The 52,510-nt window shown below is 60.0% G+C and carries 62 protein-coding genes and 1 other RNA gene (2 of these 63 running past the window's edge); 33 read left to right on the forward strand and 30 right to left on the reverse strand.

The annotated features are described in order from the left end of the window. Positions 1-590, forward strand: partial view of a LysR family transcriptional regulator gene (locus ACYF6X_RS01265; protein ID WP_038872847.1) — the 3' portion only. 289 nt of this gene lie to the left of the window's left edge; the window shows 590 of its 879 coding nt (coding positions 290-879); the start codon falls outside the window, past its left edge; the stop codon is at positions 588-590. 30 nt (positions 591-620) lie between these two features. Here ACYF6X_RS01265 and proX read toward each other — a convergent pair whose 3' ends face one another. The 3 genes from proX to proV form a co-directional block, all read right to left on the reverse strand. Further along, entirely contained in the window at positions 621-1,622 is a 1,002-nt protein-coding gene (gene proX, locus ACYF6X_RS01270; RefSeq protein WP_033635697.1) for a glycine betaine/L-proline ABC transporter substrate-binding protein ProX, read from the reverse strand. Between the two features lie 69 nt (positions 1,623-1,691). After that, on the reverse strand, positions 1,692-2,798 hold the full coding sequence (gene proW / locus ACYF6X_RS01275) for a glycine betaine/L-proline ABC transporter permease ProW (RefSeq protein WP_063990639.1): 1,107 nt from the start codon (positions 2,796-2,798) through the stop codon (positions 1,692-1,694). Continuing rightward, positions 2,791-3,993, reverse strand: coding sequence for a glycine betaine/L-proline ABC transporter ATP-binding protein ProV (gene proV / locus ACYF6X_RS01280; RefSeq protein ID WP_130018106.1), 1,203 nt, complete (start codon positions 3,991-3,993; stop codon positions 2,791-2,793). The genes proW and proV overlap by 8 nt, the downstream gene beginning before the upstream one ends. Before the next feature lie 126 nt (positions 3,994-4,119). On the opposite strand from proV, the gene ACYF6X_RS01285 reads away from it, so the two are divergent. Next, positions 4,120-4,383, forward strand: a complete 264-nt coding sequence (locus ACYF6X_RS01285) for a hypothetical protein (RefSeq protein WP_130018107.1) — start codon at positions 4,120-4,122, stop codon at positions 4,381-4,383. 16 nt (positions 4,384-4,399) lie between these two features. Here ACYF6X_RS01285 and ACYF6X_RS01290 read toward each other — a convergent pair whose 3' ends face one another. Together ACYF6X_RS01290 and ACYF6X_RS01295 are read right to left on the reverse strand one after the other, a co-directional pair. Next, positions 4,400-5,086 carry a response regulator gene (locus ACYF6X_RS01290; protein WP_033635694.1) on the reverse strand — a complete coding sequence of 229 codons (687 nt, stop codon included), beginning with the start codon at positions 5,084-5,086 and terminating at the stop codon, positions 4,400-4,402. 32 nt (positions 5,087-5,118) lie between these two features. Further along, positions 5,119-6,711, reverse strand: coding sequence for an ATP-binding protein (locus ACYF6X_RS01295; protein ID WP_130018108.1), 1,593 nt, complete (start codon positions 6,709-6,711; stop codon positions 5,119-5,121). A 326-nt stretch (positions 6,712-7,037) separates the two neighbouring features. Here ACYF6X_RS01295 and ACYF6X_RS01300 point away from each other — a divergent pair, with 326 nt between their 5' ends. Then, positions 7,038-8,393, forward strand: a complete 1,356-nt coding sequence (locus tag ACYF6X_RS01300; RefSeq protein ID WP_033635692.1) for a 2-hydroxycarboxylate transporter family protein — start codon at positions 7,038-7,040, stop codon at positions 8,391-8,393. A 98-nt stretch (positions 8,394-8,491) separates the two neighbouring features. On the opposite strand, the gene ACYF6X_RS01305 is transcribed toward ACYF6X_RS01300, so the two are convergent. Next, the gene (locus tag ACYF6X_RS01305; protein ID WP_107228090.1) at positions 8,492-9,463 is read right to left on the reverse strand and encodes a patatin-like phospholipase family protein; all 972 of its coding nucleotides are present in this window, start codon (positions 9,461-9,463) and stop codon (positions 8,492-8,494) included. A gap of 206 nt (positions 9,464-9,669) precedes the next feature. On the opposite strand from ACYF6X_RS01305, the gene ACYF6X_RS01310 reads away from it, so the two are divergent. Continuing rightward, positions 9,670-10,614: an MBL fold metallo-hydrolase gene (locus ACYF6X_RS01310; RefSeq protein WP_130018109.1), complete on the forward strand. Its 945-nt coding sequence runs from the start codon at positions 9,670-9,672 to the stop codon at positions 10,612-10,614. 12 nt (positions 10,615-10,626) lie between these two features. On the opposite strand, the gene ACYF6X_RS01315 is transcribed toward ACYF6X_RS01310, so the two are convergent. Beyond that, the gene (locus ACYF6X_RS01315) at positions 10,627-11,520 is read right to left on the reverse strand and encodes a LysR family transcriptional regulator (protein WP_063990634.1); all 894 of its coding nucleotides are present in this window, start codon (positions 11,518-11,520) and stop codon (positions 10,627-10,629) included. 105 nt (positions 11,521-11,625) lie between these two features. Here ACYF6X_RS01315 and ACYF6X_RS01320 point away from each other — a divergent pair, with 105 nt between their 5' ends. Together ACYF6X_RS01320 and ACYF6X_RS01325 are read left to right on the forward strand one after the other, a co-directional pair. Then, positions 11,626-12,366 carry an SDR family oxidoreductase gene (locus tag ACYF6X_RS01320; protein ID WP_130018110.1) on the forward strand — a complete coding sequence of 247 codons (741 nt, stop codon included), beginning with the start codon at positions 11,626-11,628 and terminating at the stop codon, positions 12,364-12,366. Between the two features lie 64 nt (positions 12,367-12,430). Next, positions 12,431-12,634 (forward strand): DUF1289 domain-containing protein, encoded by a 204-nt coding sequence (locus ACYF6X_RS01325; protein ID WP_063990632.1) that lies wholly within the window; start codon positions 12,431-12,433, stop codon positions 12,632-12,634. Between the two features lie 62 nt (positions 12,635-12,696). On the opposite strand, the gene nrdF is transcribed toward ACYF6X_RS01325, so the two are convergent. From nrdF to ACYF6X_RS01350, 5 genes are all read right to left on the reverse strand, one after another. Beyond that, on the reverse strand, positions 12,697-13,668 hold the full coding sequence (gene nrdF / locus ACYF6X_RS01330; RefSeq protein WP_130018111.1) for a class 1b ribonucleoside-diphosphate reductase subunit beta: 972 nt from the start codon (positions 13,666-13,668) through the stop codon (positions 12,697-12,699). An 8-nt stretch (positions 13,669-13,676) separates the two neighbouring features. After that, positions 13,677-15,821: a class 1b ribonucleoside-diphosphate reductase subunit alpha gene (gene nrdE / locus ACYF6X_RS01335; protein ID WP_130018112.1), complete on the reverse strand. Its 2,145-nt coding sequence runs from the start codon at positions 15,819-15,821 to the stop codon at positions 13,677-13,679. Beyond that, on the reverse strand, positions 15,803-16,207 hold the full coding sequence (gene nrdI, locus ACYF6X_RS01340) for a class Ib ribonucleoside-diphosphate reductase assembly flavoprotein NrdI (protein WP_004928930.1): 405 nt from the start codon (positions 16,205-16,207) through the stop codon (positions 15,803-15,805). The genes nrdE and nrdI overlap by 19 nt, the downstream gene beginning before the upstream one ends. A gap of 9 nt (positions 16,208-16,216) precedes the next feature. Next, complete coding sequence (gene nrdH / locus ACYF6X_RS01345) at positions 16,217-16,447, reverse strand: glutaredoxin-like protein NrdH (protein ID WP_004928934.1); 231 nt, start codon at positions 16,445-16,447, stop codon at positions 16,217-16,219. Between the two features lie 272 nt (positions 16,448-16,719). Further along, positions 16,720-17,151, reverse strand: coding sequence for a carboxymuconolactone decarboxylase family protein (locus ACYF6X_RS01350; RefSeq protein ID WP_130018113.1), 432 nt, complete (start codon positions 17,149-17,151; stop codon positions 16,720-16,722). 95 nt (positions 17,152-17,246) lie between these two features. Here ACYF6X_RS01350 and pdxR point away from each other — a divergent pair, with 95 nt between their 5' ends. Next, positions 17,247-18,680 (forward strand): MocR-like pyridoxine biosynthesis transcription factor PdxR, encoded by a 1,434-nt coding sequence (pdxR, locus tag ACYF6X_RS01355; protein WP_130018114.1) that lies wholly within the window; start codon positions 17,247-17,249, stop codon positions 18,678-18,680. Between the two features lie 61 nt (positions 18,681-18,741). Here the strand turns inward: pdxR and ACYF6X_RS01360 are convergent, their stop codons facing one another. After that, positions 18,742-19,050 (reverse strand): ElaB/YgaM/YqjD family protein, encoded by a 309-nt coding sequence (locus tag ACYF6X_RS01360; RefSeq protein ID WP_004928950.1) that lies wholly within the window; start codon positions 19,048-19,050, stop codon positions 18,742-18,744. 229 nt (positions 19,051-19,279) lie between these two features. On the opposite strand from ACYF6X_RS01360, the gene asr reads away from it, so the two are divergent. Next, positions 19,280-19,630, forward strand: coding sequence for an acid resistance repetitive basic protein Asr (gene asr, locus ACYF6X_RS01365; protein ID WP_004928953.1), 351 nt, complete (start codon positions 19,280-19,282; stop codon positions 19,628-19,630). Positions 19,631-19,825: 195 nt separating this feature from the next. Here the strand turns inward: asr and ACYF6X_RS01370 are convergent, their stop codons facing one another. Beyond that, a complete protein-coding gene (locus ACYF6X_RS01370) occupies positions 19,826-20,206 on the reverse strand; it encodes a DUF4440 domain-containing protein (RefSeq protein WP_130018115.1) in 381 nt (126 codons plus the stop codon). Beyond that, on the reverse strand, positions 20,203-21,585 hold the full coding sequence (locus tag ACYF6X_RS01375; RefSeq protein ID WP_130018116.1) for an MFS transporter: 1,383 nt from the start codon (positions 21,583-21,585) through the stop codon (positions 20,203-20,205). The genes ACYF6X_RS01370 and ACYF6X_RS01375 overlap by 4 nt, the downstream gene beginning before the upstream one ends. A 105-nt stretch (positions 21,586-21,690) precedes the next feature. Between ACYF6X_RS01375 and ACYF6X_RS01380 the strand changes: the two genes are divergently transcribed. Further along, on the forward strand, positions 21,691-22,587 hold the full coding sequence (locus ACYF6X_RS01380; RefSeq protein WP_130018117.1) for a LysR family transcriptional regulator: 897 nt from the start codon (positions 21,691-21,693) through the stop codon (positions 22,585-22,587). Here ACYF6X_RS01380 and ACYF6X_RS01385 read toward each other — a convergent pair. Continuing rightward, positions 22,547-23,626: an alpha/beta hydrolase family protein gene (locus ACYF6X_RS01385; protein WP_242512558.1), complete on the reverse strand. Its 1,080-nt coding sequence runs from the start codon at positions 23,624-23,626 to the stop codon at positions 22,547-22,549. The genes ACYF6X_RS01380 and ACYF6X_RS01385 overlap by 41 nt on opposite strands. Before the next feature lie 111 nt (positions 23,627-23,737). Here ACYF6X_RS01385 and ACYF6X_RS01390 point away from each other — a divergent pair, with 111 nt between their 5' ends. The 3 genes from ACYF6X_RS01390 to ACYF6X_RS01400 all read left to right on the forward strand — a co-directional run bounded on the left by ACYF6X_RS01390 (position 23,738) and on the right by ACYF6X_RS01400 (position 26,450). Then, entirely contained in the window at positions 23,738-24,742 is a 1,005-nt protein-coding gene (locus ACYF6X_RS01390; RefSeq protein WP_130018119.1) for a helix-turn-helix domain-containing protein, read from the forward strand. 94 nt (positions 24,743-24,836) lie between these two features. Beyond that, positions 24,837-26,009 (forward strand): MFS transporter, encoded by a 1,173-nt coding sequence (locus ACYF6X_RS01395; protein ID WP_130018120.1) that lies wholly within the window; start codon positions 24,837-24,839, stop codon positions 26,007-26,009. Between the two features lie 102 nt (positions 26,010-26,111). After that, positions 26,112-26,450: a DUF2002 family protein gene (locus ACYF6X_RS01400; protein WP_063990623.1), complete on the forward strand. Its 339-nt coding sequence runs from the start codon at positions 26,112-26,114 to the stop codon at positions 26,448-26,450. A 26-nt stretch (positions 26,451-26,476) separates the two neighbouring features. Here ACYF6X_RS01400 and ACYF6X_RS01405 read toward each other — a convergent pair whose 3' ends face one another. Both ACYF6X_RS01405 and ACYF6X_RS01410 read right to left on the reverse strand, forming a co-directional pair. After that, complete coding sequence (locus ACYF6X_RS01405) at positions 26,477-26,923, reverse strand: DUF1198 family protein (protein ID WP_063990622.1); 447 nt, start codon at positions 26,921-26,923, stop codon at positions 26,477-26,479. A 67-nt stretch (positions 26,924-26,990) separates the two neighbouring features. Beyond that, positions 26,991-27,326 (reverse strand): MbeD/MobD family mobilization/exclusion protein, encoded by a 336-nt coding sequence (locus ACYF6X_RS01410; RefSeq protein WP_004928976.1) that lies wholly within the window; start codon positions 27,324-27,326, stop codon positions 26,991-26,993. 184 nt (positions 27,327-27,510) lie between these two features. Here ACYF6X_RS01410 and smrA point away from each other — a divergent pair, with 184 nt between their 5' ends. Next, on the forward strand, positions 27,511-28,083 hold the full coding sequence (gene smrA / locus ACYF6X_RS01415) for a DNA endonuclease SmrA (RefSeq protein ID WP_039568637.1): 573 nt from the start codon (positions 27,511-27,513) through the stop codon (positions 28,081-28,083). 50 nt (positions 28,084-28,133) lie between these two features. Here smrA and ACYF6X_RS01420 read toward each other — a convergent pair whose 3' ends face one another. Continuing rightward, positions 28,134-28,547 (reverse strand): DoxX family protein, encoded by a 414-nt coding sequence (locus ACYF6X_RS01420; RefSeq protein WP_130018121.1) that lies wholly within the window; start codon positions 28,545-28,547, stop codon positions 28,134-28,136. A gap of 192 nt (positions 28,548-28,739) precedes the next feature. Here ACYF6X_RS01420 and ACYF6X_RS01425 point away from each other — a divergent pair, with 192 nt between their 5' ends. Both ACYF6X_RS01425 and ACYF6X_RS01430 read left to right on the forward strand, forming a co-directional pair. Then, complete coding sequence (locus tag ACYF6X_RS01425) at positions 28,740-28,970, forward strand: (4Fe-4S)-binding protein (protein WP_016929825.1); 231 nt, start codon at positions 28,740-28,742, stop codon at positions 28,968-28,970. Position 28,971: 1 nt separating this feature from the next. Further along, positions 28,972-29,250 carry a GNAT family N-acetyltransferase gene (locus ACYF6X_RS01430; RefSeq protein WP_063990620.1) on the forward strand — a complete coding sequence of 93 codons (279 nt, stop codon included), beginning with the start codon at positions 28,972-28,974 and terminating at the stop codon, positions 29,248-29,250. Between the two features lie 32 nt (positions 29,251-29,282). Here ACYF6X_RS01430 and ACYF6X_RS01435 read toward each other — a convergent pair whose 3' ends face one another. After that, positions 29,283-29,465, reverse strand: a complete 183-nt coding sequence (locus ACYF6X_RS01435) for a YodC family protein (protein WP_025303973.1) — start codon at positions 29,463-29,465, stop codon at positions 29,283-29,285. Positions 29,466-29,585: 120 nt separating this feature from the next. On the opposite strand from ACYF6X_RS01435, the gene ACYF6X_RS01440 reads away from it, so the two are divergent. Then, the gene (locus ACYF6X_RS01440) at positions 29,586-30,101 is read left to right on the forward strand and encodes a DUF1543 domain-containing protein (RefSeq protein WP_063990619.1); all 516 of its coding nucleotides are present in this window, start codon (positions 29,586-29,588) and stop codon (positions 30,099-30,101) included. On the opposite strand, the gene ACYF6X_RS01445 is transcribed toward ACYF6X_RS01440, so the two are convergent. Next, complete coding sequence (locus ACYF6X_RS01445) at positions 30,096-31,022, reverse strand: LysR substrate-binding domain-containing protein (protein WP_060426208.1); 927 nt, start codon at positions 31,020-31,022, stop codon at positions 30,096-30,098. The two genes, ACYF6X_RS01440 and ACYF6X_RS01445, sit on opposite strands and share 6 nt — an antisense overlap. 85 nt (positions 31,023-31,107) lie before the next feature. Between ACYF6X_RS01445 and ACYF6X_RS01450 the strand changes: the two genes are divergently transcribed. Then, a complete protein-coding gene (locus tag ACYF6X_RS01450; RefSeq protein WP_033649791.1) occupies positions 31,108-31,605 on the forward strand; it encodes a GNAT family N-acetyltransferase in 498 nt (165 codons plus the stop codon). A 62-nt stretch (positions 31,606-31,667) separates the two neighbouring features. Here ACYF6X_RS01450 and ACYF6X_RS01455 read toward each other — a convergent pair whose 3' ends face one another. Next, positions 31,668-32,402: a class I SAM-dependent methyltransferase gene (locus ACYF6X_RS01455; RefSeq protein WP_130018122.1), complete on the reverse strand. Its 735-nt coding sequence runs from the start codon at positions 32,400-32,402 to the stop codon at positions 31,668-31,670. Positions 32,403-32,500: 98 nt separating this feature from the next. On the opposite strand from ACYF6X_RS01455, the gene ACYF6X_RS01460 reads away from it, so the two are divergent. The 5 genes from ACYF6X_RS01460 to ACYF6X_RS01480 all read left to right on the forward strand — a co-directional run bounded on the left by ACYF6X_RS01460 (position 32,501) and on the right by ACYF6X_RS01480 (position 36,402). Continuing rightward, complete coding sequence (locus tag ACYF6X_RS01460; RefSeq protein ID WP_130018123.1) at positions 32,501-32,953, forward strand: GNAT family N-acetyltransferase; 453 nt, start codon at positions 32,501-32,503, stop codon at positions 32,951-32,953. Between the two features lie 112 nt (positions 32,954-33,065). Then, entirely contained in the window at positions 33,066-33,482 is a 417-nt protein-coding gene (locus tag ACYF6X_RS01465; protein WP_242512559.1) for a DUF2946 domain-containing protein, read from the forward strand. A 119-nt stretch (positions 33,483-33,601) separates the two neighbouring features. Further along, on the forward strand, positions 33,602-35,215 hold the full coding sequence (locus tag ACYF6X_RS01470; protein ID WP_130018179.1) for a DUF2534 family protein: 1,614 nt from the start codon (positions 33,602-33,604) through the stop codon (positions 35,213-35,215). 355 nt (positions 35,216-35,570) lie between these two features. Then, positions 35,571-36,218: a hypothetical protein gene (locus tag ACYF6X_RS01475; protein ID WP_207221088.1), complete on the forward strand. Its 648-nt coding sequence runs from the start codon at positions 35,571-35,573 to the stop codon at positions 36,216-36,218. Beyond that, positions 36,178-36,402 (forward strand): hypothetical protein, encoded by a 225-nt coding sequence (locus tag ACYF6X_RS01480; protein WP_055317294.1) that lies wholly within the window; start codon positions 36,178-36,180, stop codon positions 36,400-36,402. The genes ACYF6X_RS01475 and ACYF6X_RS01480 overlap by 41 nt, the downstream gene beginning before the upstream one ends. 339 nt (positions 36,403-36,741) lie before the next feature. Here ACYF6X_RS01480 and ssrA read toward each other — a convergent pair. Both ssrA and smpB read right to left on the reverse strand, forming a co-directional pair. After that, positions 36,742-37,105, reverse strand: a transfer-messenger RNA (tmRNA) gene (gene ssrA / locus ACYF6X_RS01485). A 49-nt stretch (positions 37,106-37,154) separates the two neighbouring features. Continuing rightward, positions 37,155-37,637, reverse strand: coding sequence for an SsrA-binding protein SmpB (gene smpB / locus ACYF6X_RS01490; protein ID WP_130018124.1), 483 nt, complete (start codon positions 37,635-37,637; stop codon positions 37,155-37,157). A gap of 161 nt (positions 37,638-37,798) precedes the next feature. Between smpB and ACYF6X_RS01495 the strand changes: the two genes are divergently transcribed. Continuing rightward, on the forward strand, positions 37,799-38,233 hold the full coding sequence (locus ACYF6X_RS01495; protein ID WP_063990613.1) for a type II toxin-antitoxin system RatA family toxin: 435 nt from the start codon (positions 37,799-37,801) through the stop codon (positions 38,231-38,233). After that, positions 38,226-38,510: an RnfH family protein gene (locus tag ACYF6X_RS01500; RefSeq protein ID WP_063990612.1), complete on the forward strand. Its 285-nt coding sequence runs from the start codon at positions 38,226-38,228 to the stop codon at positions 38,508-38,510. Before ACYF6X_RS01495 ends, ACYF6X_RS01500 begins: the two co-directional genes overlap by 8 nt. 117 nt (positions 38,511-38,627) lie before the next feature. Here ACYF6X_RS01500 and bamE read toward each other — a convergent pair whose 3' ends face one another. The 3 genes from bamE to nadK all read right to left on the reverse strand — a co-directional run bounded on the left by bamE (position 38,628) and on the right by nadK (position 41,833). Further along, entirely contained in the window at positions 38,628-38,966 is a 339-nt protein-coding gene (gene bamE, locus ACYF6X_RS01505; RefSeq protein ID WP_004929101.1) for an outer membrane protein assembly factor BamE, read from the reverse strand. 240 nt (positions 38,967-39,206) lie between these two features. Continuing rightward, the gene (gene recN / locus ACYF6X_RS01510) at positions 39,207-40,868 is read right to left on the reverse strand and encodes a DNA repair protein RecN (protein WP_130018125.1); all 1,662 of its coding nucleotides are present in this window, start codon (positions 40,866-40,868) and stop codon (positions 39,207-39,209) included. Positions 40,869-40,954: 86 nt separating this feature from the next. Next, positions 40,955-41,833, reverse strand: coding sequence for an NAD(+) kinase (nadK, locus tag ACYF6X_RS01515; RefSeq protein ID WP_019452304.1), 879 nt, complete (start codon positions 41,831-41,833; stop codon positions 40,955-40,957). 125 nt (positions 41,834-41,958) lie between these two features. Here nadK and grpE point away from each other — a divergent pair, with 125 nt between their 5' ends. Further along, positions 41,959-42,543 (forward strand): nucleotide exchange factor GrpE, encoded by a 585-nt coding sequence (grpE, locus tag ACYF6X_RS01520; RefSeq protein ID WP_130018126.1) that lies wholly within the window; start codon positions 41,959-41,961, stop codon positions 42,541-42,543. A gap of 56 nt (positions 42,544-42,599) precedes the next feature. Here grpE and ung read toward each other — a convergent pair whose 3' ends face one another. Further along, positions 42,600-43,283 carry a uracil-DNA glycosylase gene (gene ung / locus ACYF6X_RS01525; protein WP_033635636.1) on the reverse strand — a complete coding sequence of 228 codons (684 nt, stop codon included), beginning with the start codon at positions 43,281-43,283 and terminating at the stop codon, positions 42,600-42,602. A 346-nt stretch (positions 43,284-43,629) separates the two neighbouring features. Between ung and grcA the strand changes: the two genes are divergently transcribed. The 3 genes from grcA (at position 43,630) to ACYF6X_RS01540 (ending at position 45,910) form a co-directional block, all read left to right on the forward strand. Next, positions 43,630-44,013 (forward strand): autonomous glycyl radical cofactor GrcA, encoded by a 384-nt coding sequence (gene grcA, locus ACYF6X_RS01530; protein ID WP_063990610.1) that lies wholly within the window; start codon positions 43,630-43,632, stop codon positions 44,011-44,013. A 183-nt stretch (positions 44,014-44,196) separates the two neighbouring features. After that, positions 44,197-45,162 carry a DUF2974 domain-containing protein gene (locus ACYF6X_RS01535; RefSeq protein WP_130018127.1) on the forward strand — a complete coding sequence of 322 codons (966 nt, stop codon included), beginning with the start codon at positions 44,197-44,199 and terminating at the stop codon, positions 45,160-45,162. After that, positions 45,155-45,910 (forward strand): ankyrin repeat domain-containing protein, encoded by a 756-nt coding sequence (locus ACYF6X_RS01540; protein ID WP_063990608.1) that lies wholly within the window; start codon positions 45,155-45,157, stop codon positions 45,908-45,910. Before ACYF6X_RS01535 ends, ACYF6X_RS01540 begins: the two co-directional genes overlap by 8 nt. Before the next feature lie 52 nt (positions 45,911-45,962). On the opposite strand, the gene srmB is transcribed toward ACYF6X_RS01540, so the two are convergent. Then, positions 45,963-47,285, reverse strand: coding sequence for an ATP-dependent RNA helicase SrmB (gene srmB, locus ACYF6X_RS01545; protein WP_025303951.1), 1,323 nt, complete (start codon positions 47,283-47,285; stop codon positions 45,963-45,965). Between the two features lie 99 nt (positions 47,286-47,384). On the opposite strand from srmB, the gene trmN reads away from it, so the two are divergent. Next, on the forward strand, positions 47,385-48,164 hold the full coding sequence (gene trmN / locus ACYF6X_RS01550) for a tRNA(1)(Val) (adenine(37)-N(6))-methyltransferase TrmN (protein WP_130018128.1): 780 nt from the start codon (positions 47,385-47,387) through the stop codon (positions 48,162-48,164). Between the two features lie 38 nt (positions 48,165-48,202). Here trmN and nadB read toward each other — a convergent pair whose 3' ends face one another. Then, positions 48,203-49,804 carry an L-aspartate oxidase gene (nadB, locus tag ACYF6X_RS01555; RefSeq protein WP_172837486.1) on the reverse strand — a complete coding sequence of 534 codons (1,602 nt, stop codon included), beginning with the start codon at positions 49,802-49,804 and terminating at the stop codon, positions 48,203-48,205. Positions 49,805-50,018: 214 nt separating this feature from the next. On the opposite strand from nadB, the gene rpoE reads away from it, so the two are divergent. The 4 genes in view from rpoE to rseC are tightly spaced (at most 30 nt apart) and all read left to right on the forward strand, a layout consistent with a single transcriptional unit that may run on beyond the window. Further along, the gene (gene rpoE, locus ACYF6X_RS01560) at positions 50,019-50,594 is read left to right on the forward strand and encodes an RNA polymerase sigma factor RpoE (RefSeq protein ID WP_004929136.1); all 576 of its coding nucleotides are present in this window, start codon (positions 50,019-50,021) and stop codon (positions 50,592-50,594) included. A gap of 30 nt (positions 50,595-50,624) precedes the next feature. Continuing rightward, the gene (rseA, locus tag ACYF6X_RS01565; protein WP_130018129.1) at positions 50,625-51,278 is read left to right on the forward strand and encodes an anti-sigma-E factor RseA; all 654 of its coding nucleotides are present in this window, start codon (positions 50,625-50,627) and stop codon (positions 51,276-51,278) included. Further along, on the forward strand, positions 51,278-52,234 hold the full coding sequence (gene rseB, locus ACYF6X_RS01570) for a sigma-E factor regulatory protein RseB (RefSeq protein ID WP_025303948.1): 957 nt from the start codon (positions 51,278-51,280) through the stop codon (positions 52,232-52,234). Before rseA ends, rseB begins: the two co-directional genes overlap by 1 nt. Beyond that, positions 52,234-52,510 carry the 5' portion of a SoxR-reducing system protein RseC gene (rseC, locus tag ACYF6X_RS01575; RefSeq protein ID WP_004929144.1) on the forward strand. Its footprint extends 200 nt past the window's final position, so only the first 277 of its 477 coding nucleotides appear in the window; the start codon lies at positions 52,234-52,236; the stop codon falls past the right edge of the window. Before rseB ends, rseC begins: the two co-directional genes overlap by 1 nt.

Genomic DNA, 52,510 nt, shown 5'->3' on the forward strand with positions numbered 1-52,510 from the left:
CCATTTCAACGATAAACGTGATGGCTCTGACCGAAAGGCTCGACAAGTTTCACCGCCACTATCCGGCGGTCAATATCCGCCTGTACGTCGGCATGAGCGAAGCGCTGTTGGAAGATGTGCGCCAGCAAAAATGCGATATGGCGTTCGTCGGCATCTGGCCGGGCGATGCTGATCTGTTGCCGATGTCGCACCGGCAGTTGGCCGATGAGCCGCTGGTGGCGTTGGTGGCGCCGCAGCATCCGCTGGCCGGCCGCGAGCGGGTGAACCTGCAGGCGCTGGCGGAAGTGCCGCTGGTGGATTTCTACAGCGGCACCGGCGCGCGGCGCCAAACCGATCGCGCCTTTCAGGCGGCGGGCATCCGTCGGCACGTCAGTTTTGAAATCGATCATATCGAATGGCTGGAGAATTTGGTGCGACGGGGGCTGGCGGCGGGCATTGTACCGATCTCGACCGCGCAACGCTTAAGCGCGCTGGTGTCGATTCCGATAGAAGACGGGCCGCGGCGCCAGGTGTATTGCATTTGGCCGCAGCCCATGTCGACTATCGCCGAGCGCTTTTTGCATTTCAGCGGCATCGATATGGCGGGGTAGGGGCGCGGCACAGGCGGCGCCCCTGAACGGTTACGGCTTCGCCGCTTCGGCGGCGGTTTTCACCCAGCCGTCGAAGGTGGCCTGGTGCGCCTTGATCCAGCCGTTGACGTGGTTCTGGATGTCAGCTTCCGAAGCCTGGCCTTCATGCATGCGCAGGTTTTGCGCGTTGATGTCGGCGATCGGCAGCTTCATGATGGCGAACAGCTTGGCGGCCGCCGGATTGGCTTCGGCCCACTGCTTGTTGGCGGCGATACGCATGGTGTTGACCGGGAAGCCGTAGTTGGCGCCGTTAGGCAGCTTGGTGTCGACGTTCTTTTGCTCGCCCGGCAGGGAGGAGAACGGCACCTGCAGCCAGACCACGTCGCGCCCCGGCACCATCACATCGCTGACCCAGTACGGCGTCCAGGTATAATACAGCACCGGTTTGCCCTCTTTGTAGCGGGTGATGGTGTCAGCGATCATCGCCGCGTAGTTGCCCTGGTTGTGTTCGACGGTATTGCTCAGGCCGTAGGCCTTGATGTGGTGGTTAATTACCGCTTCGCAGCCCCAGCCCGGGGTGCAGCCGGTCAGATCGGCCTTGCCGTCGCCGTTGGTATCGAACAGCTTGGCGATCTTGGGATCCTTGAGCTGCTCGACGTTGGTGATGTGATATTGCTCGGCGGTTTTCTTGTCGATCAGGTAGCCCTGTGCGGCGCCGTTGACGTAGACGCCTTCGCGATAGAACTTGGCGTCGCCGCCGGCGGCCTTGTACTGATCGGCATGCAGCGGATCCCAGTTGACCGCGATGAAGGTCGCGTCGCCGGAGGCGATCGAGGTGTAGGCGACGTTGTAATCCACTTCACGCGGTTCCTTCACGTCGTAACCCAATTTTTCCAGCGCCTTGCTGACCAGCAGCGTCTGGAAGGTCTCTTCGGAAATGGTGCTTTGCACCGGCTGTACCGCGATCCCCTTGCCGGGTAAATCTGCCGCGCTCACGCTCTGTGAGCCAATCAGCGTCGTCAGGGCGAGAGCCCAGATGCCCGTAGTGCGCATAGTGTTTCCCCTTTTTTCGATGTGGTGTGTCATAGCCCGCCGGGGCCGCAGCCGCCGGCGGGAAAAGCGTCAGGCTTGTTTGATGAACGGGCGAGTCAGCAGCCCGATGGGGCCGCGGCGATACCAGCGGCCGATGCCTTTGCTGCGGCGATCGCGCCCCAACGATTGGGTGAGGCGATCGAGAATGATCGCCAGGATCACGATGCCGACGCCGCCGACGGCGGCCAGGCCCATGTCCAGCCGGCCGATGCCGCGCAGTACCATCTGCCCCAGTCCGCCGACGGCGATCATCGAGGCAATGACGACCATCGACAGCGCCAACATCAGCGTCTGGTTCACGCCGGCCATGATGGTCGGCATCGCCAGCGGCAGCTGCACCTTGAACAGTAGCTGACGCGGGCTGGCGCCGAAGGATTCGGCGGCCTCGATCAGATCCTCCGGCACCTGCTTGATGCCCAGAATGGTCAGGCGCACGATCGGCGGCAGCGCGAAGATGATGGTGACCACCACGCCCGGCACGTTGCCGATGCCGAACAGCATGACGATTGGCACCAGGTAGACGAAGGCCGGGGTGGTCTGCATGGCGTCGAGCAGCGGTCTTATCACCTTGGCGGCGTGTTTGCTGCGCGCCAGCCAGATGCCGAGCGGCAGGCCGATAAGAATGCAGAAGAACAGCGCAGTCAGCACCAGCGCCAGCGTGACCATCGCCTGCGACCAGGCGCCGATGGCGCCGATGGCGACCAGTGAGAGCAGCGTGGCGGCGCCCATGCCGAGGCCCGAGACCTGCCAGGCGAGCAGCGAGAACACCAGAATGGCGATCGGCGCCGGCATGCCCAGCAGCAATTGCTGGAAGCCGCTCAGGATCATGTCCACCGGCACGCGGATGCCCTGGAACAGCGGGCGGAAGTGCAGCACCAGCCAGTCGATGCCCTGCGTGACCCAGGTATCGAACGGCACCCAGGCTTTGTGGAACGGATCGAGCAGGCTGAAGTGTTCCGGCTGCGCCGGGGCGCTGCTGAGCCAATCGGCGCCTGACGCGGCGGCGTCATGGGCGGCCGGCGGCGGCGCGCTGGACCAGGCGTCGCCGGCGTTGGCGGCGGCATCGTTTGCGGGTGCGGCGCCGGTATCGGCCGGTGCGGTAGCCCAGGGATCTTGGGTTTGCGTAGTATCACTCATTGGCGGAGCCCTCCTTGTCCAACGCCTGCAGCAGCATGGCCTTGGAGATGATGCCGAGATAGTTATGTTCTTCGCACACCACCGGCACCGCGCACGGCGCCTGGGCGACCAGGGAAATCAGATCGCTGAGCGGCGTGTCGGCCGGCACGGCGGCGGGGGCCTCGAGCAGGGCATCGTCCAGCGTTTGATTGGCGGACAGCGCCTTTTTCAGCGACTCTATCGACACTATGCCGATAAATTTCTTTCCGCGTTCAACAACATAACCATAATCACGGTCCTCATCGCGCAGCAGCTGCAGCGCCGATCGGGGGCCAAAGCCGGGGGTTTTGCGGATCAGCGTCACCGGGCGCCGTTGGGCGATATCCTTGGCGCTGAATACATGACTGATGTCCACGCCGCGGAAGAAGGTGCGTACATAATCGTTGGCCGGGTTGTTCAGGATCTCGTCCGGCGTGCCGACCTGGATCACCTCACCGCCCTGCATGATGGCGATGCGATCGCCGATGCGCATCGCTTCGTCCAGATCGTGGGAAATAAACACGATGGTGCGCTGATGCTGGGCCTGTAATTTCACCAGCTCATCCTGCATTTCGGTACGAATTAACGGATCGAGCGCCGAGAAGGCTTCGTCCATCAATAATATATCCGGGTTATTGGCCAGGGCACGGGCTAATCCCACGCGCTGGCGCATGCCGCCGGATAATTCATCCGGATAAGACAGCGCATAATTTTCCAGCCCGACCTGACGCAGGGCATCCAGCGCTTTTTCCTGGCGCTCCTGCAGCGGTATGCCGGCTAATTCCATACCGAAGGCGGTGTTATTAATGACATTCATGTGTGGCATCAGCGCGAATGACTGAAATACCATGCTGATCTTATTTCGCCGCACGGCGCGCAGGGCGGTGTCAGATATTTTGGCGATGTCCTCATCGTCGATCAGCACCTGACCGCGAGTGGGTTCTATCAGACGATTGAGAAGGCGTACCAGGGTGGACTTGCCGGAACCGGAGAGCCCCATGATGACAAATATCTCGCCTTCTTCAATGGCCAGAGTGGCGTCTTTTACGCCGAGCGATAAGCCGGTTTTTTCAAACAGCCGATCTTTTGTCAGACCTTTATCCAGCAGTTTGAATGCGCGTTCCGGGTGTTCGCCAAATATCTTATACAGGTTCTTTACTTCGAGTTTAATTGCCATGCAATTTGCTGTTTCCTCTGGTTTAATTAACGCGTTATGGGCTGTCCTTAGCAAAATAAAAGAGCTTTTTACCCTAACACAGTGAATATCTGAGACAACCCTCAATGTCATTTAAATGGGATATTAGTGGTTTACATCAAGGTTTTAATTAGTTATGGTAATTTGGCCCGTGACTCAAAATTGATGGCCGTTATTCACCATAATGGTTTGGTTTTCGGGGAAATAACGCGGCGTGGGGCAATGCGCTATTTCGGTTTTACGCCTGCCGTTCGGATAATAAAAAACCCGACCAGAGGCCGGGTAAAAGTCATCAGTATTTCATCAGTTTTAACGACAGGTGCCGATATCGAGGGGGATATCGTCGAGCGCTATGTTATCGCCGTAATATGACAGCCAGATGGCAGCCTCAGGCCTTGCGATACAGCCGCCGCGGATGGCCAATATTGCCGTACAACATTTCCACCCGCACGAACTGGGTGGCGACGCAGTATTCCAGATAACGGCGGGCGGTGGTCTTGCTGATGCCGACCTGCTCAACCACGTCTTCCACCGCATGCGCCACCGCCGGCTGGGCGATAAACAGCGCCTGCACCAGCTCGAGGGTATTGGTTTCGATGCCTTTGGCGCTCGGCTCGCTGGAGAACTGCTTCGACTGCAGGTTGTACAGCGCATCGACGTTATCCTGATCGATGATCTTGAAGGTGCGCTGGGTCTGCACAAACTGCATGAAGCGTTCGAGCGAATTGCGCAGCCGCTTGTAGGACACCGGCTTGATGATGTAATCGAAGGCGCCGTTGCGGATCGCCTGGCTGCAGGTATGCATGTCGCTGGCGGCGGTGATGAAGATCACCGAGCAGGCGGGGTTCTTCACCGCCGGTTCTTCCATCAGCTCGATGCCCTGGCCGTCCGGCAGAAAGTTATCCAGCAGGATCAGCCGCGGCTGATGTGCATTGGCTTTGGCCCGCGCTTCGGCCAGCGTGGCGGCGTAAGCCACCACCCGCAGGTTGAAATTTTTCTCGATGAACTCCGCGTGCAGCGTCGCCAGTTGCGGCTCGTCTTCCACGATCAGAACGTCCAGTGCTTGGTGTGACATAATCGGGTGCTCAAAAAATCGGGTTATGGGTTTTATTTAGGGATAAATATAGAGAATATCGCGCCGTGCGGCTCGTTGTCCGACACTTCTATGCTGCCGTGCGCCTGCGCCACGTGGCTGGCGACCAGATGCAGGCCGATGCCGTGGTCGCTTTTATCCGCTTTGGTGGTGACGCCCTGTTCAAACAGCGTATCACGAATCTCCTCGGCGATGCCGGTGCCGCGATCCGCCACCTCGATCACCAGTTCGTCGCTGCCGTCGCTGATATAAAGCTCGATCGCGTCGTGCGGGGCCGGGCAGTGCAGCGTCGCCTCCACCGCATTATCCAACAGGTTGCCGACGATCGACATCAGTTCGGTCTCATTCAGCGCCGCCGGGATCTGTCGCAGCTGGCAGGCCGGATCGAAGCGCAGCTCGATGCCTTTTTCTCTGGCGCTGGAGTATTTGCCCAGCAGCAGGCCGCACAGCGCCGCTGAACTGAAGCGCTGCGAGATGAAATCGAGGATTTCCTGCGCCCCCTCCGACTGGGCTTCCACATAGCGAATGGCCTCGTCGTAGCGCTGCATATGCAACAGCCCGGCCAGCGTGGCGGTCCAGTTCAACTGCTCGTGGCGCATGATGCGCAGATTGTCGGCATAGCGTTTCACCTGGCTGAGCTGGCTGCTCAGGGTATTGATATCGTTCTTGTCGCGGAAGCTGATCACCCAGCCTTGCAGCTCCTGCTCCTGCATGATGCGCACCCGGCTGGCGATCACCCGCACGTGGTTGAAGCGGCACACTTCGTCGTGCGTATCCTGGCCCAGCTGCGCGGCGGCGAAGAAGTTCGGCTGTGCCTGAATTACGTCGCCGATCGGCCGGCCCAGCAAGCCGGCGGCGGGCTGGTGCAGATCCAGCAGCTCGCGCGCCGCATGGTTGATGGTGATGATCCGCATCTGCGGATCGATGGCGATCACCCCTTCATAGATGGCTTCCAGCAGCGCTTTTTGCTGGCGCACCAGCAGCGCGATCTCTTTCGGCTCCAGCCAGAACATCTGGCGCTTGAGGTTTTTCGACAGCAGCCAGGAAAAGACGAACAGGGCGATCAGCAGCAGGACGATAGAGCCGATAATTTGCGTCAACGTCCTGGCATTTAAATTATCGATATGCGATTTCAAATAGCCGACGGAAACGATGCCGATCACGTGATTATTTTCATCCAGGATCGGCGCCTTGCTGCGTAATGAAACGCCAATGCCGCCCTTGCGAATGGAAATAATGCTTTTTCCTTCCAGCACCTCTTTATTATCACCGCCGATCATCGGCGTGCCCAGGCGGCCTTCATATTCGGAATGATAAAGATGGCGGGCGTGATTATCGCCGATGACGATATAACTGGCGTCGCTGCTGGCGCGGATTTTTTTCATCAGCGCGGCAATTCTGGCGGCGTCGTTGTTTTCCACGGCGTCGACCAGCGAAGGAATGAGGGCGATTTCCCGCGCCTGCACCTGGGCGCGGGCGCCGAGATCGCGGTGCAGCTGCGCATCCAGCTGGTAATAGGTATAGGCACCGATACAGGTCAGCAGCAGGCAGGAGAAGGCCACCAGGCAAAGAAACAGCTTGATTTGAAATGAGAGTTTGAGCCGCATGGCGGAGCTTCACCGTAAAGAGATCTTGAAGCCTTACCCTATCACGAGAAGCGGGGTCTGTAATATTGCGCCCGATCAACTTGTGATCCCTCACACGGGATTAGAGTGAACCGGACGAGAATTGTTCGTCTGCGATAAAGTTGATAAGCTTTAAAATAAAAGCGGTATTAACACCATTAAAACCACGTCGGTTTTTACATAATCTTAATTAACCCCATAGAAACCATAACCACCATTAAAAACCCTTTTTAACTTTGAACATAATCACAGCAGATAATCCGTGCGCTTCTCTATGATGGCTGAACAAACTAATAAGAGGCCAGATTATGAGCACAACAGATGATTCTTACCTCGTAGCCAAAGACAAGGCCGCCGATATTCCTCTGCGTGAGAAATGGTGGCGGATACTGGACAATTATAAAGTAGGGATTATTCCGTTACCGTTCTTTATTCTGGCCGGCGTATTGATTCTGCTCGACTGCCTGGAAGGCAAGCTGCCGAGCGATATCGTGGTAATGGTGGCCACCCTGGCGTTCTTCGGCTTCGCCTGCGGCGAATTCGGCAAACGCCTGCCGCTGATCGGCAAAATGGGCGCGGCGGCGATCTGCGCCACCTTTATTCCTTCCGCGCTGGTGCACTACGGCCTGCTACCGGACGTGGTGGTGGAGTCGACCACCAAGTTCTACAAATCGACCAATATTCTTTATCTCTACATCTGTTGCATCATCGTCGGCAGCATCATGAGCATGAACCGCCAGGTGCTGATCCAGGGCTTCCTGCGCATCTTCATTCCGATGCTGTGCGGCGAGATTGTCGGCATGCTGGTAGGGATGGGCGTCGGCATGGCGCTGGGCCTGGAGCCGTTCCAGATCTTCTTCTTCCTGATCCTGCCGATCATGGCCGGCGGCGTGGGTGAAGGGGCGATCCCGCTGTCGATGGGCTACGCGGCGATCCTGCACATGGAGCAGGGCGTGGCGTTGGGGCGCATTCTGCCGATCGTGATGCTCGGCAGCCTGACCGCCATCGTCATCGCCGGCCTGCTCAACCAGCTGGGCAAGCGTTATCCGCACCTGACCGGCGAAGGCAGCCTGATGCCGAGCAAGCAGGGCGACAGCGACATGAACGCGGTGGAAAAAATCAGCGGCAAGGTGGACGTCAGCACCATCGCCTGCGGCGCGCTGCTGGCCATCCTGCTGTATATGGTGGGCATGTTGCTGCACCGCCTGATCGGCCTGCCGGCGCCGGTGGGCATGCTGTTCGCCGCCGTGGCGGTGAAGCTGGCGCACGGGGTGTCGCCGCGCATTCAGGAAGGCTCGCAGGTGGTGTACAAATTCTTCCGCACCGCCGTGACTTATCCGATCCTGTTCGCGGTCGGCGTGGCCATCACGCCGTGGCAGGAGCTGGTGGACGCGTTCACCGTACAGAATCTGATCGTGATCGTCACAACCGTCAGCGCGCTGGTGGCGACCGGTTTCTTCGTCGGCAAGAAAATCGGCATGCACCCTATCGACGTGGCGATTGTCTCCTGCTGCCAGAGCGGGCAGGGCGGCACCGGCGACGTCGCGATCCTCACCGCCGGCAATCGCATGTCGCTGATGCCGTTCGCCCAGATCGCCACGCGGATCGGGGGGGCGATCAACGTCTCGCTGTCGCTGCTGGTGTTGGCCAAATTCTTCGTATAACTCCTAGAAATCCTTAGCGTTACTTTGCCTTTCCCCGCCCCCGCGGGGATTTTTTTGCCCGCGCGCCGGCCGCACGCGCGGGCGGGGTGGATGGGGGGTTACGCCGCCTGTTTCATGGCGGCGTCGTACCAGGCGAAGTAGCGCTCTACGCCGCGGCGGCCGGATTCGATCAGCGCGCGTTTCTTCTCCTCGCTGATGCCGAACTCCAGCGTGCCGACGTCAAGCGTGTCGACATACACGGTACGTTTCCAGTCGTCGCTGTCCAGGTGCACCTTGGTTTGGATGTCCAGCATCACGTTGGCCACCGCCAGGGTGAAATCAAACAGGTTGTTGACCGGCGTGCGCGGGCCTGCCTGCCCGGCGGCCTGGGCGATTTCGCCGGCGGAGTCCAGGCGAAGGCCCAGGGTGCGGGTGTTGATGCGCTGGCTGGAGGCGTCGATATAAGGCGGCGTGGCGGAGAAGTCATAGTCGAACAGCCGCACCGGGTAGTTGTCGATCATGCCGCCGTCGATGCACAGGTCGCCCAGGGTATTGTTCTTCGCCACGAAGGCGAACGGGAACGACATCGAAATGCGCAGGCCGTCCGCCACTTTCATGCGCGGCGTGGTGCGATGCGAATAGACCTCGCGCTGGCCGCTGTTGAGGTTGGCGCCGATAAAGTAAATCGACTTGAACCCCTTCGCCGTTTTCATCGCTTCGAACTGCTCGAAGGTAATATCCGGCTTGCCGGTATATTGCTTGATAATATCGCGCGACCATTGATAGAAATAATCGCCGGGCGCGATGCCGTATTGATTGAACAGGCGGTAGGCGTCCTGGAGCGTACCGAAAAAGCCGCCGTTATAATCGAGGAATTTTTTAAAATCCATCGCCGACAGAATTTTGGTGACGTCCGCCGAGCTGCAGCCCAGGCCGACCAGCAGCGCGGCGATGGCGCCCGCCGAGGCGCCGGAGGTTTGCTTGATCTGCGGCATGATGCCTTTGGCTTCCAGCAATTCCAGCGCGCCGCCATAGGCGATGCCTTTTACGCCGCCGCCTTCAAAGACCAGATTTTCGAATTGATAGTTCATGATATTTCCTCACTCTTGGTTTAGGGAGTAAGGAAAATAACCAAGTGGCGAGCGAGAAAATATGGATTGGGGTTGTGTGGCTCGGCAAACAAAATTATTCATAATAAATATATTATTTATATATTTATCAAAGGCATTTATTAAACAGGCGCATCGGGCTTTTTGCGTCAATACTTAGCGCTGTTCAATTCTCGCAAGGAGTCATCATGTTCTGGAAACGTTGTCTGCTGGGCGCGGCGCTGGCCGTTATGTCATTACAGGCCGGGGCCGCCGCGCCGCAAGCCAAAACCTCGACGCCGGGATTTTATCGCATCATGCTGGGCAGCTTTGAAGTGACCGCGCTGTCCGACGGCGTCATTCGCCTGCCGGTGGACAAGCTGTTGCTGAACACCACGCCGCAGCAGATCGCCGCCGGGTTGGCCGAGCGGCATCAAAGCCTGCCGGTGGTCACCTCGGTCAATGCCTATCTGATCAATACCGGCGACAAGCTGGTGATGATCGACAGCGGCGCCGGCCAGCTGCTGGGCGACGGTCTGGGCAAACTGGTGGATAACCTGCGCGCGGCGGGCTACCAGCCGGAGCAGGTGGATGAGATCTACCTGACCCATATGCACCCGGATCACCTCGGCGGCCTGACGCACGACGGCAAGGCGGTATTCCCTAATGCGGTGGTGCGTGCCGCCAGCCAGGACGCGGACTTCTGGCTGAGCGCGGACAAACTGAAACAGGCCAAAGCGCAGAACAAAGGCAATTTCGAAAAGGCCATGGCGGCGATCAAGCCGTACCAGGCGGTTGGCCACTTTAAGCCGTTCAGCGGTGACGGTGAATTGTCGCCAGGCATCGCCGCGTTCGCCGCTCACGGCCATACGCCGGGGCACAGCGTGTATCAGGTGACGAGCCAGGGCAAAAAGCTGCTGTTGCTGGGGGATCTGATCCACGTGGCGGCGGTACAGATGCCGCATCCGAAGGTGGCTATCAGCTTTGACAGCGACGCCAAGGCGGCGGTCGCTCAGCGGCTGCGGGTGTTCGGCGATAGCGCGCGGCAGAGCGAGTTGGTGGGCGGCGCACACCTGTCGTTCCCAGGGTTGGGCTACCTGAACCGCCAGGGGGAAGGGTACGGTTGGGTGCCGCTGAATTACGGCGCGCTGTAACGCACTTGGTCGCTACCGGTTCCGCTCGGCGAACACCCGGCTGAACCAATCGAGAAACACGCGCACCCGCGGCGACAGCTGGCGGTTACGCGGATAAAGCAGCGAGACCGGCATCGGTGGAGAAGGCCAATCCGGCAGCAGCGGCAACAGGCTGCCGTCGGCCAGATCGCCGCGCAGGTGATAGCGCGGCACCTGAATGATGCCCAACCCGGCGCGGGCGGCGGCGACCAGGCTCTCCGCCGCGTTGACCGACACCGTTGCCGGCAGCGTGATGGGCTGCGCTTGCCCCGCCACCGTGAACGCCAGCGGCATCAGCGCGCCGGTCGCCGAAGAGCGAAAGCCCACCATGCGGTGATGGCGCAGATCGTCCAGGTTTTGCGGCGTGCCGAAGCGCTGCAGGTAGGCCGGGGCGGCACAGGTCACCTCTTCCAGCTCGCCCAGGCGGCGCGCCACCATGTCGCTGTCCCGCAGTTTGCCGACGCGCACCACGCAGTCGATGCCTTCCCGCAGCGCGTCCACCAGCCGATCGCCTTCGCTCATAGAGAGTTCGATATCCGGGTATTGCGCCAAGAAATCAGGCAAATCGGGCAACAAAAAATGGCGCGCCAGCGTGCCGTGCACCTCGATGCGCAGCAGCCCGCGTGGTTTGGCGCCGGCGAACGCCATCTCCGCCTCTTCGATGTCCGCCAGAATGCTCAGACAGCGCTGATAGTAGGCTTCGCCGTCCAGCGTCGGGCTGACGTGGCGGGTGGTGCGCTGTAGCAGCCTGACTTGCAGCCGGGCTTCGAGCTGTTTGATGGCGTCGGTCACGGTGGAGCGCGGCAGGTTAAGATCCTGCGCCGCTTGGGTAAAGCTACGCTGTTCCACCACGCGGGTGAACAGGCGCATGGCATCGATCCTGTCCATGATAATTGTTCGCTTATTTCGGATTGTGATGTCGAAGAATAGGGGATTATTCGACACAGCGAAAGGTGCATGATGACGGTACATTAACCCGATGAGGAGATATTCATGAATCACGCTACTCAACGCGTCGCCATCGTCACCGGCGCATCGCGCGGCATCGGCGCCGCCATCGCCGAGCGTCTGGCCGCCGACGGTTTTACCGTCATCATTAACTATTCAGGCAACCCGGCGCCGGCCGATGAGCTGGTGCGCAAGATAGAACAGGCGGGCGGCCGCGCGCTCGGCGCCAAAGCCGACGTCAGCGATGCGGCTGCGGTTTCCCGATTGTTCGACAGCGCCGAACAGGCGTTTGGCGGCGTCGACGTGCTGATCAACAACGCCGGGGTGATCGCGCTGGCGCCGGTGGCGGACATGCGTGATGAAGAAGCGGATCGTCTGATCGACATCAACCTGAAAGGCAGCTTCAACACGATGCGTGAAGCGGCGAAACGCCTGCGGGATAACGGCCGCATCATCAACTTCTCCTCCAGCGTAGTCGGGCTGCTGCAGCCGGGGTACGGCATGTACGCCGCCAGCAAGGCGGCGATAGAAGCGTTGACCAGCGTGCTGGCAAAAGAGCTGCGTGGCCGCAATATCACGGTGAACGCCGTCGCGCCGGGGCCGACCGCCACCGGGCTGTTCCTCGATGGTAAAACGCCGGAGCTGATCGAGCGGCTGGCGAAGATGGCGCCGCTGGAGCGGCTGGGCACGCCGGACGATATCGCTGCGGCGGTGGCCTTCCTCGCCGGGGCCGACGGTGGCTGGATCAACGGCCAAACCCTGCGCGCCAACGGCGGTATCATCTGATTGACGACGCGCCGCCGCCGGATCGGGTATCCTGTGGCGGCACACATCACATCAAGGGCGGTTTATGGCGGGTGACAATCAGCAATTCCAGCACGGCGTGAGATCGCCCTGCGTCAGCCTGTGCCGCATCGACGACGAAACCCAGCAGTGCCGGGGATGCCGGCGCACGCGGGCGGAGATCGCTGCCTGGCCGACCGCCGGCGACGCGGAGAAACGCGCTATTTGGCGGCGGCTTGAGCTGCGTGCGGCCTTCAAGCAAAACACATAGTCGCGGGAGCACGACACGTCGCACTCCCGCGAAAGCCTTTTCCTGATACGGCCAGCCAGCCCTCAGAAATCCCAGTCCTCATCCTCGGTGTTGACCGCCTTGCCGATAACGTAAGATGAACCTGAACCGGAGAAGAAGTCGTGGTTTTCATCGGCGTTCGGCGACAATGCCGACAGGATCGCCGGGTTGACCTCCGCCATTGCCGGTGGGAACAGCGCCTCATACCCCAGATTCATCAGCGCCTTGTTGGCGTTGTAGTGCAGGAAGGTCTTCACGTCTTCCGTCCAGCCGACGCCGTCGTACAGCTCCTCGGTGTAACGCACCTCGTTATCGTACAGATCCTGCATCAGATCGAAGGCAAAGTTTTTCACCTGCTGGCGCCGTGCGGGGTCCACTTTCTCCAGCCCTTTCTGGAATTTATAGCCGATATAGTAGCCATGCACCGCCTCGTCGCGGATGATCAGGCGGATCAGATCGGCGGTGTTGGTCAGCTTGGCGCGGCTCGACCAGTACATCGGCAGATAAAAGCCCGAATAGAACAGGAACGACTCGAGGAACACGCTGGCGACCTTCTTCAGCAGCGGATCGTCGCTGCGGTAGTGCGCCAGAATGATGCCGGCTTTCTTTTGCAGTGCACGGTTTTCCTCGCTCCAGCGGTAGGCGTCGTCCACGTCCGGCGTTTGGCACAGGGTGGAGAAAATTGAGCTGTACGAACGGGCGTGCACCGCCTCCATAAAGCTGATGTTGGAGTACACCGCCTCTTCGTGCGGCGTCAGCGCATCGGCTATCAGGGCCGGCGCACCGACGGTGTTCTGGATGGTGTCCAGCAGCGTCAGCCCGGTAAACACCCGAATGGTCAGCTGCTGTTCCTTTGGCGTCAGCGTGGCCCAAGAGGGGATATCGTTGGACAGCGGCACCTTCTCCGGCAGCCAGAAGTTGGAGGTCAGGCGGTTCCACACCTCCAGATCCTTGTCGTCTTCGATGATGTTCCAGTTGATGGCGCGCACCAGCGGCGCCGATGTTAGGGTCGTCATAAGTTGCCTCACAGCGCGCAGGACACGCAGCCCTGCACCTCGGTGCCTTCCAGCGCCATTTGGCGCAGGCGGATGTAGTAGATAGTCTTGATGCCTTTGCGCCAGGCGTAGATCTGCGCACGGTTGATGTCGCGGGTGGTGGCGGTATCGCGGAAGAACAGCGTCAGCGACAGCCCTTGATCGACGTGTTGCGTAGCGGCGGCGTAGGTATCGATGATCTTTTCCGGACCAATCTCGTAGGCATCCTGGTAATACGCCAGGTTGTCGTTGGTCATGTAGGGCGCCGGATAGTAAACGCGGCCGATCTTGCCTTCCTTGCGGATCTCGATGCGCGAGACGATCGGATGGATGCTGGAGGTGGCGTTGTTGATGTACGAGATGGAACCGGTCGGCGGCACCGCCTGCAGGTTCTGATTGTACAGCCCGTGCATCATCACCGACTGGCGCAGCGCGCGCCACTCGTCGCGGCCCGGAATGGCGATGCCGGCGGCGGCGAACAGCTCGCGCACCCGCTCGGTCTGCGGCAGCCAGTCGCGTTCGGTGTACTTGTCGAAGTACTCGCCGCTGGCATAGCGGGAGTGCTCAAAGCCGTCGAAGGCGCCGCCACGTTCTATCGCCAGCCGGTTCGAGGCGCGGAGGGCGTGATAGGCCACGGTATAGAAATAGAGGTTGGTGAAGTCGATGCCTTCTTCCGAGCCGTAGAAAATGCGCTCGCGCGCCAGGTAACCGTGCAGGTTCATCTGGCCCAGGCCAATGGCGCGGGCGCTGCGGTTGCCCTCGGCTATTGACGGCACCGAGCGGATATCGCTCATGTCGGCCACCGCGGTCAGCGCGCGGATCGAGGTTTCAATCGCCTTGCCGAAGTCCGGCGCGTCCATGGTTTTGGCGATGTTCAGCGAGCCGAGGTTGCAGGAGATGTCCTTGCCGATGCGATCGTAGCTCAGATCCTCGTGATACGTGCTGGCGCGGTTAACCTGCAGGATCTCCGAACACAGGTTGCTCATGTTGATCCGCCCGGCGATCGGGTTCTCCCGGTTGACCGTGTCCTCAAACATCACGTAGGGGTAGCCGGATTCGAACTGGATCTCCGCCAGCACCTGGAAGAACTCGCGCGCGTTGATGCGCGATTTGCGGATGCGCTTGTCGTCCACCATCTCGCGATATTTCTCGCTAACGGCAATCTCCGAAAACGGCACGCCGTACACCCGTTCGACGTCGTAGGGCGAAAACAGGTACATCTCTTCGTTGTTCTTCGCCAGCTCGAAGGTGATATCCGGGATCACCACCCCCAGCGACAGCGTTTTGATGCGGATCTTCTCGTCGGCGTTTTCCCGCTTGGTGTCGAGGAAACGCAGAATGTCCGGGTGGTGGGCGTTGAGATACACCGCGCCGGCCCCCTGGCGCGCGCCGAGCTGGTTGGCGTAGGAGAAGGCGTCTTCGAGCATTTTCATGATCGGAATGACGCCGGAGGACTGGTTCTCGATGCGCTTTATCGGCGCGCCCACCTCGCGAATATTGCTCAGCAGGAAGGCCACGCCGCCGCCGCGTTTCGACAGCTGCAGCGCGGAGTTCACCGCCCGGCCGATCGATTCCATATTGTCTTCGATGCGCAGCAGGAAGCAGGAGACCAGCTCACCGCGCTGGCGTTTGCCGCAGTTGAGGAAAGTCGGCGTGGCCGGCTGGAAGCGACCCGAAATCATCTCCTCCACCAGATCCTGCGCCAGCCCGGTGTCGCCCGCCGCCAGCGTCAGCGCCACCATGCATACCCGATCTTCGTAGCGCTCCAGATAGCGTTTGCCGTCGAAGGTTTTGAGCGTATAGCTGGTGTAGTACTTGAAGGCGCCGAGGAAGGTCTCGAAGCGGAATTTTTTGGCATAGGCCTGCTGGAACAGCTGCTTGATAAACGGGAATTCGTACTGCGCCAGCACCTGCGGCTCGTAGTAGCCTTCCTCCACCAGATAGCGCAGCTTTTCCTCCAGGTTATGGAAGAACACGGTGTTTTGGTTGACGTGCTGCAGGAAGTAGTGCCGCGCCGCCAGCCGATCTTTATCGAACTGGATCCGGCCTTCCGCATCGTAAAGATTGAGCATCGCGTTGAGCGAATGGTAATCCAGCGCGCCCGTCTCGGGCCTGGTCAATTCTGTCGTTGCCAAAATGCGGTTACTCCCTGTCTAACGTTTTCAACGTCTTGCGTCGTGCCGAGCAGCTCGAAGCGGTACAAAAAAGGCACCTGGCATTTTTTGGCGATGATGTCGCCGGCGATGCCGTACGCTGCGCCGAAGTTGGTGTTCCCGGCGGCGATGACGCCACGCAGGTATGAACGGTTTTGCGGAACGTTGAGAAAGCGGATCACCTGGATCGGCACCGCGCCGACGGCGCTGCCGCCGCCATAGCTGGGTACGATCAAGATATAGGGTTGTTCCATCAGCAATTTGCTGCGGGCGCCGGCGATCGGAATGCGGATCGCCGGCAGGCCCAGTTTCTCAACGAACCGATGGGTGTTCTCCGAGCTGCTGGAGAAATAGACCAGCGGATTCATCGGCGGGCCTCAGCAGGTGAGTGCCAGCGCGCCGATCTTGTCCGGCCGGAAACCGGACCAGTGATCGTCACCGGCGATAATCACCGGAACCTGCTGATAACCTAAGGATTTTACGTGGTTCAGCGCCTGCTGATCCTGGGTGAGATCGATCACCTGATAATCAATCCCCTGTTTATCAAATGCGCGATAGGTGGCGTTGCACTGGACACAGTCCGGTTTACTGTAAATAATAATGCTCATGATTCGCATTTACCTTTAGGCTGAAGGAAAGGCGGACAAGTCAGATAACGGAGCATCGTTCCTGGCGTTTCTGACGGCGTTATCAACCGAACGACACTCCCTGCGGCTGACCCATAAAATACTATATGTTGATATTTGTTTTATCAACCACGCTATATATGGTGTTTTGTGGGGGTGGGGGCGCAGGCCGCGTCGGGGCTGGAAAAGGCGAGGGAAAAAATTTTTGCGGGTGTGGAATTCCCCCTCTCAGTCAAGAGGGGGAGGCGAGCGTATTACTGGCGCATGCTGACGGCCAGCCGGTTGAAGGCGTTCATGATGCTGATGGCGAAGGTCAGATCGGCGATCTCGACGTCGCTGAAGTGCGCCTTCAGCGCCTCGAAAGCGCTGTCCGGCGCGCCGGTGGCGGCGATCAGCGTCACCGACTCGGCCCATTCCAGCGCGGCGCGTTCGCGCTCGCTGAATTCATGGCTGACGCGCCAGCCCGCCAGCGTATCCAGCTTGGCATGGCTGAAGCCGCTTTCGCGCAGCGCTTTGCCGTGCATATCCAGGCAGTAGGCGCAGCCGTTGATCTGCGAAACGCGCATAAACATCAATTCGATGGTCGCCTTGTCCAGGGCGCCTTTCTCCAGCGCCATCAGCGCGCTCACCATATTTTTGTACGGGGCGGGCGCCAGCTCGGCATAGTTCAAACGTTGCTTAATCATGGTCAACCTCAATCGGTAGTAACGAAATTATGGCGCTACTTTAGCGGCCTTATGGTCTATGCTATAGGGCCATAAAATGATTATTTAACCGGGCCATGATGCCATCTTTCCTGACCTCGCTGCGGCTGGACAGCCGGCTCGCCGAGCCGCTGTACCGGCAGATTTACCAGCGGATTAAAGACGCCATTACCCAGGGCAGCCTGGCGGCGGGCAGCCGGTTGCCCTCAGTACGCGGGTTGGCGAGCGATCTGGGCGTGGCGCGCGCCACGGTGGAAAGCGCCTACGCGCAACTTATCGCCGAAGGTTTTTTGCAGAGTCGCGGGCAGGCGGGCACCTATGTCTCGCCACAGTTGCCGCACATGCCGTCGGGCGCGGTATCCGCTGCGCCACTGCTGGCGGCGATGGCGCCCGATCCGCTGCAACCGCAGGGTATGCTGCAGCCTTTCCAACTGGGGCTACCGGCGCTGGATGCGTTTCCACGGGCGTTATGGCAGCGCATTGTCGCCCGTCAGCTGCGCGGTTCCACGGTGGCTTCTCTGGCGCTGCCGCCGGCCGGCGGCCTGCCTGAGCTGCGTGAGGCGATCGCCCATTATCTGCATTTGTCGCGCGGCATCAGCTGCCGGCCGGAGCAGGTTTTCCTCTGTGCCGGTTATCCGGCGCTGTTGGACTGGGTGGTGGAGACGCTGTTGCACGCCGGCGATGCGGTATGGATCGAAGATCCCGGCTATCCGGTTACGCGCCCGCTGCTGCGGGCCGCCGGCGTCAGGCCGGTCGCTGTGCCGGTGGATGAACAGGGCATGGACGTGGCCGCCGGTATGCTGACGGCGCCTGAGGCGCGGCTGGCGGTGGTGACGCCGACCCATCAAAGCCCGCTCGGCGTCTCGCTCAGCCTGACGCGGCGCATGGCGCTGCTCGACTGGGCGCAGCAGCGCGGGGCCTGGATCCTCGAGGATGACTACGACAGCGAGTTTCGCTACCACGGGCGGCCACTGCCGCCGCTGAAAAGCCTCGATGTTCAGGGGCGGGTGCTGTACGCCGGCACCTTCAGCAAAACGCTTTTCCCGGCGCTGCGCATGGCTTATCTGGTGGTGCCCGTCGGTCTGACGGAGACATTCGCGCGCAGCAGTCGGCTGCGCGGCTGCGGGTGCCCGCCGCTGCTGCAGGCCGGCGTGGCGGATTTTATCCGGCAGGGGCATTTCTACCGCCACCTGAAACGCATGCGGCCGCTGTACCGTCAGCGGCGCGAGTGGCTGACGCAGGCGCTGGAACGGCAGTTGGGGGCGTGGCTGACGACGGTGCCGCAACAGGGCGGTATTCAGCTGTTGGCCCGGCTGCGTGACGGCGTGGCGGATGAGCCGTTGGCGGCGCAAGCCTGGCAGCAGGGGCTGGCGGTGCAGGCGTTGTCGGACTGGCAAATCGACCATCCGGCGGGGCAAGGGTTACTGCTGGGGTTCGCCAATTTCAGCCGGCGAGAGGAGACGGAGCGGGCGGTGCAGGGGCTGGCGCAGCTGTTCAAACGCCTAAATTAAACGGCCCGCGATTTCCGCGGGCCAGACGCACATCTGTTTTATCTTTATGACTGCAGGGGTGTTAACGCCGGGCCAGCAGCACGCCGAGCACGATGCCGACGGCGGCACCGATCCCTACGCCCTGCCAAGGTTTGTCACGCACGTAGCTGTCGGCTTGATCGACCGCGTCGCGCGCATGCTGTGTCAGACTGGTGGAGCCATTGAACCGCGCCCGAGCGTCGCGCAGCACGCCTTTCGCCTTGCTGTGCAGCTCTTTCAGTTCCTCTTTGGTCTTGTCACCGGACTCGCGCAACACTTCATCCAGCGTATCGGCCAACAGAGTGACGTCCTGATCGATATCGCGTTCTGTTCTTTCCGCTTTCTTAAACATTCAGCTCTCCATTTCGACACATGTCTTTTAAGTGTAGACCATGTCGAGAATTGTGTGGCCGATCACGGAAAAAAACCGCCGTCACGCAGGTGTTTGCCGGCGTCTGGGCTTTGTACATTTGGTTACTCGGCGAAACCAATCACTCACGGAAGCGGCAGTTTGATTCTACTAGTATCTGTTTCAACGGCTCCACCGGAGCTTACCGAAACAACACTCTGAGGATTTAAAGATGAAAAAAGTATTAGCGCTGATCGTTGCTGCCACTATGGGTCTGTCTTCTGTTGCTTTCGCTGCTGATACTGCAGCTACTGCTCCGGCTACCACCACCGCGCCAGCTGCGACCACCACTACCGCTGCGCCAGCGGCTGCTGCTGAAAAAGCGCCAGCTAAAGCAACGCACCACAAGAAAGCTAAGCACCACAAAAAAGCGCCAGCCCAGAAAGCTCAGGCCGCTAAAAAGCACCACAAAAAAGCGCCAGCTCAGAAAGCCCAGGCTGCTAAAAAACACCACAAAAAAGCGCCAGTGCAGAAAGCTCAGGCCGCTAAAAAACACCACAAAAAAGCCGGTAAAAAAGCTTAATTAAGTGATGGTTGCGGAACCGAAAGGTTCCGCACTCTCCAGCCCGTACTCCAGACACCCGGTTCTTCCGGGTGTCTTCTTTTGAGGCGACGAACGATGATCAATCGCTATCTGTTTGAAGTCATTTTCAGTGCGGTAACCCTGTGCGGAGCGATCGTCGGTTGGGAACTGTTTTTGGCCGGCAGCTTTCTGTAATTATTGCACCGCGGCAGTTTCGTGCAAATGCCGCCAGCCGAGCGCGTTGGGCAGACGTTCAAAGACCACCGTGGAATAGCGCAGCGTGGCGCTTTGCCCCGGCAGGCTCTGTTTTTCCCGGTAGCTGACTACCGCGCCCGTCGGCCATTCGGCCACCAGCTTCATCTCTTCTATCACGATTTCCAATCCCGGTTTGGCGGCGCGATGCGCGCGGAAAAAGGCGCACAGCGCGGCGAAATCCAGCGGAGCGCCGTTCAGCGCGATCATACTGAAATCCGGCGTAAAGCGCGCCAGCAACGCCTGCTCTTCTCCGGCCCCTTTGCCCAGCCAGCGTTCAATGGCGATGTGGGCGTCGATCACTTCGGTAAAATACGGGTTCATAAAGCATCCTGTTGAGCGTTGAGTTGGCGCACGATGGCGCGGTTGGCGAGGCGCAGGCACAGCAACAGCGGGATAAATACGCTGGCGCCCGCCAGAATGAAGCAGGTTCGGTAGGCCGCTGCGGGCGGCAACACGGTCAGCAGCAGATTCAGCAACAGGCTGAGCAGCGCCACGCCGAGGCAAAAACTGAGTTGGCGGTTGATATTCCACAGCGCACTGGCGTCCGCCAGCTGAGCGTCGGGGATCTGCAGGAACGCGCTGCTCTGCGCGGTGCTGCTGCACAGGCTGCCGCCAAACCCCATCAGGGCGAAGGCGGCGATCTGCAACGCGTACTGCCCGGCCTGATCGATCTGCGCCAGCGTCAGCATGCCGGCACCTTGCAACAGGCAGCCGGCAATCAGCAGCGGCTGCGGGCCGAGGCGGTTAAAGGTTTTGCCGGTCAGCGTGATGGCCAGGAACGACGCCAGCGCCCAGGGCAGCATCAGGCCGCCGACCTGTGCGGCGGGCATCCCCAGTTGGTTCTGCAGATACAGCATCGCCACCAGGCTGACGCCGATGAACAGGCCGGGAATGCACAAATAAACCGCCATGGCGTTGCGCAGCAGCGGATCGCCGACCAGCCGCAGGTTCAACAGCGGCTGTGGGGCGCGCAGGCTATAACGCAGATAGTACGCCAGCACCAGCAAGCCGGCGGCCAGCAGCGCCGCGCCGGAAGCCTGATGACCGGCCTCGCTCAGCCGGGTCAGGCCGAGCAGCAGCAGCGTCAACGCCGCGCAGGCGCTCAGCAGCCCTTTGCCGTCGAGCGGTTTACGCACCGCCGTCGACGTTTCCGCGCGCAGCCACAGGGCCGCCAGCGCCAGGGCCAGGGCCGCCAGCGGCAGGTTGGCGAAAAACACCCAGCGCCAGTCCAGCCGATCGACGAGCCAGCCGCCCAGCGCCGGTGACAGCGCCGGCGCCAGCAGCCCCACCAGCATGATGGCCGCCGATAGCCCGGTGCGTTCATGGCTGCGGTACAGCTGGTAGGTCAGCGTTTGGCCGATGGGGATCAGCAAGCCGCCGCCCATGCCCTGCAGGGTACGCCAGCCGATCAGCGCGCCGATGCTGTCGGCGTTGCCTGCGCCGAGGGTGGCCAGCATGAACAGCGTCAGCGACAGCAGAAAGACCCGCCGCCCACCGATGCGCTGCGCCAGCCAAGCGCTGAGCGGGATCACCAGCGTCAGGCCGAGAATATAGCCGTTGCTGACCCACGCCAGTTGGCTGACCGATGCCCGCATCGCCTGGCCGATGGCGGGGTAGGCGACGTTGGCGATAAACATATTGATCAGATCGACGAAAAAGCCGAGCAGATAGACGATTGCCACTTTGCTGCGATAAGACATGGTGCCTCCGGTTGAAGGCGAGCAGTGTATCGGGGGGAAAAGTGCGGATAAATCGGCGACAGGCGATTACACTGTCAAAATTATTTTGACAATAAGGGCGGCGAAATGCTGAATTTGCAGCGCCTGGCGATCTTTGCGGCGGTGGTGGAAGCGGGCAGCTTTACCGCGGCGGCGGCGGCGCTGGGGCAAACCAAGGCGGTGGTGAGTTTTAACGTCAAACAGCTGGAGAACGAGCTGGGGGTGTCACTGCTGGCGCGCAGCACCCGGCGGCTGTCGCTGACCGACGCCGGCGAACGCTTTTACCAGCGCAGCCTGCAGCTGCTGCAGGAGGCGGAAAACGTGCTGGACGACGTGCGCCGCGATCATCACGGGCTGAGCGGCGTGCTGCGCATCACCAGTACACCGGAGTACGGCGCGCAGGTGGTGGTGCCGGCGCTGGCGGCATTTTCGCGACAGCACCCGCGGCTGCGCATCCAGCATGTGTCTTCTTCTTATCACGCCGATCTGATCTCGGAGCGCTTTGACGTGGCGATCCGCCTGGGCCAGCTGGCGGATTCCAGCCACCGCGCGGCGCTGATCGACAGCTTCGCCATTTTTCCGGTGGCGTCGCCGGGTTATCTGGCCGACCGACCGATTCATTCGCTGACGGATCTGGCGCAGGCGCAGTGGATCGCCCACAGCCGGCTCAGTTCACCGCTCAGCTGGCAGGTGGCCACGCCGCAGCGCGAAGCGGTGCTGTTCAAGGTCGCGGACGCTGCCACGCTCACCGGCGACAGCGCCGCGGCATTGCTGGCGTTCGCCCTGCATGGGGTCGGGGTGGCGCTGCTGCCGGCGTGGTTGGCGCAGCCCGAAATCGACGCCGGCCGGCTGCAGCGGTTGCTGCCGGATCACCGTTTCCCCGAGCAGAGCATCTATGCGCTTTACCCGAACACCCGCCATGTGCCGGAAAAGGTGCGGGCGTTTATCGATTTTCTGCGCGCGCGGGTAGCCAGGGGCGAATGAACGGCAATATTGCCGCCACCGTTTGCTGATGTACCCATGCACGTTGGGCAGGCGTGGTTGCGCATAGTACCTCTGCTTCCTGTTCTTCAGAGGCCAAAATTTTGCGGCCGTTGGGTTGGCAAATGGGTAAGAAATCGAAATGATTGCCGCGGGTTAATCGCTGTGCGCGGATAGGCTGTTCAGCGCCGTTAGCTGCCAGCGATGCCCCATCCAAACGCGAGCCTTTCTCGCTTGGCAGATAGTTTTGCGGTTCGATAATCAACAAGGGTGCGTTTAGGTGACGCAAACTCTCCGGCCGCAGATAGGGCACCATGCCGGGATCGAGGGCGACGGCAAAGCGGATGCGCGGGTCGGTATAATCGGCATCGAACCGATCGGCGGCGACCTGCGTCAGGTCAACCCTGGCCTGGGTATAGAACCGGCAATTGGGTGACTGCGGCCGTTGCCGACAACCGGCGATGAAATCTGCCAGTCTGACTCTGCCGCCGATGGCCGCGATGGCGCTGTAACCGCCCTTGGAGTGGCCGACAACGCCGATGGCGTGAGGGTTGACGAGAGCAGCCCAGCGAGGGGAGGCGCCGATCGCGTCAATCAGCGCGGAGATATCTTCGGTTTGCCGCCAAAGATTGATGGACTGCGCCGGGACTGAGTCGCCGGTGGTACTGCCGGGTGAGTTGGCGGCAATCACCACCACGCCCTGGCTAACCAGCGCTGCCGCCAGCCAGGCCTGGCTGGTATTGTTCCCTCCGCTGCCGTGACTGAACACCACCAAGGGAAAGGCGCCCTTGGCCGGTGGTGCGTCAATTTGGCCGGCAATACCGGTGAATACCGGATTGGCACCGACGTTTTGTCGTGGGCCTTCGGCCTCGGTGGGATAATAAATACGGCTGGCGAGCGTGCGCGAACCCCGGGAAAACTCTTCATCATGAATGGCGATCTGATAAGGCGATGCGCTGGCCGTCGTGCACAGCAGCAGCCATAGAGACAGTAACTTTTTCATCCTCACATCCTCATTACGACAAAAGCGCAAAGGTGGCATCGGCTGTGCCTCTCGGCGACCTCGATCGCGATCAAGGTCGTTAAATTATTGTTTTAACAGACTTCACGCCATACACTTTTCCGCTTCGTCTCTTTGGATCAGGCGTAATGAATGCCGCTCATTCCCGTTACCTTTTTGTTCAGCCTGCTGTGCTGCGGGCTGTTGCTTCGCCTTGGCCGGCCCAGCGCCCGGCGTTGGGTTTTCCAGCTGTTACTGCTGCTGTGCGCATGGCAAAGCCTGCTGGTGGGGTTGCGTTACGGTTACGACTTAACGCAGTTCAACCGGTTGCAGCCGATTGGCGCCGTCATGATCCCGGTGCTGGTCTGGCTGGCCTTCCGGGTGAGCACGCAGGGGCGATTGCGGCTTACCGATGTCTGGCATTTTGCGCCCTTATGCCTGACGCTGTTGGCCAGCTGGTATGCGCCAGTTTGGTTGGATGCGTTGATTATTGCCGCCGATGCGGCTTACGGCGTGGCCTTGTGGTATGCACTGCGCGGCGGTGAGAATAGTTTGAAGCAGGTGGTGTTGGCGGAAAGCTGGCTCTGCTGCCGTCTGTGGCGTGGGTTAGCCATTTTATTGTTCACCGTCGCGATAGCGGAGCTGATCATTACCCTCGATTTTGCCTGGTTTGGCGGGCGACATGCCGGCCTGTTGGTGACGGTCGACACTCTGCTGCTTACGTTGGGCGTGTACCTGGTCTTGTCCCGCACCCGGCCGGCGGAGCAACCGGTCGAGGAAACGCCGGAGCCTGTTAAAGTCGTCGCAGTGAATGATGACCAGATCCACCACTGGTTTGTTCAGGTGCAACAGCGATTGCTGAAAGACGATCTTTATTTGCAACCGGAGCTGAATTTGGCGCTGTTGGCGCGCAAAAGTGGATTGCCGGCGCGCCGGGTGTCGCAGGCCATCAATCAGCATGCCGGGATGAATGTCTCGCAATACGTGAACCAATTGCGCATCGGTGAGGCGGCGCGAAGGCTGCTTGTCGGCGACCGCCCGATAACCGAAATCATGCATGAGTCGGGATTTACCACCAAGTCGAATTTTAACCGCGAATTCTTGCGCGTATATGGTGCCAATCCCAGCGAATGGCGCAGACAGCAAAGACTTAGTTAAATAATAATTCGTTATAAATCTCTCATTTATCATCAGATCCCATCGGGGTATGCTGGCAATCTCTGTCTACCCCGTTCGATGCGAGCCACCTTCGATGACCGCAGAAAATAACCTCCAGCTGAACCGACGCATTCTGTCCGTGGTGATGTTCACCTTCGTCTGCTACCTGACCATCGGCCTGCCGCTGGCGGTGCTGCCGGGATTTGTGCATGACCACCTGGGCTACAACTCGGTGCTGGCGGGCCTTATCATCAGCGCGCAGTACTTCGCCACGCTGTTCAGCCGCCCGCACGCCGGGCGCTATGCCGATCAGCTGGGGCCGAAGAAGGTGGTGCTGTTCGGCCTGGCGTGCTGCGGTGCCAGCGGCCTGTTTTACGCGCTGGCGTTCGGCATTGACGATTACCCGTGGCTCAGCCTGCTGTTGCTGTGCGTGGGGAGGGTGTTTCTCGGCGTCGGCGAAAGCTTCGCCAGCACCGGTTCCACGCTGTGGGGCATCGGCAGGGTCGGAGCGATGCACACCGCGCGGGTGATTTCCTGGAACGGCGTCGCCACCTACGGGGCGATGGCGGCCGGGGCGCCGCTCGGCGTGTACCTGAATCAGCAGTGGGGATTGGCCGGGGTGGCGGCGCTGATCGTGCTGGCGGTCGCGGTGGCGCTGCTGTTGGCGAGCGGCAAGCCGGACGTCTCGATCGCCGCCGGGCAACGCATCGCCTTCCGCGCGGTGTTCGGCCGCATCTGGGCCTATGGCCTCGGGCTGGCGATGGGCACCGTCGGCTTCGGCGTGATCGCCACGTTCATCACCCTTTACTACGCCGACAAAGGTTGGAGCGGCGCGGCGTTTTCGCTGACGCTGTTCAGCTGCGCCTTCGTCGGCATCCGCCTGATCTTCAGCAACGTCATCAATCGCCACGGCGGCCTGGAGGTGACGCTGGCGTCGTTTCTGGTCGAGATCGTCGGGCTGCTGTTGATCTGGCAGGCCGGCGAACCCTGGATGGTGCAAACCGGTGCGTTGCTGGCCGGCGCCGGTTTCTCGCTGGTGTTCCCGGCGCTGGGCGTCGAGGCGGTGAAACAGGTGCCGCCGCAGAATCAGGGCACGGCGCTCGGCACCTATTCGGCGTTCCTCGACCTGGCGCTGGGCATCACCGGCCCGCTGGCCGGGCTGCTGATTGGGCAAGCGGGCGTGCCGTCGATCTATCTGGCGGCGGCGCTGCTGGTGGCGCTCGGCGTGTTGCTCACTCTGCGCCTGCTGCAGCGCAGCCGGGCCTGATTCAGGAATAGTCCGAAACCCGGATTCCTCCCCAGAAAATCATTGTTTCGGTGAATGATTACGGTAAGGTCGCTCAGCGGTCCAGAATGAGAGGAGGAATCGATGTATTTACGGCCGGATGAAGTGGCTAAAGTGTTGGAGAATACCGGCTTTGAGCGTGATTATGTCACCGATCAGGCCTATGGCTACCGCAAGGGTGCACACTACGTGTATGTGAACCGCGAAGCGCGGATGGGCAGAACCGCGTTGGTGATCCACCCGGCGCTGAAAGAGAGAAGCGTGCATTTCGCCACGCCAACCTCCCCGGTGCGCACCAGCGAGCAGTATCTGGAATTTCCCCTGGATTTAAGCGGCGACGCCCCGAACCAGCGCTACGGCATCGCACACGGCTTCAGCTCGCGCGAAGCGCTGTCGCGCTACCTCTTCAGCATGTTCTTGTAATCGGTCCCCCGCACCGGGGGACGCGATCAGCCGTGGGCCAACGCTTCGTGGTTGAAACGCTCATTGTAGGCGCGGCGGAACTGCGCCAGTTCAAACGCATCAATATCCAGCTCGGCGAAGTAAAACAGCGCCGCTTCGGTGTGCTCGGCGTGCAGCTCCGGCGACAGCCCGGCGCGCAGCAGCACGTCGCGCCACAGGGCGATCTGCTCGTCGTCCGCCTGTTTGATGAACGTCAGGTAGATGAACAGCAGATAAGCCGCCTGGTGCATCTCTTCGGTGTAGCCGTTGTTCAGCATGCGGATAAAGGTCTGGCTTTGGCGGCCGCCCATTTCCTGGATCATCGATTCGATCAGCATCGGTTTGACCCTCAGCAGATGGGCCAGCGAATCGATGGCTTTGCGGGTGTCGGACGTCAGGATGCGGTAACCGATAATGAATACGACGATCAGGGCGGCGAGGATGATCCAGGTCATTTAGGCTTTATTACACTCTCAATACGCCATAAGAGGGGCGGGAGGCGCTGTGCGACAGCGCCCGCTATCAATGCTGTTCGCCGCTGAAATTACCGACCGCGCTCTGTTGGCGCAGGTGGTGATTGAAGGTGGCCGCGTCTTTGGCTAGCGCGTCCAGATGGGCGCCGAGCATTTTGATCTGCTTCACCAGCGCATGCTGTTCCGGCACCGAACTGGCGGTGCTCAGCTTGCGCGCCAGTTGTTCATTCTGCGCCCGCAGCGCGGCTTCGCGCTGTTTGGCTTCTTCCAGCAGTTGCTGCAGCGCCTGGTAGCTCTGCTGCCATTCGCGGTGTTGCCGTTCGAAGCTGCTCTGCAACTCATTCATCGCATTTTGAAACTGGATTTCCAGCTCGCGCATTGTCATGGGCTCGATCCTTTGCGGCACTCAATGATGGCTTAGCAGTATAGCGAAAACTGTTCGCAAGCTCACCCGTTGACGACAAATGAGACAAATGCCGCTGACAATTCCCGGCTTGCAACCGTGGCAAGGCGTCTTACAATCGACCCCATTCCCAGCCGTAACGGCTGCCGTTCAAGAGAGGTGGGACATGAGCGAGCAGGAAAAAGACTTTTTTGAACAGGCGATGGCGGACGTGGTGCCGCTGGCGAGCGGGCGGCAGACGCTGTACCTCAAGCCGCAGGAGGCGGTGGACAAAAGCGCGCGGCGCGAAGCGCAGCGGCTGATGCAGGAAAACTTCCTCAGCACTGATTTTCTCGAGGTGATCCCCTGCGAACAGCCGCTGGAGTTCAAAGGGGAAGGCATTCAACAGGGCGTGCTGGACAAGCTGCGCAACGGGCGTTACCCGCCGCAGGCGTCGCTGAACCTGCTGCGCCAGTCGGTCGAAGCCAGCCGGCAGGCGCTGTTTCGCTTCATTATGCAGGCGGAGGCGCAAAACCTGCGTTCGCTGCTGATCGTGCACGGCCGCGGGCGGCAGAACGAAAGCCATCCGAATATTGTGCGCAGTTACGTCGCCAAATGGCTGGCGCAGTTTGAACAGGTACAGGCGTTTTGCCGCGCCTTACCGCGCGACGGTGGCGAGGGCGCCTGCTATGTCACGCTGCGTAAATCGGTGCAGGCCAAGGCGGAAAACTTTGAGCGCCACGCCAAGCGCAGCCGTTGAAGGGATAGCCGAAATAAAATGGCCGGCGAATATCGCCGGCCATCGATGAATTATTTATTAAATATTTTATAGTCCAGCGAATAACGGCCGGCGCCGGTTACCGCCAGCAACAGCAAGCCGCCAATGATGCTGATGTTTTTAAAGAAGTTGATTTCGTTGCCCATCATTTCCATGCCGGTCATTTTCCAGAACGGATGGCCGATAAACGCGGTGCCCAACACATACAGGGCGAAAATGACCGCGATAGGGCGAGTAAACAGACCGAGAATAAGCGCGATGCCGAAAATAAACTCCACCACCACGGCAACGATCGCCGCCAAATAAGGCACCGGCGTGCCATAGCCTTCCATCGCCGTGACGGTCGCACCGAAGTTGACCAGTTTCATCCAGCCGAAAATGATAAACAGAATCATCAGTAATATGCGGGACAGCAGAATTACGCCGTCTTTTGAGCTATCACCCATTTCGAACTCCTTAGCCACTGTCGGAATGATGTTGTCTTACTGAATAAAGATTAGAACAATTTACGTTTTTTTCTAGCGGCGACGGGCGGTTGCGCCATTTTTTTCGGTGGGCGAGACGCGTGGTGAAGCCGGCGGCATTGCCTATACTTGAGCCTGGAGCAAAAACAATAAAACAGGCAATGTGAGGCCAAAATGGACGAGGAATTGACCGCCGCCGGTTACCGCCGTTATTCCGGCGACAAGATTGACGTTTATTTTAACAGCGCGATATGCCGCCATTCCGCCAACTGCGTGCGTGGCAACGCGGCTATTTTTACCCTGAACCGCCGCCCGTGGATTATGCCGGACAATGCCGACGCGGCGGAGGTGAAACGCGTTATCGACACCTGCCCCAGCGGCGCACTTAAATATAGGGAGAAATAATATGGAACATAAAATACTGGCAGACGACAAACGTTTTTATATCAATGACGAGCAGGGCAAGCTGATCGCCGAGATCTCTTTCGTGCCGAGCGGCGACAAGCTGACCATTATCGATCACACCTGGGTGGATGAGTCATTGAAGGGGCAGGGCGTCGGCAAAAAGCTGGTGGCGCTGGTGGTGGAGAAGATGCGCGCGGAGCGGCGTAAAATCATTCCGCTATGCCCGTTCGCCAAGCATGAGTTTGATACCACGCCGGCCTATCAGGACATTCGCGCCTGAGGCGATAACGGGGCGCGGTGCGCCCCGGTTATTCAGCAGACGCCGAAATCGCCGTCTTCGTGGTACAGCGCCACATCGCTGGCCTGCACCTCCGTGCGCTGCTCTTTGCCCAGTTCATTCCAGCTGCAAACCAGGGTTTCGCCGTCGATCGCCACCACGGTCATCTTTGGGCCGCCGGTGGTGCGTTGAACAAAATCACCGATATTGAATGCCATGCGTTCCTCCACAACAGATTAAACCTCACCTATTGATAACACAGAATGGCGCTGCCGTTGGCACGAGTTTCGTTATGTATTATTTTATATAGCGATTATCACCAAGGAGAGCAGAATAACATGCCGGGATTATTGATGTTTTATGTGGGCGGTACGGCGCCGGGCGCCAATATTGAGCTGCACGACGTACAGTTCGCGGCGGCGGATCGGCCGGAAGAGGCGTATCCGCTGCTGCGTGAAAAGTGGTTCGGCGATAAGCGCAAGGTGCATGTCGACGGCTATGCGCGCATCGACTGGGCGGACGGTTACGACGTGAGCCTGGAGCCTGCGCCGTTCGCCGGTGAAGAGAAGCTGTTTTTCGTCAACGTGGGCGGCTACCGCAGCGATGAGCTGGCGGAATTGCACCAGTTCGGCCTGTTTGTGGCGCGTTCCGCCGGCGAGGCGAAGGACAAAGCCAAACGGGTGCTGCTGACGGACAGCGCGCAGCAGCACAAGGATGACCTGGCCGAGGTGGACGACTGCCTGCTGCTGCAGGCGCTGCAAGGCTACCACGTGCATCTGCGGGCCAATCCGCACGGTAAACCGGCCCGGCCGCTGTGGCAGGGGTATCTGCCGATCGGCGAACCCGCGTTATAACGCCGCCAACGCCTGCAGCTGTTGCCGCAACCAGCGGCAGGCCTCAGGCCGGCCGTTCTTGCGGTGCAGGTAGATTTTGATCTGATACGGCGGCACCGGAAACGGCAGGGGGTGGATATCCAGCGCCGCCGCCTGCCGCAATTTTTGCGCGGCGTAGCGCGGCATGCTCATCACCAGTTCGCTGTCGGCGACGATGAACGGCGCTCCCAGCAGCGAAGGCGTGCGGATGGCGATATCGCGCTGCAGCCCCAGTTTGTCGAGCTGGTAGTCAATGACGCCGCGCTGTTCGTTCCACGGCGTCACCACCAGATGGCGCGCCCGCAGGTAGTTTTCCCGCGTCAGCTCGCCGTATTTTGCGCTGAAGGCGGGCGAACAGATCGCCACATACTCATCCTCCAACCAGCTCACCTCGTCGATCTCCGGATAGCTTTCGCCGTCGGTTTCGGTAAAGCCCAGCGCGAAGTCGATACGCCCCGCCAGCAGATCGTTCAGCGCCACCTTGCGCTCGGAATAGCGCAGCTGAAACGACAGCCCCGGTGCCAGGCGCTGCATCTGCGCCATCAGCGCGGGAAACACCGCGAAGGCGGTGTAATCGGTAATGGCGAAGGTGAAGCTCTCCCGGCTTTCGGCGGGAACGAAGCGCGGGCGCGGATGCAGCCCTTTGGCCAGCAGCGCCAGACTTTCGCTGACGGTCGGGGCCAGGCTGTCGGCATACACCGTCGGGTGCATATCGTTGCCGACCCGGTAGAACAGCTCGTCCGCCAGCGCCTTGCGCAGCCGGATCAGCGCGTGGCTCAGCGCCGACGCACTGAGGGCCAGCTCCGCCGCGGCGCGCGTCACCGATCGCAGCCGATAGACCGCTTCGAACACCAGCAGCAGGTTGAGATCGAGACGCTTCAAATCCAGATGCATGATATTCATTACCTGTTGATGAAAATGCAGTTCATACAGTATTTGAGGCGCGATATGCTGGCAAGCACAGTTATCAACACACTCAGGATTTGCCATGACCATTGAGATTTACCCGGCGCAAAAAAGCGACGCCAAACTGATTCTGGATATGATTATCGAGCTGGCGGTGTACGAAAAGGCGCGCGAGCAGGTGCTGGCCAGCGTGGAAGATATCGAACGCAGCCTGTTTGGGCCGGGCGCCTGTTCCGAAGCGCTGATTTGTACGGTAAACGGCGAGCCGGCGGGTTATGCGGTGTTCTTTATGAGTTACTCCACCTGGCTGGGTAAAAACGGCATCTATCTGGAAGACCTGTACGTGGCGCCGAAGCATCGCGGCGCGGGCGCCGGTAAAAAGCTGCTGCGGCACATCGCCCAACTGGCGTGCGAACGGCAGTGCGGCCGCCTGGAGTGGAGCGTGCTGGACTGGAACCAACCGGCCATCGATTTCTACCTCAGCATCGGCGCGCAGCCGCAGGGCGAGTGGGTGCGCTATCGTATGGAGGGCGAAGCGCTGACGCACTTCGCGGCGCACGGGGCGGCGCTGCCGGCATAATAGCCGTTGGGGGGAGGCGGCCTCCCCAACTGTGGTGATGTGAACGGTTTACTGCGGATTAATCAGGCGGGTTTGCGGGCGGCGAGAATGAAGATCATCGGGCGCTCCTGCTCTTCGTCCAGCGCCGGATTAGCGGCGATTTGCTGCGTGCTGGGGCCCCATTCGTTCAAATGCTGGATGATAAAGCCTTGCTGCGCCAGCGGGTTGATATAGCCGCCGAGCGTGCGGTGCTGCTTGATGACACCTTCCGCCAGCCAGTTGGAAACGCGCTGGCCTTCTCGCTGGTAGCCGTTCACCGGCCAGGATTTCTGCCCGTTGCCGTCGGTCAGCCAGCCCTGCTGCGCCGGGGCGGTGTAGATCGGGTGCTCGGCGGTGAAGATGAACTGCCCGCCGGGTTTCAGCGCGGCGTAAACCGTGGCGAACAGGGCGGCCAGATCCTCGAGGTAGTGCAGCGTCAGCGAGCTGTAGACCAGATCGTAACTTTCCGGCGGCAGCTGCAGCTGCGCCAAATCCTGCTGACGGTACTCGATGCCCGCGTCGGCGGTCATCTCTCGCGCCTTGGCCAGCATTTTTTCCGAGACGTCCAGCCCCAGCACGTCGGCGGCGCCCTGTTCGCGCACGCTGCGGCAAAACCAGCCGTAGCCGCAGCCGAGATCGACCACGCTTTTGCCCTGCAAATCCGGCAGGATGCGGCGGATGGCGGGCCATTCCGGCGCGCCGTCCAGGCCGTGCTGCGAGCGGCTGAGCTGCGCATAGCCGTCGAAAAAGGCCTGATTGTCATAGATGTTTTGCGTCATGAAGACTCCTTAGTGAATGACGGCGGCGGAATGCCGCTGCCATACCGTGCATATTGCTGCATAATTCTACGCTGACAACATGAATAACGGGAATGACGATGGACATGATTTCGGTGCGGCAAGCGCCCGAGCTGGCGCCGCGCGCCATTGCGTATTTTCAGCGGCACTGGGCCACGGCAGAGACGCTGATGATGTATGAAGACGCCATCAACCGCAGCCTTGGCGCCACCAACCCGCTGCCGCAGTGGTACCTGCTGATGGAAAATGACCAAATCCTCGGCTGCGCGGGGCTCATCACTAACGACTTTATCAGCCGTGGGGAGTTGTATCCCTGGCTGTGTGCGCTCTACGTAGAAGAAGCGCAGCGCGGCCGGGGCTACGGCGCCAAACTGATTGAGCATGTGGCGGCGGAAACCCGCCGGCTGGGCTTCCCGCAGCTGCACCTGTGCACCGATATGGAAGGCTACTACGAGCGCAGCGGCTTCGTTTACAACGGGCTCGGGTATCACCCCTGGGGCGAGGCCTCGCGGGTCTATTCACGGGTGCTGTGATCGCCGCCGCCGGGGGCGATCAAGACAAATCTGACTTTTCTTTCACCTCATCGCGCATCGCGGGTTACACTGGCCGCTTGTTCGCCACCGACCGGGTTAATTCGCCGCCGCGATGAGAGTGCCACGCCAGCTACAGCAACGCTTTACCGCCTGCATCGCCATTATGGCGGTGCTGTTGCTGTTTGTGGCGCCGGTGGTGTCGAAATCGCTGATGCACCACCCGATGATGGGCGGCATGGTGCAGACGGACGCCGCCATGCCGCACGACATGCACGCGATGGCGATGCCCGCCGCCGAGCATGCCGGCCACCACGGCATGGATCCTGCGGAGATGATTTTCTGCGGCTATTGCGAGCTGCTGATCCACGTGCCGCTGCTACTGTGGACATTCGTCCCGCTGCTGTGGCTGATGGCGCGCATCGCGCGCCTGCCTTGCGCGCCGCGCATCGTTTCTCCGCCCATTCGGCGCCTGACTCTGCGGCCGAGCCCGCGCGGGCCACCCGGCCAACCGTTTTTCCCTATTGCTTGATCATGGGTAACGCCGTCCGTATCGCTGCGGACGGTTTGCCTGCGCGCACAGTTTGAAAAACGAGAAAGGCCATGTCTTCAATAACCAAAACTCCACCTGCCGCATCGCCACGTGGCGCGATGCTGAACCTGATCAGACGGCTGCATTTTTATATCGGCCTGCTGGTCGCTCCTTTTATTCTGGTCGCTGCATTGACCGGCACGCTGTATGTGTTGACCCCGCAGCTTGAAGAGGCGCTGTATCACGATGCGCTTTTCACCGAACCGCACGGGCAGGCGAGATCGCTGGCTGACCAGATCGCCGCCGCCCGCCGCGCGGCGGGTGACGAGGCGCGTATTTACGCCGTGCGCCCGGCACCCGGCGCAATGGACACCACGCGCGTACAGTTCGCGGGCGCCGATCTGGGCGCTTCCGAGTCGCGCGCGCTGTTTGTCGATCCTTATACCCTGGCGATCAAGGGCGATATGACGGTGTACGGCACCTCCGGCGTGCTGCCGCTGCGCACCTGGCTGGACAAGCTGCACAGCAGCCTGCTGCTTGGCGATCTGGGGCGCAACTACAGCGAGCTGGCGGCCTCCTGGCTGTGGGTGGCCGCGCTGGGCGGCGTGGCGCTGTGGCTGGCGACGCGGCCGAAGCGCAAGCTGAAAAGGGCGAAAGGGGGCTTCGCCGCCAGCCGCCATTGGCATATCACGCTGGGCGTGGCGCTGCTGGCCGGGCTGCTGTTCTTCTCGGCTACTGGGCTGACCTGGTCGCAGTGGGCCGGCGGCAACATCGACGCGCTGCGGGCCAACCTGGGCTGGCTGACGCCGCAGGTCAACACCAGCCTGCAGGCCGATGCGCCGCAGACGCCGGCCGATCCGCACGCCGAGCACCGCGGGATGATGCCGGGCATGAAGATGGGCCCTGCCGCGCAGGCCAATGCGTTGAACGGTGATTGGGATCGGGCGCTGCACGCCGCGCGCGCCGCCGGAATAGATGCCGCCAAGGTCGAGCTGCGCCAGCCGAAAGGCGAGGGCAAAGCCTGGACGGTGACCGAAGTGGATCGCAGCTGGCCGACACAGGTGGACGCGGTTGCCATCGCGCCGCAAAGCTTCGCCGTCGTCGACCAGGTGCGGTTCGACACCTTCCCGCTCATCGCCAAACTGACCCGCTGGGGCATCGACGCCCACATGGGCATTCTGTTCGGCTTGCCGAATCAGCTGCTGCTGGCGGCGTTCGGCCTTGGGCTGTGCTTGATGATCGCGTTGGGTTACCGCATGTGGTGGATCCGCCGCCCGGCGGCGGGGGCGCAGCATCCGGTGCATACGCTGATTGCCGCCTGGCTGGCGCTTTCCCTGCCGGCGCGAACCGTCACGCTGCTGGTGGCTTCCGCACTGGGGTATTGCCTGCCGGTGATGGGCGTGAGCCTCGCGGCGTTGCTGCTGGTGGACGTGTGGCGTTGGCGCGGCCAACGGCAGGGCCACCGGGACGAAACGCCGGAAGCGGCCGCCCGCCGCGCCGAAGTGCGCAAGTTCCGCGCGGCGGTGGCGACGGTGGCGGTGGCGGTTGGCTGCGTGATGGGCCGAGCGATCCTCGGCGGCACCGTCGAGCAATTCCAGCTGCCGATCGGCGCCTGGAGCGCCCAGATGGTGATCATGCAGAGCCTGATGGTGCTGCTGTATACGCTGGTGTTCACCCTGCTGCTTTCCATTCCGCTGTGGTATTTCTTCCTGGGGGAGAAAGAGGGGCGGTGAGGGGCGTCCGGCATGCCTGCGGGCATGCCGGATATTTGGGAATGGGGCTTAAGCACGTATTATCTCACTGGATAGGCAATTTCCACTGAAAGTAAGCGAACGATGACGTTTGAATAAGCTTGAAATAAAAATATATAAATCAATGTATTGGTTGATATTTCAGTACTGTATCCTATCCATTTGCGCAATTTTGTTCAGAAAGTTTTTTCAGTTCTGCTCTTCTATAAAATACCCCATCGGGCCGTGCCAAGCCTGGGACTTTGGCGTACTCCCAAACTGAAAAATGCGTGAATTGGTAATCGCGTTCTGGTTTGGTTATTCTCTGAGCTGGACACATTTTGCTCAAGGAAAGTGAATGGACGCAAAGCAAATTGCACATGGAATTTTGGATGGAATTTCGACTATACCCAGCGGGATATATCATGGCGTCGTTCGCACTTGGCAAGGAGCTGGATTGGCTGGTAGCAACCTCAAAACTAGAAACCAAGAAGAAACAGAACGTTTCGCCCGTATGGTTAAGTCGATGGGTAACAGTGAAGAACCCTTACGACGCCTGATTACTATTGTGATCACTGATTTCTATCAGAAATTAGACGCTAGCGGCAAAGAGTCCATCAATAATAAACTAGCCTATGGTGTCGGTCGTCTTGGTGGACGAACCGGGGGCCAATTTGCATTGGCGCAATTTGCGGCTCACATGATGCTAAGGAAAGCGACCTCTGCATTAGCGTATAAACAATTTGTACGCTTTGGCGCTTCGTTCACTCTCAACCTTGTAATGTTACAGGGACTTATCGAAGAGGCAGCCCAAGCATCCCGACGAATGCAAGTTAAGTTTCCTCAAACATTCCGGAAGGTGTCGGCGTTAAATTTAGATATGGCATATTTCTTGGTTGAGGAACAACTAGAGCCGTATCTCCAATTCATTAACAGCCACCCTATGCTTTGTAAAGGTATTCAGAATGAACTCTGCAAAATCCTCTCTAACCAGAAAACTCACTAAGTATATAGGGTTAGGTGCTTCGCATGCTTTGGAAGCGATAGTAACCGGCGTTTGCGCGATTGCTGCTTTCATGTCGCTGTTCTTACTTGATGGGGCAGTGATGAAGGTTGCTGGCTTTGTTGGTTTCTTCGTTGCCGGCTATCTAATCACCCTGGCGATTGCATGGCTGCGTGGGGAGCGGTAACAAAGTGGCGACGTAATTTTCTTGTCGCCATTACAAAGATTCCACTGTGTCCATTACTTCACCTACTGTATTCCCAAAGCTCTCGCGGGCCTGTTTCTTTACTGGATCTGTGCGGAGCCGCCTGGGAAACTGTGTCGTTAGTGGGGGGGGCCCGATTAGGCAGGCTGCTCATCATACTCTTAATCATTGGCCCCATCCCACACTGGTTCGAGCGGACACTCTTTCTCCGGATTTAATTAGGTATTCTCGGACAAATACAAAAACAAAAAAGCCCACAACTGAAGTTGTGGGCTTTTTCGCTATTATCGCCGGGTCTATCTGGTTCACTGGCGACGTATTTGGTGGAGCTGGGGGGATTTGAACCCCCGTCCGAAATTACTACACCGTCGGCACTACATGCTTAGTCCAATCTTTACATTCGCCGGCCAGCTGCGGATGGACACGCTACTGACAGACTAGCCTGATTGAGTTTAACGCTTCAGCCCCAGGCAGGACATCCACGCGATCTCTTTTGGGTTTGACCTCTCTTGATCCCCGTCCTAAGAGCGGAGGCTAGGGAGAGAGGGCTCTAAGCAGGGTATTAAGCTGCTAAAGCGTAGTTTTCGTCGTTTGCGACTATTTTTTTGCGGCTTTTTACGAGGCCAACCGCCCCTCGGCATGCTCCTAGGGCTTCGCAAATCCCGTCGAATCCAGAATCAGCCCCAAGTAACTTTGTGCAGTATACCAGAAGTTTACTTCGATAAGCCAGCGGCTTAACGATTGGCGTGCTTCATGATACGGGCTTTCGCCGTCTGCCATTCGCGATCTTTGATGTCATCGCGTTTGTCGTGCTCTTTCTTGCCTTTGGCTACGCCGATCTTGATCTTGCTCCAGGCATTTTTCCAATACAGGGACAAGGCCACCACGGTGTAGCCATCGCGGTTGACGCGGCCGAGCAGGGTATCCAGCTCGCGTCGTTTCAGCAGCAGTTTACGGGTACGCGTCGGATCGCACACCACATGCGACGAAGCCACGTTGAGCGGGGTGATGGTGGCGCCAAACAGATAGGCTTCACCGTCACGGAACGTCACGTAGCTGTCGCTGAGGTTGGCTTTGCCTGCACGCAGCGATTTAACTTCCCACCCTTGCAGCGACAGGCCCGCCTCGAACTCTTCTTCAATGAAGTATTCGAAACGCGCGCGCTTGTTTTGAGCAATGGTGGCGGAACCGGATTTGTGTGCTTTTTTCTTTGTCATAGTGCGTTCATTATACTGGATGCTTCAGCGAAAGAAATCCTTTCCCGTTCAGCACCTGCGCAATTTTTCGCATTTTTGGCGCCCTCAGCCCTTAGCAGATTTTTTGTTTGCCGCCAGATAAATGGTATTATCTGTACGTTTTATGTCTCACAGGAAATGATATGCCCCAGATCAGTCGGTCTGCGTTAGTGCCGTTCAGCGCCGAGCAGATGTATCAGTTGGTTAACGATGTTCATTCTTATCCCGATTTTCTGCCAGGCTGCACCGGCAGCCGGGTGCTTAATGCTACCAACAATGAAATGACCGCCGCGGTGGACGTCGCCAAGGCCGGTATCAGCAAAACTTTTACCACGCGCAATACGCTGTTGGATAACCAGAGCATCAATATGCAACTGGTCGATGGCCCGTTCCGCAAGCTGATGGGCGGCTGGCAATTCACGCCGCTGAGCGAAGAGGCCTGCAAGGTGGAGCTGCACCTGGACTTCGAGTTCACCAATAAACTGATTGAGCTGGCGTTCGGCAAGGTGTTCAAAGAGCTGGCGGGCAACATGGTGCAGGCATTCACCCAGCGGGCGAAAGAGGTCTACAGTGTCTGACATCCAGGTCGAGGTGGTGTACGCCTTGCCGGAGCGCCAGTACCTGCGCAAGGTGAAGCTGGCCGAGGGCAGCAGCGTTGAGCAGGCGATTGCGGCTTCGGGCCTGCTGGAGCTGCGCCAGGATATCGATCTCAAAAGCAACAAAATCGGCATCTATAGCCGCCCGGCCAAGCTGGGCGATACGCTGAGCGACGGCGACCGGGTGGAGATCTACCGGCCCTTGCTCGCCGATCCGAAAGAGTTGCGCCGGCAACGGGCAGAAAAGGCAAAAAAATAAGGCGCTTATAGCGCCTTATTTTTTATCTGAAACGGATTTTCTCTTCCGCGTTGCAGCCTGCGACTGTCATGAGGAACATCATGCCCCCTCATGGGCCGAAAGAGCGGGCGGCGCCGATTACTTGGTCAGCGCCGGTTTGTTTTGGATATCGGTCAACACGCCTGCGCTGTCGAAGGTCAGCGTCAGCGTCTGCTGGGTGATGTCTTCATGGCCAGGCTGCTGACGGAACACATAGAACCACGTCTGAGTCCCGAACGGGTCTTGCAGCATTGGGGTGCCCAATGTGTAAGCGACCTGTTGCTGGGTCATCCCTTTCTGAATTTTCGCCACGTCGGTCGACGTCAGGTAGTTCCCCTGATTGATGTCAGGACGATAAACCACCTTTTCAAAAGTAGAACAGCCTGCAGTCAGCATCACAAGAACTACAGCGGCGGCAGTCAGCGTTTTACAGCGCATAGTAATCACATTCCTTTAGGGCATAGGATGCCGATGATAATAGACCTTGCGGCAGTTGGAAACCTTTATACCCTTCATCTTTCAAGTTGCGACGCGTTGGCTTTCTTTCAGCACCTCAAGCGCTTGGCCTGTTTCAGGCCGTTGAGGAGGCTTCGAATCGCCGCCGCGCCGCACTTTAGATATCTTTCGGGTCAACAGCGTCACTGTCAGACCGCAGGAAAGTGAAAAAGTTGAGCTTTTTTATGCCGCCAGCAGTTCTTTGGCGTTCGCCAGCGTATTGCGGGTGACTTCGCTGCCGCCGAGCAGGCGCGCCAGCTCCTGCAGCCGGGCGCGTTTATCCAGCGGCGCCATCTGGGTTTCGGTGACCGTGCCGTCGGTCTGTTTGCTGACGAACAGGTGCTGATGCCCGCATCCGGCCACCTGCGGCAGGTGAGTCACGCACATCACCTGGGTGGATTCGCCGAGCTGGCGCAGCAGGCGGCCGACGATGGCGGCGGTCGGGCCGCTGATGCCCACGTCCACCTCATCGAAGATCAGCGCCGGGGTTTCCATCTTGCGGGCGGTGATCACCTGAATGGCCAGCGCGATGCGCGACAGCTCACCGCCGGAGGCGACCTTCGCCAGCGGCTGCAGCGGTTGCCCCGGGTTGGTGGAGACGCAGAACTCGGTGCGGCTGGCCCCTTCGGCGCTCAGATGCTGCGGCTCGAAACGCACATCGATGTTGAACTTGCCGTGCGGCATGGAGAGCGCCTGCATGCTGTCGGTGATGAGCGTGGTCAGCTCGGCGGCGTAATGTAGGCGTTTCTGATGCAGCTGCTCCGCCAGCGCCAGCGCCTGGTGGTGATGTAGGGTGACTGCCTCGTTCAGGTGCTCATGGTCGCTTTCCTGCTGCGAAAGCAGCTGTTGTTCATCCAGCAACTGCTGATGCAGCTGCGGCAGCTCTTCCGGTGCAACCTGGTGTTTGCGCGCCAGGCTGATTTGGCGCGACAGGCGCTGTTCCAGCTCGTGCAGACGGTTGGGATCGAGATCCATGCGATCGGCGTAGTGGCGCAGCTCGTCGCTGGCTTCGCTGATCTGGATAGAAGCCTCTTCCAGCATGTCCAGCAGGCCGCTGAGCTTATCGTCCAGCCCGGCCAGCTCGAGCAGCAGGTGCTTGGCGCTGTAGAGCTGGCTGAGCATGTTGTTCTCGTCGCTGTCGGCCAGCAGCTGCAGCGTCTGCTGGCTGAGGGTCAGCAGCTGGCCGCTGTTGGCCAGGCGCTTGTACTCGGCGTCGGTCTGCTCGAACTCGCCAGCCTGCGGCGCGAATTCGTTCAGCTCTTTCAATTGGTATTGCAGCAGCTGCTTGCGCGCTTCGCGCTCGATGGACTGCTGCTGATGGTGCGCCAGCTCGCGGCAGCTCTGGTGCCAGCGTTGGTAGGCCTGGCCCATCGCCGCCAGCAGGGCGGGTTCGTCGGCGTAGGCGTCGAGCAGCGCTTTTTGGTGCTCCGGTTTGAGCAGCAGCTGATGGGCGTGTTGGCCGTGGATTTGGATCAGGCGTTGCCCCAGCTCGCGCAGCTGCGACAGCGGCACGGCTGTGCCGTTGATAAAGCCGCGCGAACGGCCGTCGGCGTTGATCACCCGGCGCAGCAGGCATTCGTTGCTGTCGTCCAGCTGGTTCTGTTCCAGCCACTCGCGCGCAGACGGGGTGTCCGCCAGCGAGAAGCGGGCGCAGATGTCGGCGCGGGCGGCTCCCAGGCGCACCACGTTGCCGTCGGCGCGGTTGCCGAGGCACAGCCCCAGCGCATCGATGGCGATGGATTTGCCGGCGCCGGTTTCACCGGTGATCGCCGTCATACCCGGTTGAAAATCGATTTCCAACTCACGAACGATAGCAAAGTTGCTGATGGTTAATTGCGCCAGCATGGGAACCTTCCTGTGTATAAACACATAACTGTAGTTTCATACAGTATAAACTGGTTTTATATACAGTAAAGTGGCCGGCGCAGATTTTAGAACAATTTTTTCGACCAGCCCAGCTTGGTGCTTAACGTGTTGAAATAGCTATAGTCCTTCGGGTGAATCAGATTCAGGTGGAAATCGCTGCGGCGGATTAGCACTTCTTCGCCTTCCTGGATCGGCAGTGCGATCTGGCTGTCGCAGCTGATCTCCAGATCGCTGCCGATCTGCGAAAACTTCAGGCGGATGGTGCTGTCGCCGTTGATCACCAGCGGCCGGGCGGAGAGGGTGTGCGGGAACATCGGCACCAGCGCGATCGCCTCCAGCGACGGGGTGAGGATCGGCCCGCCGGCGGAGAGCGAGTAGGCGGTGGAGCCGGTCGGCGTGGCGATGATCAGGCCATCGGAGCGCTGCGAGAAGGCGAAGCGATCGTCGATGTACACCTCGAATTCGATCATGTGCGCCACTTTGCCGGGGTGCAGCACCACTTCGTTGATGGCGGTGCTGATGCGGCACTGCTGGTGCTCTTTATGCACGATGGTTTCCAGCAGGAAACGCTGTTCGTCGATATACTCGCCTTCCAGCACGTCCGCCAACTGCTGCAGGGCGTTGTCGGGATCGAGATCGGTGAGGAAGCCGAGGTTGCCGCGGTTGACCCCGATCACCTTGATGTCGTAACGCGCCAGCACGCGCGCGGCGCCGAGCATGTTGCCGTCGCCGCCGACCACCACCGCCAGATCGGCGCGCTGGCCGATATCCGCCAGGCTGCCGGTCACGGCGTCTTTCAGCCCCAAATCATGGGCGATCTGGCGTTCGACCATCACCGAATAGCCGCGGGCGACCAGCCAGTGGAACAGCATCTCGTGGGTTGCCAGCGCTGAAGGGTGACGCGGGTGGCCAACAATGCCAATACAGGCGAATTTTTTATTCATTTGTTGTGATTTTCCTCACCGGGACCCGTTTATGCCCCACATTGTGACCGGTTGACTTGAAACCCCGGTTTTGATCCCCATAATAAGCCAAGTTGCGAGATTAATGCTAAAACGCGGAGATATTCATGAGTAGTAAAGAACAGAAGACGCCAAACGAGCAAGTCTCGGAAGAAATGGAACAACACGCTCATCACGATGATACGCTGCCGGAAGCGGCGGAAGGCGTCGATCTGCGCGATGCGCGTATCGCCGAACTGGAAGCCCAACTGGCGGAAGCTCAGCAGCACGAGCGCGACAGCCTGCTGCGCGCCAAAGCGGAAGCGGAAAACATCCGCCGCCGCGCTGAACTGGACGTCGAGAAAGCGCACAAGTTCGCCCTGGAGAAATTCTCCGGCGATCTGCTGCCGGTGATCGACAACCTGGAGCGCGCGCTGGGTCTGGCGGATAAAAACAATCCGGACCTGGCCGCAATGATCGAAGGCATCGAGCTGACGCTGAAATCGCTGCTGGACGTGGTGCGCAAGTACGGCATCGAAATCGTCGGCGACGTCAACGTGCCGTTCAACCCGGAAGTGCATCAGGCGATGAGCATGATGGAATCCGCCGATCACCAACCGAATCACGTGATGATGGTGATGCAGAAAGGCTATACGCTGAACGGCCGCCTGCTGCGTCCGGCGATGGTTGCAGTCTCCAAAGCCAAGGCGTAATCGCCCCGGCAACGGCATAAAGAAAGGCACCCGAGGGTGCCTTTTTTGTCTCTGTACTACGCCTGCGGCAGGCGCGGCATCCAATCGATCGGCGTGAGCCCTTGCTGCTCCAGCAGCTGATTGGCCTGCGAGAAGTGACGGCAGCCGAGGAAACCGCGGTGGGCGGAGAGCGGCGACGGGTGCGGCGCCTTCAGCACATGGTGGCGGTTGCGGTCGATAAAGTTGCCTTTCTTCTGCGCGTGCGAGCCCCACAGCAGGAACACCACGCCTTCACGGTTCTCGTTCAGGGCGGCGATCACTTTGTCCGTAAAGGTTTCCCAGCCCAGGTTGGCGTGCGAGTGCGCGCGGCCGCCTTCCACCGTCAGCACGGTGTTGAGCAGCAGCACCCCCTGTTCGGCCCAGCTTTGCAGGTAGCCGTGATCCGGGCGTTCGAAGCCGGGAATGTCGGTCGCCAACTCTTTATACATGTTTACCAGCGACGGCGGCGCCGGCACGCCGGGGCGCACCGAGAAAGAGAGGCCGTGCGCCTGATTGGGGCCGTGATACGGATCCTGGCCGAGGATGACGACCTTGACGTCCGCCAGCTCGGTATAGCGGAAAGCGTTGAACACGTCCTTCTGCGGTGGATAAATGGTCTTACCGGCCTGGCGTTCAGCGGCAACAAAGGCGAGCGTTTCAACAAAATAGGGCTGCTCTTTCTCTTTGCCGATCACGTCATGCCAGGTGAGGGAGGTGGCCATAAACGCTCTCCTTTGTTTTCTTTAGCAATTCATGGGCTATAGCTTACCGTTTCGGCACGCGCAGCGAAACCCGCTTTTCATTTCTCGCCGCCGAGCCTTATGCAATTATTTTTGAAAATTTACAAAAATAATTGGTTTTTGCCGCAGTGGGAAAATTGATATAAAACATAAATTTGCCCCTTCACGCCCTGTGCTCACCCGGTAAAAATTGACTTTAATCAAGGAACTGGCCCGGTCAGGCTGGTATACAGAACAACAAGACAACAATGGTTTTACCAAATGGCCGAAACCAGAATTGGGTTTTCTCACGACGTGAATTTTTACGCCCTTGTACGGAGGCAACATAATGATTACCGGTATTCAAATTACCAAAGCGAACGACCAGGCGCTGGTGAATTCTTTCTGGCTGCTGGACGATGAAAAAGCGGAAGCTCGCTGCGTGTGCGCCAAGGCCAACTACGCGGAAGATCAGGTTGTCGCAGTCAGCGACCTGGGCCAGATCGAATACCGTGAAGTGCCGCTGGAACTGCAGCCGACCGTGCGCGTGGAAGGCGGTCAGCACCTGAACGTCAACGTGCTGCGTCGCGAAACCCTGGAAGACGCGGTCAAGCACCCGGAAAAATACCCGCAGCTGACCATCCGCGTGTCCGGCTATGCGGTGCGCTTCAACTCCCTGACGCCGGAACAGCAGCGCGACGTTATCGCCCGCACCTTTACCGAAAGCCTGTAATTTGCGGCGCAGTCAATCAGGGAGCTTCGGCTCCCTTTCTGGCGTTTGGCGGCCGAAAACCGAACGCGGATCACATTCTGCACAAAGATAAGCATTCCTGATACAGAACTCATCCGACCTGCCGATAGCTAAATCAGCACCTATTCAGGTGCTCAATAAAAAGTCTATCGACAAGGAGTCGGCATGAGTATGCCTTTAAGTTTTACCTCTGCAGTATCCCCGGTGGTCGCGATCCCTACGCCTCGCGCCGCTGCCGAGACGGCGACGGCGGCGCAGCCCGCGGCAGCGCCGGCAAATCCGGCGCCGGTGGCCTCTCCCTCTCAGAACACGCTCAATGCGCAGGCTCTGTTGAATACGCTGGTCGGCGATATCTCCGCGGCGGCGCCGATGGCGGCGGCGGCAGCTCCGGGCGTGACCCGGGGGCAGCAATCGCAGGAGGGGGATTATGCGTTGGCGCTGTTGGCCAAGGACGTTTATTCACTGAACGGTCAAGGCACCGCCGGGTTCAACCGCTTGAGCGACAGCGCGCTGCTCGGTTTCGGCATCGATCCCGCCAGCCTGCACGACGCGGGCAGCGGTTTCCAGGCCGGGATTTACAGCAACGACAAGCAGTATGTGTTGGCGTTCGCCGGCACCAACGACTGGCGCGACTGGCTGAGCAACGTGCGGCAGGCGACGGGCTATGACGATGTGCAGTACAATCAGGCGGTTGCCGCTGCCAAAAGCGCCAAGGCGGCCTTCGGCGATGCGCTGGTGATCGCCGGCCATTCGCTCGGCGGTGGTCTGGCGACCACCGCCGCGCTGGCGACCGGCACCGTCGCGGTCACCTTCAACGCGGCCGGAGTGTCGGATTACACCCTGAATCGCCTGGGTATCGATCCGGCGGCGGCGAAGAAAGATGCCGAAGCCGGGGGCATTCGCCGCTACAGCGAGCAATATGACATGCTGACCAGCACCCAGGAATCGACTTCGCTGATCCCGGACGCCATCGGCCATAACATCACCCTGGCCAACAACGATACCCTGACCGGCATCGATGACTGGCGGCCGAGCAAGCATCTGGATCGCAGCCTGACGGCGCACGGTATCGACAAGGTGATAAGTTCGATGGCGGAACAAAAGCCGTGGGAGGCGAAGGCCAATGCCTGAAGGGCGTCGCTTGCGGCGGGCGCTGGCGATAGCCTTACTGGCGCTGGTCGCAGTGACCGGTTTACTGATGATGGCTAAGGAGCAACAGATGGGGCAGGAGATTTCGCCGTTTGACGGCCACAGCAATCTGGCGCTGGCTCAGGCGGTGGCGCGCGGCGATACGCAGGGTATCCATGCTCAGGCCACGCAGGATCGCTTGCGCGAGCGGGGCGAACGGCAGGTCACGCTGTTGCAGTGGGCGGTGCTTTCGCAGCAGCCGGATAGCGTGCAGGCGTTGCTGGATCTCGGCGCCGACCCGGCGGCGGCGGGGCTGGACGGCAACAGCGCGCTGCACACCGCGGCGATGCTGCAAGACGCGCAGTACCTGCGGTTGTTGCTGGCCAAAGGGGCGCAGGTGAACGTGCGCAATGCCGTTACCGGCGCCACGCCGCTTGCGGCGGCGGTGTTGGCCGGGCGTGAGGAGCAACTGCGGTTGTTGCTGGCGGCCGGGGCGGACACCACCTTGAGCGATCGGCTGGGGGATACCCCGCTGCATCTGGCGGCGAAGATCAACGCGCCGCACCTGGCGCTGCTGCTGTTGCAGGCCGGGGCCGATGCCCGGGCGCGCAACCAGCAGGGCGTCGCGTTCCAGTTTTATTTCTCGCAAACGCCGGCGCATTTGCAGAATGACGAGCTGAAGGCGCAGTTCCGCGAACTGGATAAATGGCTGCAGGGGCACCGCCTGGCCACGCACTACGGGCAGCCGTAAACGCCCATAAAAAAACCGCCTGTAAAGGCGGTTTTTTCTTAGGCAGCGGGGGTTATTCCGCGTCGCCGGCCGGTTTGGCCTTCGCCTGACGGCGTTTGCCGACGTTTTTGGCGTCGCGGTGGCGCACTTTCACCTTGGCCTTTTCTTTGTTCTTCGCTTTATCTTCCGCGCGTTTGGCCAGTACTTTCTTCGATGGCTTGCCGTTGCTCTTCTCGTTCGGCACCTTGGTTTTCGGCCGCAGTTCGTCGATCACGCGCGCTTTCAGCGGCTCGTTCAGGTAACGGCCCACTTTGCCCAGCAGCAGATGGTCGTGCGCTTCCACCAGCGAAATGGCGGTGCCTTTGCGCCCGGCGCGGCCGGTACGGCCAATGCGGTGCAGGTAAGTATCCGCCGTGCGCGGCATGTCGAAGTTGAACACGTGGGTGATATCGAGGATATCCAGACCGCGTGCGGCAACGTCGGTGGCGACCAGCACGTTAACCCGGCCATCCATCATGCGTTTGACCGCTTCGTTGCGTTTGGCCTGCACCATTTCGCCTTCGAGATAGCAGGTGTTGATGCCCGCTTCGCGCAGCCAGGTGGCCAGCTCGTGCACGCGCTCGCGTTTGCGCACGAAGATCACCGATTTCTGCACGTCCGGCTGTTGCAGCAGGTGGATCAGCAGCGCGGTTTTGTGCTGCACGTCATCGGCGCGGTAATACCACTGCAGGATTTTTTTGCGTTCGCGGCGCGACGGATCGGCTTCCACTTCCACCGGTTCTTTCAGGATGCGCTCGGCGAATTCGCGGATCGCTTCGCCTTCCAGCGTGGCGGAGAACAGCAGCGTCTGGTTGCGCCAGCGGGTTTCGGCGGAGATGGTTTCGATGTCCTGCGCGAAGCCCATATCGAGCATGCGGTCGGCTTCGTCGAGGATCAGGGTTTCCACCGCGCGGCAGTCGAAGTTCTCTTCTTTAATGTATTGCAGCAAACGGCCGGTGGTGGCGACCACCACGTCCTGGTTTTCGCTGAACACTTCCGCGTGGTTCATGTAAGCGACGCCGCCGGTGATGGTGGCGATATCCAGCGAGGTATGAGCAGCCAATTCACGCGCCTGATCGGCGACCTGCATCGCCAGTTCACGCGTTGGCGTCAGGATCAGTACGCGCGGCGGGCCGGATTTTTTGCGTGGAAAGTCCAGCAGGTGCTGCAACACGGGCAGCAGGAAGGCGGCGGTTTTGCCGGTGCCGGTCGGAGCCGAACCTAAGACGTCGCGCCCGTCCATCGCCGGCGGGATCGCAGCGGCCTGAATGGCGGTGGGGCGATCGTAGCCTTTGTCGCGCAGCGCGTCGATCAGGCGGTCATCGAGTTCGAGTTCGGAAAAAGTGGTTGCTGTCATGGTCTACCTCTACTTGGGGCGCCGATTATAGACGGGTTGGCCGCGATCTTCACCTATTTAAGCGGAAAGCCGCTCTTTTCCCGTCGATCAGATTGCCTTATGCTACGCCAGTTTTATAGCCAGGTGGTGAGTGTGAGCAAGCGATCGAAAGCCGATTTTACCCCGCGCCGCGGGGGTTTTACCTTTAAACAATTCTTTGTCGCCCACGATCGTTGTGCCATGAAAGTGGGCACCGACGGGGTGCTGCTCGGCGCCTGGGCGCCGCTGGGGCAGGCGCGCCGGGTGCTGGACATCGGCAGCGGCAGCGGGCTGATCGCGCTGATGCTGGCGCAGCGCAGCGGCGACGAAGTGACCATTGATGCGGTGGAGCTGGACGAAGCCGCCGCCGGCCAGGCGCGCGAAAATGCGGCGGAATCGCCGTGGCCGCAGCGGATCCGCGTGCATGCGCAGGATATTCACCATTATGCGCAGCGGCATGCCGCTGAGTATGATCTGATCGTCAGCAATCCGCCTTATTTCGAGCCGGCGGTGGCCTGCCGCGACCAGGCGCGCCACAACGCGCGTTATACCGAAACCCTGACGCACGATGCGCTGTTGGCCTGTGCGGCACAGCTGCTGGCGGCGCAGGGGACGTTCTGCGTGGTGCTGCCGCACGACATCGGCGCCGAATTCGAACGTCTGGCACAGCAAAGCGGCTGGCACACGGCGGTGAAAGTGAACGTCAGCGATCGGGCCGATACGCCGCTGCACCGGGTGCTGCTGGCGCTGACGCGGCGGGAAATGCCGCTGAAGGAGCAGGCGTTGGCGATCAAACAGGCTGATGGCAGCTACACCGACGATTTCCGCCGGTTGATCACCGACTTCTACCTGTTCTACTGAAAAGAAAAGGGCGCCGATTAGGCGCCCTGTCGCAGAGTTTAAGGCTGCAAAATGGTCGGCAGCGCTTCCGGCAGCAGATCCGGATAGTCCAGCGTGTAATGCAGGCCGCGGCTCTCTTTACGCGCCATGGCGCTGCGCACGATAAGCTCGGCCACCTGCACCAGATTGCGCAGCTCCAGCAGGTTGTTGGAGATGCGGAAGTGAGCGTAGTACTCGTCGATTTCCACCTGCAGCGTGTTGATGCGGCGCAGGGCGCGCTCCAGCCGCTTGGTGGTGCGCACGATGCCGACGTAATCCCACATGAACAGCCGCAGCTCGTGCCAGTTGTGCTGAATCACCACCCGTTCGTCCGCATCGTCCACCCGGCTTTCATCCCAGTGCGGCACCTGTTTGGCCTGCTGAATGAACGGCAGGCGCTGCAGAATGTCTTCCGCCGCTGCCCAACCGTACACCAGGCACTCCAGCAGCGAATTCGACGCCATGCGGTTGGCGCCGTGCAGGCCGGTATAGCTGACCTCGCCGATGGCGTACAGCCCGTCGAGATCGGTGCGGCCGTGCTGATCGACCATCACGCCGCCGCAGGTGTAGTGCGCCGCCGGGACGATGGGGATCGGCTGCCGGGTCAGATCGAAGCCCAGCGTCAGCAGCTTCTCGTGGATCATCGGGAAGTGCTGGGTAATGAACTCCGCCGGCTTGTGGCTGATGTCCAGGTACATGCAGTCGGCGCCCAGGCGCTTCATTTCATGGTCGATGGCGCGGGCGACGATATCGCGCGGGGCCAGTTCGCCGCGCGGGTCAAAATCGGGCATAAAGCGGCTGCCGTCCGGGCGCTTCAGATAAGCCCCTTCGCCGCGCAGCGCTTCGGTCAGCAGGAAGTTGCGCGCCTGCGGATGGAACAGGCAGGTCGGGTGGAACTGGTTGAACTCCAGGTTGGCGACCCGGCAGCCGGCGCGCCAGGCCATGGCGATGCCGTCGCCGGAGGAGATGTCCGGGTTGGTGGTGTATTGGTATACCTTGGCCGCGCCGCCGGTCGCCAGCACCACCGTTTTGGCGCGATAGGTTTCCACCCGCTCCAGCTCGCGGTTCCAGACGTAAGCGCCCACCACTCGGCGGGTGCCCGGCAGGCCGATTTTGTTCGAGGTAATAAGGTCAACCGCGTTGCGGCGCTCCATCACGCAAATATTGGGGTGAGCGCTTGCTTTCCCCACCAGCGTGGTCTCTACTTCCTTACCGGTAGCATCCGCGGCGTGCAGGATGCGGCGATGGCTGTGGCCACCTTCGCGCGTGAGGTGATAATGCTCCTCGCCTTGTGCGTTGACCTCGGTGTCGAACAGCACGCCCTGATCGATCAGCCACTGCACGCAGTGGCGCGCGTTGCCAGCGATGAATTCGACGGCCTCTTTGTCGCACAGGCCGGCGCCGGCAATCAAAGTGTCATCAACGTGTGAGGCAATGCTGTCCGTCTCATCGAACACCGCGGCGATCCCGCCCTGGGCGTAAAAGGTGGCGCCCTCGCTGAGCGGCCCCTTGCTGAGAACGGTAACCTTGCAATGCTGCGCCAGGCGCAGCGCCAGTGACAGGCCCGCAGCGCCGCTGCCGACGATCAGTACATCGCTAACATGTTCAGATGATGGTTGCATAACGTATGATGTGTGCAGAAGAAGAGTGAATTTCATGTTAGCCTAACTGTCCGGGCAAAAGCCACGGATAGGGCGACATCAACAGAAAAAACAATGGCGATATGGAACTTCGTGTTCTATATGAACTCCAAGCGAGTGCTTGCTCAGGAAAATAATGTATGGCTGGCAGTACAATTTTACGCGTGGAGACGGATTTGGGGAGAGTTTACCTCGGATGAGCGAGCAGTTAACGGATCAAGTTCTGGTCGAGCGGGTCCAAAAGGGCGATCAGAAATCGTTTAACCTACTGGTAGTGCGCTATCAGCATAAGGTGGCGAGTCTCGTTTCCCGCTATGTGCCGCAGGGCGATGTGCCCGATGTGGTGCAGGAGTCGTTTATCAAGGCCTATCGCGCACTGGAATCGTTCCGTGGCGACAGCGCTTTTTATACCTGGTTGTATCGAATCGCCGTGAACACGGCAAAGAATTATCTGGTTGCTCAGGGGCGCCGTCCGCCATCCAGTGATGTGGACGCCAACGATGCGGAAAATTACGAAAGTGCGGGCGCACTGAAAGAAATTTCGAACCCTGAGAACTTAATGTTGTCAGAAGAGTTGAGACAGATAGTTTTCCGTACCATTGAGTCTCTCCCTGAGGATCTTCGCATGGCGATTACCCTGCGGGAGTTGGATGGTCTAAGCTACGAAGAGATAGCCGCCATCATGGATTGCCCGGTCGGAACCGTACGTTCGCGTATTTTCCGCGCCCGGGAAGCTATCGATAATAAAGTTCAACCGCTGATCCAGCGTTAGCAATGGCGGGCACAGGAAGGGTACTTAGGCATGCAGAAAGAAAAGCTTTCCGCTCTGATGGATGGTGAATCGTTCGACAGCGAGCTGTTGAGTTCTCTGTCGCAAGATCGAACGCTTCAACAAAGCTGGCAGAGCTATCACCTGATACGTGACACACTGCGAGGTGATGTCGGGCAAGTGATGCATCTCGACATCGCCGATCGCGTAGCCGCTGCACTTGAGAAAGAACCCGCCCGGCTGGTGCCTTCCGCCGTTCAGGAATCTCAGCCGCAGCCTCACACCTGGCAGAAAATGCCGTTCTGGGACAAAATACGTCCTTGGGCGAGCCAGATTACGCAAATCGGTATGGCTGCCTGCGTGTCTCTGGCGGTGATCGTCGGCGTACAGCACTATAACCAGCCTGCTACGCCATCGAACGCGTCCGAATCGCCGGCCTTCACCACGCTGCCGATCATGGGCCAGGCCTCGCCGGTCAGCCTGGGCGTGCCTGCCGACAGTTTCTCTACCGGCAGCGGCCAACAGCAGCAGGTGCAGGAACAGCGCAAGCGTATCAACGCCATGCTGCAGGACTATGAACTGCAACGTCGCCTGCATTCGGATCAGCTGCAGCTTGAGCAAGGCAACCCACAACAGGCTGCCATTCAGGTTCCCGGAACTCAGTCTTTAGGAACGCAACAGCAGTAATGAAGCAAATCTGGTTCTCCGTTTGTTTATTGACGGGCAGCCTGCTCTATTCCAGCATCGCCCCGGCGCAGCCAACTGCGTCCGGGGCGTTATTGCAACAGATGAGCAGCGCCAGCCGTTCTCTCAATTACGAGCTCGCCTACATCAGCATCAGCAAGCAGGGAATCGAGTCGTTGCGCTATCGCCATGCGGTGATCGGCAACGTGCCGCTCGGCCAGCTGTTGCATATGGACGGCCCGCGCCGCGAAGTGTTGCAGCGCGGCGGCGGGATCAGCTACTTCGAACCTGGCCTGGAGCCGTTCACGCTCACCGGCGATCACATCGTCGATGCGCTGCCGGCGATCGTCTATGCCGATTTCACCCGCCTGGCCAAGTACTACGACTTTATCTCCGTGGGCAGCACCCGCATCGCCGATCGGCCGTGTGAAGTGCTGCGCGTGGTGGCGCGCGACGGTTCCCGCTACAGCTACATCGTCTGGATGGACGAGGACACCAAGCTGCCGCTGCGGGTGGATCTGCTCGATCGCGACGGCGAAACGCTGGAGCAATATCGGGTGATCTCCTTCGCGGTCGGCGCCGATGTGCAGGGCGCGATGCAGGGGCTGCTCAAGGCCAACCTGCCGCCGCTGCTGTCGCTGCCGGCGGTAGAAAACGTCCAGCTCAGCTGGAGCACCGGCTGGCTGCCGGCCGGGGTGGACGAGGTGGCGCGTAATCGCCGCAAATTGCCGAACGTCGCCGTGCCGGTTGAATCCCGGCTCTACAGTGACGGCCTGTTCAGCTTCTCGGTCAACGTCAGCCCGGCGGGCAGCGGAGCCGGGCAGCAGTATTATCGTCAGGGGCGCCGCACCATTCAGACCGAAGTGCGAGCGGGCAACGAAATCACTATCGTGGGCGAATTGCCGCCGGCTACGGCCAAGCGCATCGCCGACAGCATTTCTTTCAAGGTATCGCCGTAATGATGAAAGAGTGGGCCACGGTGGTTTCGTGGCAACAGGGCGTAGCGCTGCTGCGCTGTGAACCCAAGGCCGGCTGCGGCAGCTGCACTGCGCGCTCCGGCTGCGGCGCGCGTGCGCTGAACGAGCTGGTGCCGGAAACCGAGCATCAGCTGCAGGTGCATATCGATCAGCCGCTCGAACCGGGGCAGCGCGTTGAAGTCGGCATTGCGGAAGGCAGCCTGCTGCGCTCCGCCATGTTGGTTTACCTGACGCCACTGCTGGGCATGATGCTGGGCG

The organism is Serratia sp. ID 25-353, from assembly GCF_054792795.1.

What these genes read in the sequence shown, in the direction of transcription:
- ACYF6X_RS01435 (WP_025303973.1), bottom strand. Translation starts at nt 29,465, where the DNA reads ATGGCATTCAATATCGGTGATTTTGTTCAACGCACCACCGGCGGCCCA.
- ACYF6X_RS01460 (WP_130018123.1), top strand. Translation starts at nt 32,501, where the DNA reads ATGGACATGATTTCGGTGCGGCAAGCGCCCGAGCTGGCGCCGCGCGCC.
- ACYF6X_RS01470 (WP_130018179.1), top strand. Translation starts at nt 33,602, where the DNA reads ATGCTGAACCTGATCAGACGGCTGCATTTTTATATCGGCCTGCTGGTC.
- ACYF6X_RS01430 (WP_063990620.1), top strand. Translation starts at nt 28,972, where the DNA reads ATGGAACATAAAATACTGGCAGACGACAAACGTTTTTATATCAATGAC.
- smrA (WP_039568637.1), top strand. Translation starts at nt 27,511, where the DNA reads ATGAGCGAGCAGGAAAAAGACTTTTTTGAACAGGCGATGGCGGACGTG.
- ung (WP_033635636.1), bottom strand. Translation starts at nt 43,283, where the DNA reads ATGGCCACCTCCCTCACCTGGCATGACGTGATCGGCAAAGAGAAAGAG.
- rseB (WP_025303948.1), top strand. Translation starts at nt 51,278, where the DNA reads ATGAAGCAAATCTGGTTCTCCGTTTGTTTATTGACGGGCAGCCTGCTC.
- nadB (WP_172837486.1), bottom strand. Translation starts at nt 49,804, where the DNA reads ATGCAACCATCATCTGAACATGTTAGCGATGTACTGATCGTCGGCAGC.
- ACYF6X_RS01425 (WP_016929825.1), top strand. Translation starts at nt 28,740, where the DNA reads ATGGACGAGGAATTGACCGCCGCCGGTTACCGCCGTTATTCCGGCGAC.
- ACYF6X_RS01290 (WP_033635694.1), bottom strand. Translation starts at nt 5,086, where the DNA reads ATGTCACACCAAGCACTGGACGTTCTGATCGTGGAAGACGAGCCGCAA.
- ACYF6X_RS01405 (WP_063990622.1), bottom strand. Translation starts at nt 26,923, where the DNA reads ATGACCTGGATCATCCTCGCCGCCCTGATCGTCGTATTCATTATCGGT.
- ACYF6X_RS01385 (WP_242512558.1), bottom strand. Translation starts at nt 23,626, where the DNA reads ATGCCACCTTTGCGCTTTTGTCGTAATGAGGATGTGAGGATGAAAAAG.
- ACYF6X_RS01375 (WP_130018116.1), bottom strand. Translation starts at nt 21,585, where the DNA reads ATGTCTTATCGCAGCAAAGTGGCAATCGTCTATCTGCTCGGCTTTTTC.
- nadK (WP_019452304.1), bottom strand. Translation starts at nt 41,833, where the DNA reads ATGAATAAAAAATTCGCCTGTATTGGCATTGTTGGCCACCCGCGTCAC.
- ACYF6X_RS01380 (WP_130018117.1), top strand. Translation starts at nt 21,691, where the DNA reads ATGCTGAATTTGCAGCGCCTGGCGATCTTTGCGGCGGTGGTGGAAGCG.
- ACYF6X_RS01495 (WP_063990613.1), top strand. Translation starts at nt 37,799, where the DNA reads ATGCCCCAGATCAGTCGGTCTGCGTTAGTGCCGTTCAGCGCCGAGCAG.
- pdxR (WP_130018114.1), top strand. Translation starts at nt 17,247, where the DNA reads ATGATGCCATCTTTCCTGACCTCGCTGCGGCTGGACAGCCGGCTCGCC.
- proX (WP_033635697.1), bottom strand. Translation starts at nt 1,622, where the DNA reads ATGCGCACTACGGGCATCTGGGCTCTCGCCCTGACGACGCTGATTGGC.
- nrdI (WP_004928930.1), bottom strand. Translation starts at nt 16,207, where the DNA reads ATGAATCCGCTGGTCTATTTCTCCAGCAGCTCGGAGAACACCCATCGG.
- nrdF (WP_130018111.1), bottom strand. Translation starts at nt 13,668, where the DNA reads ATGACGACCCTAACATCGGCGCCGCTGGTGCGCGCCATCAACTGGAAC.
- ACYF6X_RS01420 (WP_130018121.1), bottom strand. Translation starts at nt 28,547, where the DNA reads ATGGGTGATAGCTCAAAAGACGGCGTAATTCTGCTGTCCCGCATATTA.
- ACYF6X_RS01315 (WP_063990634.1), bottom strand. Translation starts at nt 11,520, where the DNA reads ATGGACAGGATCGATGCCATGCGCCTGTTCACCCGCGTGGTGGAACAG.
- trmN (WP_130018128.1), top strand. Translation starts at nt 47,385, where the DNA reads ATGCTACGCCAGTTTTATAGCCAGGTGGTGAGTGTGAGCAAGCGATCG.
- ACYF6X_RS01370 (WP_130018115.1), bottom strand. Translation starts at nt 20,206, where the DNA reads ATGAACCCGTATTTTACCGAAGTGATCGACGCCCACATCGCCATTGAA.
- ACYF6X_RS01305 (WP_107228090.1), bottom strand. Translation starts at nt 9,463, where the DNA reads ATGAACTATCAATTCGAAAATCTGGTCTTTGAAGGCGGCGGCGTAAAA.
- ACYF6X_RS01295 (WP_130018108.1), bottom strand. Translation starts at nt 6,711, where the DNA reads ATGCGGCTCAAACTCTCATTTCAAATCAAGCTGTTTCTTTGCCTGGTG.
- ACYF6X_RS01450 (WP_033649791.1), top strand. Translation starts at nt 31,108, where the DNA reads ATGACCATTGAGATTTACCCGGCGCAAAAAAGCGACGCCAAACTGATT.
- recN (WP_130018125.1), bottom strand. Translation starts at nt 40,868, where the DNA reads ATGCTGGCGCAATTAACCATCAGCAACTTTGCTATCGTTCGTGAGTTG.
- srmB (WP_025303951.1), bottom strand. Translation starts at nt 47,285, where the DNA reads ATGACAGCAACCACTTTTTCCGAACTCGAACTCGATGACCGCCTGATC.
- ACYF6X_RS01395 (WP_130018120.1), top strand. Translation starts at nt 24,837, where the DNA reads ATGACCGCAGAAAATAACCTCCAGCTGAACCGACGCATTCTGTCCGTG.
- ACYF6X_RS01535 (WP_130018127.1), top strand. Translation starts at nt 44,197, where the DNA reads ATGAGTATGCCTTTAAGTTTTACCTCTGCAGTATCCCCGGTGGTCGCG.
- asr (WP_004928953.1), top strand. Translation starts at nt 19,280, where the DNA reads ATGAAAAAAGTATTAGCGCTGATCGTTGCTGCCACTATGGGTCTGTCT.
- smpB (WP_130018124.1), bottom strand. Translation starts at nt 37,637, where the DNA reads ATGACAAAGAAAAAAGCACACAAATCCGGTTCCGCCACCATTGCTCAA.
- ACYF6X_RS01455 (WP_130018122.1), bottom strand. Translation starts at nt 32,402, where the DNA reads ATGACGCAAAACATCTATGACAATCAGGCCTTTTTCGACGGCTATGCG.
- ACYF6X_RS01410 (WP_004928976.1), bottom strand. Translation starts at nt 27,326, where the DNA reads ATGACAATGCGCGAGCTGGAAATCCAGTTTCAAAATGCGATGAATGAG.
- grpE (WP_130018126.1), top strand. Translation starts at nt 41,959, where the DNA reads ATGAGTAGTAAAGAACAGAAGACGCCAAACGAGCAAGTCTCGGAAGAA.
- ACYF6X_RS01360 (WP_004928950.1), bottom strand. Translation starts at nt 19,050, where the DNA reads ATGTTTAAGAAAGCGGAAAGAACAGAACGCGATATCGATCAGGACGTC.
- rpoE (WP_004929136.1), top strand. Translation starts at nt 50,019, where the DNA reads ATGAGCGAGCAGTTAACGGATCAAGTTCTGGTCGAGCGGGTCCAAAAG.
- bamE (WP_004929101.1), bottom strand. Translation starts at nt 38,966, where the DNA reads ATGCGCTGTAAAACGCTGACTGCCGCCGCTGTAGTTCTTGTGATGCTG.
- grcA (WP_063990610.1), top strand. Translation starts at nt 43,630, where the DNA reads ATGATTACCGGTATTCAAATTACCAAAGCGAACGACCAGGCGCTGGTG.
- ACYF6X_RS01325 (WP_063990632.1), top strand. Translation starts at nt 12,431, where the DNA reads ATGGCGGGTGACAATCAGCAATTCCAGCACGGCGTGAGATCGCCCTGC.
- ACYF6X_RS01300 (WP_033635692.1), top strand. Translation starts at nt 7,038, where the DNA reads ATGAGCACAACAGATGATTCTTACCTCGTAGCCAAAGACAAGGCCGCC.
- nrdH (WP_004928934.1), bottom strand. Translation starts at nt 16,447, where the DNA reads ATGAGCATTATTATTTACAGTAAACCGGACTGTGTCCAGTGCAACGCC.
- rseA (WP_130018129.1), top strand. Translation starts at nt 50,625, where the DNA reads ATGCAGAAAGAAAAGCTTTCCGCTCTGATGGATGGTGAATCGTTCGAC.
- proV (WP_130018106.1), bottom strand. Translation starts at nt 3,993, where the DNA reads ATGGCAATTAAACTCGAAGTAAAGAACCTGTATAAGATATTTGGCGAA.
- ACYF6X_RS01475 (WP_207221088.1), top strand. Translation starts at nt 35,571, where the DNA reads ATGGACGCAAAGCAAATTGCACATGGAATTTTGGATGGAATTTCGACT.
- ACYF6X_RS01480 (WP_055317294.1), top strand. Translation starts at nt 36,178, where the DNA reads ATGAACTCTGCAAAATCCTCTCTAACCAGAAAACTCACTAAGTATATA.
- ACYF6X_RS01540 (WP_063990608.1), top strand. Translation starts at nt 45,155, where the DNA reads ATGCCTGAAGGGCGTCGCTTGCGGCGGGCGCTGGCGATAGCCTTACTG.
- ACYF6X_RS01400 (WP_063990623.1), top strand. Translation starts at nt 26,112, where the DNA reads ATGTATTTACGGCCGGATGAAGTGGCTAAAGTGTTGGAGAATACCGGC.
- proW (WP_063990639.1), bottom strand. Translation starts at nt 2,798, where the DNA reads ATGAGTGATACTACGCAAACCCAAGATCCCTGGGCTACCGCACCGGCC.
- ACYF6X_RS01440 (WP_063990619.1), top strand. Translation starts at nt 29,586, where the DNA reads ATGCCGGGATTATTGATGTTTTATGTGGGCGGTACGGCGCCGGGCGCC.
- ACYF6X_RS01320 (WP_130018110.1), top strand. Translation starts at nt 11,626, where the DNA reads ATGAATCACGCTACTCAACGCGTCGCCATCGTCACCGGCGCATCGCGC.
- ACYF6X_RS01310 (WP_130018109.1), top strand. Translation starts at nt 9,670, where the DNA reads ATGTTCTGGAAACGTTGTCTGCTGGGCGCGGCGCTGGCCGTTATGTCA.
- ACYF6X_RS01390 (WP_130018119.1), top strand. Translation starts at nt 23,738, where the DNA reads ATGCCGCTCATTCCCGTTACCTTTTTGTTCAGCCTGCTGTGCTGCGGG.
- ACYF6X_RS01465 (WP_242512559.1), top strand. Translation starts at nt 33,066, where the DNA reads ATGAGAGTGCCACGCCAGCTACAGCAACGCTTTACCGCCTGCATCGCC.
- ACYF6X_RS01445 (WP_060426208.1), bottom strand. Translation starts at nt 31,022, where the DNA reads ATGAATATCATGCATCTGGATTTGAAGCGTCTCGATCTCAACCTGCTG.
- ACYF6X_RS01350 (WP_130018113.1), bottom strand. Translation starts at nt 17,151, where the DNA reads ATGATTAAGCAACGTTTGAACTATGCCGAGCTGGCGCCCGCCCCGTAC.